This is a genomic window from Pseudokineococcus sp. 5B2Z-1, assembly GCF_037482305.1.
GTDB lineage: Bacteria > Actinomycetota > Actinomycetes > Actinomycetales > Quadrisphaeraceae > Pseudokineococcus.
Genome location: NZ_JBBHZG010000002.1, coordinates 608,304 through 648,907, shown reverse-complemented (window position 1 = coordinate 648,907; position 40,604 = coordinate 608,304). Strand labels below are relative to the sequence as shown.

Sequence of the window (40,604 nt, the reverse complement as noted above, 5' to 3'; positions counted from 1 at the left end):
GGACGGCTCGCCTCAGCGGGCGCCGTCCGGCCGGGCGCGGGCCTCGCGCTCCGGCTCGCCGAGCGCGTCGAGCCGGCCGCGCAGCTCGACGAAGACGTCGTCGCCCGGGCCGGTGAAGCGGGCCCGCGCGGTGAGGCCCGCGCGGGCGAGGACGGCGAGGGCGCGGCCGTCCTCCTCCCGGGCCACGGCCCGCAGCTCCCGGGGAGGGACCTGCTCGGCGCGCAGGGCGGCGACGAGGGCGGCGAGGGCCGCCCCGCCCACGCCCGCGGACAGGCGGTCGGGGCGCACGCCGAGGCCGACGTCGAGGACGTCCTCGCCGGCCTCCGCGCCGCCCCCGTCGCCGTCCTCGCCCCGCCGGTGCGGCTGGCCGGGGACGGTGGCCTCGACGCCGAGGCAGACGAGTCCCACGAGGGCGCCACCCCCGTCGAGCACCGGCTCGACGCCGTCGCGGCCGCCGGCCGAGCGCGCGAGGAGGCCGGCGACGTCGCCCGGGCCCAGGTCGTGGCGGTCGTGCGGCAGCGGGTAGCGCCATGTGACCACCTCCTGCGCCTCCGCGGGCGTCAGCGCCCGGCGCTCGAGGCGCAGGCGCCCCGCGCCGGACGGCGCCCCGGGCCCCGGCCGCGGGGCGCGCAGCCGCGGCGTGCGCGGCGGCTCGGCGGGTGCCCCTTCGTCGGCCTCCCGCACGACGTCGAGCAGGTCTCCCGACCAGCGCAGCAGGCCGTCGACGTCGACCAGCGCCGACGAGCCGCGGCCCGCGAGCGGGCCGCCCGAGCGCCAGGGGGCGACGCGCCCGCGTCCGCGCTCGAGCAGCACCGCGGCGCCGCGCGGGCGCCCGCGTAGGTGGTGGGTCAGCCCGACGGCGAGCTGGGCGAGCCCCTGCCACAGGTCGCGCTCGTCCTCCGGGCAGGACTTCCACACGCCCTCGAGGACCTCGTGGGCGTGGAAGGGCATGCCCGCGTCGAGCAGGCGCTGCGCCTCCACCAGCGCCTCGGGCGGCGGCAGGACGAGGTCCTCGGGCACGCGGGGGACCCCCGCCGCGCCGCGGGGCAGGGGGCGGCCGAGCTCGTCGCGCGGCCGCGCGTTCTGGGGGCGTCCCTGCTCGTCGCGCTCGCGGGCGCCGGCGCTCACGGCGCGCCCCCGTCGTCGCCGGCAGCGGGTCCGCCGGCGGAGGACCCGTGCGCCACGAGCAGTCCGTCGCCCACGAGGCCCCGCACGGCCGGCAGCACCTCCGCGGCGACCTCCTCGGCCGGGCGCTCGAGCAGGGCCGCGACGGCGCCCACGAGCGCGCCCAGCGGCAGCTCGCCGTCGCAGGCCCCGACGACGCCCGCGACGGCGGTGCCCACGCGCACGACCCGCCCGAAGCCGCCGCCCTGGCGCAGCAGGACGACCTCCGGGTGCTCGGCGCCCGGCCGGGCGTGCCGCTCCTCGGTGACGTCGTCGGCCACGCGCAGGCGCCGCGCCGCCAGCCCGGCGTCGTCGAGGTCGGCGAGGAGGTCGGCGGCGGCGAGGACGTCGGCGACGTGGGCGCCCAGCGGCCCGGCGGCGGAGCCGGCGACCTCCTCGAGGCGGCGCAGGCGGCCCCCCGCGCCCGTGCGGGGGCGCCGCAGGACGAGCATGCCGAGCCCCACCGCCTCGACCCGGCGGGCGGCCAGGTCGTCGAGCCAGGCGCCGACGAGCGCGTCGAACGCGGGCCCGGGCGGCTGACCGCCGTCGCGCACCCACGTCTCGGCGTAGGCGGCGGGGTCGAGGACCTCCCGCTGGACGACCCACCCGTCCAGCCCGCTCGCGTCGAGCCACGCGCCGACGCGCTCGCGCCACGGCTCGCCCTCGCGGTGCTCCCAGTTGCCGAGGAGCTGGGCCGTGCCGCCCGGCGCGAGCACGTCCCCGACGTGCTCGACGAGGTGCTGGACGAGCGCGTCCCCCACCGCCCCGCCGTCGCGGTAGTCGTAGGCCGGGACGCCCGCGTCGCGCGGGGTGATGACGAAGGGCGGGTTGGAGACGACGAGGTCGAACTCCTCGCCCGCCACCGGCTCGAGCAGGCTCCCGCGGCGCAGGTCGACGGGGGCGGGCCGCTCCCCCGCCGACGTGCCGTCCCCGGCGCCGGAGGCGGCGTCGTCGAGCGCGAGGGTGAGGGCCGCCAGGCGCAGCGCCCGCGACGAGACGTCGGTGGCCACGACCTCGCGGGCGTGGCGGCGCAGGTGCAGGGCCTGGACGCCGCAGCCGGTGCCGAGGTCGAGGGCGCGGCCGACCTCACCGCGGACGGTCGAGCGGGCCAGCGTGGTCGAGGCGCCGCCGATGCCGAGGACGTGGTCGGTGCGCAGGGGGCCGGGCACCGCCATCTCGCCGAGGTCGGAGGCCACCCACCAGTCGGCCGGGCCGCGGGCGTCCACGGCGGCGTAGGGCCGCAGCTCGACGAGCGGCGCCACGAGCCCGTCCTCGGTCCGCCGCACGAGGCCGAGCCGGGCGGCGCCGTCGACCCCGCACCGCGGGAGGGCGCGGGCGAGGTCCGCCTCGGGCACGGCGGCCCCCAGCACCAGCGGGGCGACGAGCGCCGCCAGCGGGTCGCCCTGCGCGAGCGCGGCGGCGACGGCGCGGCGCGCGGGCACCGGCTGCTCGCGGTGCAGGGCCGCGTCCGCGACCGGGCCGAGCAGCGCCGCCACCGCGTCGACGCGGTAGCCGGCCCCGCCGACCCGGTCGAGGTCCTCGGCGAGGGCAGCGACGTCGTCGGGCAGGCGGGCCGGGTCGGGCGGGTCGTCGCTCACGCCCGCCAGGCTAGGTGGGCGGTCCAGCCGGCGCGGTCGGCGAGCCCGCCCGCTGCCGAGGGGCCGGACCTCAGACGGGGGTGCGGCGCAGGAGCGCGAGGGCGGTCCCGAGCAGGGCGGCCGAGCCGCCGGTGGCGACGAGGACGCCGCCGCCGTAGGCGAGGAGCTGCACCGCCCGCCCGGCGTCCTGCGCCGCCCGCCAGACGACGACCGTGCCCGCGGCGTCGATGAGCACCGCCGCCAGCGCCGTGGCCGCGAGCCCGAGCAGGACGACGAGGGCCCCCGCGGCCAGGAGGGCCGGGCCGGCGCGGCGCCCGGCGGCCGCCGCGCCGCGGCCCCCGGCGCCCTCGCGCAGCCGCAGCCCCGCGACGACGACGCCGGTCCAGGCGGCGACGACGAGGAGGGCGGCCGCGACGTCGCTGGGCCGGTGCCAGCCCGCGACGAGGGTCGACACCCCGGTGGCCGCGGTGTAGCCCGCGCCGAGGACGGCCGCCGTCGCCCGCGCCGCCGGGGGCAGGACGAGCACCAGAGCCACCGCGAGCGTCGCCGCCACCGTGGTGTGGCCGCTCGGCAGCGAGTTGACGTCCCCCAGCCCGAGGGCGGGCCGCTCGAGCACGACCTTCTTCAGCAGCTGCGTCGTGACGTTGGCCCCGGCGACGAGGACGACGGCGGCCACGGCCAGGGGCAGCCGGCGGCGGACCGCGGCGAGGACGACGAGCAGGACGAGGCCCAGCGCGAGCGTCCCCTCCGAGACGACGGACAGGACGGTGGTCGCCTGCGCGTCGAGGAGGTCGCGACCGCGCGCCGATCCGGCGAAGGCGATCTCGTCGACGACCTGGCCCGGACCGGTCGCGACGAGCGCGCGCCACACCCCGAGCACGGCGGCCGCGCAGACCAGCGAGAGGAGCAGCGGGGCGAGCGGCCCGGGTCCTCGACCGGGGCGCACGCCCGACGGCGGGACCGGGGACGGTCCGGGGCGGGCGCCGTCGCGCCCCCGGTCGTCCGTCCCGCCGGAGGGGGCGGTGCTCAGTCCTCGGCGCCGGTGGAGGCGGAGACCGCCTCCTCGACCGTGTCGTGGATGGGGAAGACCTTGGTCAGGCCGGTGATGCGGAAGACCTTGAGGATCTTCTCCTGCACGCACACCAGGCGCAGGGAGCCGTCGTGCGCGCGGACCCGCTTGAGCCCGCCGACGAGGACGCCGAGGCCCGTGGAGTCGAGGAACTCGACGCCCTGCATGTCGACGACCAGGTGGTACTGGCCGTCGGCGACCAGGTCGTTGAGGCGCTCCCGCAGCTGGGGGGCGGTGTAGACGTCGATCTCGCCGCCGACGGCGACGACGGTGCGTCCACCCTGCTCGTGGCTGGTGACGGACAGGTCCACGTGTGCACTCCCAGACGTCGAGCTCTGCGACCCGGTGGGCCGCCCGGCGGGGGCCGGCTGCTGCCCGCATTAGACCATCCTGCGCACGTCGGGCGCTGCCCGAGGGCCCCCACCCGTCCCGCGCGGCCCCCTCCCGGGCCCACCGGGAGGGGCGTCGCGGACCCCCGCGGCGGCGGCGTCGCCGGCCGGCGGGACCGGCCTCCCGGGCGCGCCGGGCACGGCTGTCGGTGGGGCGTGGCAGCGTCACCGCCGTGGTCGCCGAGGTCCTCCCCGCCGCGCGCCCGGCGCCCGTCGCCCCCGCCGTCGACGTCCTCCCGGGCGCGGGCGGGGCGGGCGGGCGCGCGCTGGCGGCGCTGCTCGCCGGCGGCCGCGGCGAGCGCGTCCTCCACGTGCACGAGCGGCCGGCCCGGCCGGGGCGCGCGGCGCCCTGGCCCGCGTGGGCCGACCCCGAGGTCGTCGCCGCGCTCGGGCGCCGCGGGGTGCGCGCGCCGTGGGAGCACCAGGTGCGGGCGGCCGAGCACGTGCGCGCCGGCCGGTCGGTCTGCCTCGCCACGGGCACCGCGTCGGGCAAGTCGCTGGGCTACTGGCTGCCGGCGCTCACGGCGGCGCGCGAGGCGGGCCCCGCCGCGTGGGGCGGGCGGGGCGCCACCACCCTCTACCTGGCGCCCGCGAAGGCGCTGGCGGCCGACCAGCTGGCCGCGCTGGACGAGCTGGCCGTCCCCGGCGTCGTCGCGGCGGTCTGCGACGGCGACACCCCGCCCGACGAGCGGGCGTGGGTGCGGCGCCACGCCGACGTCGTGCTCTCCAACCCCGACCTCCTGTCGCGCTCGCTGCTGCCCGACCACGGGCGGTGGGCGCCCTTCCTGCGCCGGCTGCGGCACGTCGTCGTCGACGAGGCGCACGTCTACCGCGGCCTCCTGGGCTCGCACGTCGCCGCCGTGCTGCGCCGCCTCCTGCGCGTCGCGGAGCACCACGGGGCCGCGCCCGTGGTCGTCCTCGCCAGCGCGACGACCGCCGACCCGGGGCGCACGGCGCAGCGGCTCACGGGCCTGCCGGTGGAGGTCGTCGACGAGGACGCCTCCGCGCGCGGGGCGCTGAGCCTCCTGCTGTGGCAGCCGCCGCTGCGCCCGGCCCGGGCGGACGCAGCCGCTGACGAGGTGGCCGGCGCGGGGGCGGCAGGGGCGCCGGCTGCGGGCGCCGGCGGGGCGCCGGGTGCGACGCCCGACGGGCCGCCGGCCGGGCCGCGCCGGCCGGCGCCCGCGGAGGTGGCCGAGCTCATGGCCGACCTCGTGGTCGCGGGGGTGAGCACCCTGGCGTTCACGCGCTCGCGCCGGTCGGCGGAGGAGGTGGCCCTCGACGCCGCCGAGCGGGTCGCCGCCCGGCGACCGGCGTCCACCGGGGCGGTGGCGGCCTACCGCGGGGGCTACCTCCCGGAGGAGCGCCGCGAGCTCGAGCGGGCGCTGCGGTCGGGGCGTCTGCGGGGCCTCGCCGCCACGTCCGCCCTCGAGCTCGGCATCGACGTCGCGGGCCTCGACGCGGTGCTGCTCGCGGGCTGGCCGGGCACCCGTGCGTCGCTGTGGCAGCGGGTGGGCCGCGCCGGGCGCCGGGGCGAGGACGCCGTCGCCGTCCTCGTCGCCCGCGAGGACCCGATGGACACCTACCTCGTGCACCACCCCGAGGCGGTCGTGGGCAGCCCCGGGGAGGAGGCGGTGCTCGACCCGGAGAACCCCCACGTCCTCGCGCCCCACCTGGCCGCCGCGGCGGCCGAGCGGCCCCTGCGGCCCGAGGAGCTGGGCCGCTTCGGCGACCCGGACCACGTGCGCGCCCTCCTCGACGTCCTCGTGCGGCGCGACCTGCTGCGCCGCCGCGCGGCCGGCTGGTACTGGGTGGGCGACGGGCGGCCCGCCGACGCGCTCGACCTGCGGGGGGCCGGGGGTGCCCCCGTCGCGGTCGTCGAGAGCGCCACCGGCCGGGTGGTGGGCACGGTGGACGCCGGGGCCGCCCACGCGAGCGTCCACGAGGGCGCCGTGCACGTGCACCGCGGGCGCACCTACGTCGTGGAGCACCTCGACGTCGAGGCGGCCACGGCGCTCGTCCGCCGCGAGGACGTCGACGTCACGACGTCCGCGCGGGAGGTCACCGACGTCCGGGTGCTCGCCGAGCGCGCGCACCGCTCCTGGGGGCCGGTGGACCTGCGCACGGGACTGGTGGAGGTGACGAGCCAGGTCGTGTCCTTCCGGCGCCGCCGCACCCGGGACGGGCGGCCGGTCGGCGGCGAGGAGCCCCTCGACCTGCCGCCCCGGACGCTGCGCACGGCCGCCGTGTGGTGGACGGTGCCCGAGGAGGTGCTCGCCCGCCACGGGGTCGACGCGCCCGACGTGCCCGGTGCCGCCCACGCCGCCGAGCACGCGGCCATCGGCCTCCTGCCGCTCGTCGCCACGAGCGACCGCTGGGACGTCGGCGGGGTCTCGACGGCCCTGCACCCCGACACCGGGGTGCCGACGGTCTTCGTGCACGACGCCGCACCGGGCGGCGCGGGCTTCGCCGCGCGCGGGTTCGCGGCCGCGCGCGCCTGGCTCGGCGCGACGCTCGAGGCGGTGGTCGCCTGCCCGTGCGCCCACGGGTGCCCGGCGTGCGTGCAGTCGCCCAAGTGCGGCAACGGCAACGAGCCGCTGAGCAAGCCCGGCGCCGTGGCCCTCCTGCGCGCCGTGCTCGAGCACGCCGACGAGGACGCGCCGCCCCCGCCGCGGTGAGGCGGGTCACCGGAGCCCGTCCGCCCCGCCCTGCCGCGGTGACCCGGTCGTCGCCCCACCCGCTCGCCGAGCCCCGCCGCTCGTCGCCCCACCCGCTCGCCGAGCCCCGCCGCTCGCCGTCCCACCCGCTCGCCGAGCCCCGCCGCTCGCCGTCCCACCCGCTCGCCGAGCCCCGCCGCTCGCCGTCCCACCCGCTCGCCGTCCCACCCGCTCGCCGAGCACCGGCTCGTCCGTGACGGGCACGGGCGGGACCCGGCTCGCCGCTGACCGCCTCGCCGGTGACCGGCCCGGTCCGGGCCCCGGCTCCTCGGACCGGCTCCTCGGAGCGGCTCCGGGGCCGGGCTCACCTCGGACCGGCTCCTCGGAGCGGCTCCGGGGCCGGGCTCACCTCGGACCGGCTCGCGCCGAGGCCCGTGCCGGTCCGAGGCCGCCCAGGGCGCCCGGGACGTCGACCGCGACGACGACGACCACCTCGAGCCCGCCGGTGGTGCACCCGACGAGCCGGGCACCGCCCCGCGCGGCGACGCGCGCCGCCGCGTCGCACGGCCCCCCGGCGGGGACGGCGCGCCCGAGGCTGACGTCCGCGCCGGCCAGCGCCGCGAGGTCCGCCGCCGCCGCCGCGCGGTGGCGGGCCACCACGGCCTGCCCGAGGGCGGCGGCGGCCGTGCAGAGCACGACCCCCACGAGGAGCAGTCCCAGCACGAGCACCGACCCCGCGCCCCGGTCGCCACGCCGGGCTCGTCCTCCTCCGTGGCCGCGCCGGCCCGGCGCCGGCCCCGCGGCCCACGACCTCGCGGGGGCCGGTCGGCGGACCTCCGCCCGGCCCCTGTGGACGCGGCGCGTCACGGCCCCGCACCCCCGACGCCGACCTCCACGGCGGCGGAGGCCCGCCCACGGGCGGTGACGACCGGGGTGCCCGGCAGCAGGAGGCCGACCGGTGCCGTGACGACGACGTCCGCGCGGCTCCCGCCGAGCTGCACGGCCGCCGTCGCCCGGGGCCCCGCCAGCGCGGCGGCGAGGGCCTGCACCTCCGCCTCCGACGCCCCGCGGGCGGCGGCCCGGGCCCCGGCGGCGGCGGCGTCCGTGACGCGCACCTGCGCGGCGACGGCCTGCCCCACCGACAGCAGGGCGGCGAGGACCACGACGACGGCCACCAGCCCGACGGCCAGCTCGGCCGTCACCGCGCCCCGGTCGCCCCGGACCGGACCCGCGGTGGGACCTCTCGCCGGGTCAAGGCCGGAGCCCCGACCCACCGGGTGGGGCGCCGGAGCCTGCGCCGCCGGGCCGAGCGCGGGAGCCTGCGCCGCCGGGCCGAGCGCGGAGCCCCGCGCCGGGCCGCTCGCCCTCGGACGAGGACCCGTGGTCCGGGGGCGAGCGCGACCGGCCGGTCGGGCGCTGGGCGCCCGGCGGACGGCGACGCGCCCTCGACCCGGCGCCGGACCACCCGTCGCCGCCGCCCGACCGGCGTCGCTCATCCGACCGAGAGGGCGCGCCGGACGATGCCGAGCAGCAGGGTCCGCACCTGGTCGCTCGCGAGGAGCGTCACGAGGAGCCCGGCGAAGCCGCAGGCGGCCAGGGTGGCGATGGCGTACTCGGCCGTGGCCATGCCGACGTCCCGCAGCTCCCCGCGCAGGGCCGCGACGGCGGGACGCACGCCGGCGGCGAGCGCGCGGCACGGCGGCACGCGCCTCCCGGCGACCGCCGCGTGGTGCGCGAGCGCGCCGCCCCGCGACGAGCTGCCGGCCAGCCCCTCGCCCGTCGGCACGCGCGTGGTCGTCGACACCCCGCTCGTCGGCAGCCCGGACGTCGACGGCACCACGCTCGTCGTCGGCACCACGCTCGTCGTCGGCAGCGCGCTCGTCGTCGGCAGCGCGCTCGTCGTCGGCAGCGCGCTCGTCGTCGGCAGCGCGCTCGTCGTCGGCAGCGCGCTCGTCGTCGGCAGCGCGCTCGTCGTCGGCAGCGCGCTCGTCGTCGGCAGCGCGCTCGTCGTCGGCAGCGCGCTCGTCGTCGGCAGCGCGCTCGTCGTCGGCAGCGCGCTCGTCGTCGGCAGCGCGCTCGTCGTCGGCAGCGCGCTCGTCGTCGGCAGCGCGCTCGTCGTCGGCAGCGCGCTCGTCGTCGGCAGCGCGCTCGTCGTCGGCAGCGCGCTCGTCGTCGGCAGCGCGCTCGTCGTCGGCAGCGCGCTCGTCGTCGGCAGCGCGCTCGTCGTCGGCAGCGCGCTCGTCGTCGGCAGCGCGCTCGTCGTCGGCAGCGCGCTCGTCGTCGGCAGCGCGCTCGTCGTCGGCAGCGCGCTCGTCGTCGGCAGCGCGCTCGTCGTCGGCAGCGCGCTCGTCGTCGGCAGCGCGCTCGTCGTCGGCAGCGCGCTCGTCGTCGGCAGCGCGCTCGTCGTCGGCAGCGCGCTCGTCGTCGGCAGCGCGCTCGTCGTCGGCAGCGCGCTCGTCGTCGGCAGCGCGCTCGTCGTCGGCAGCGCGCTCGTCGTCGGCAGCGCGCTCGTCGTCGGCAGCGCGCTCGTCGTCGGCAGCGCGCTCGTCGTCGGCAGCGCGCTCGTCGTCGGCAGCGCGCTCGTCGTCGGCAGCGCGCTCGTCGTCGGCAGCGCGCTCGTCGTCGGCAGCGCGCTCGTCGTGGGCACCGGGGCGCAGGCCCGCGGCGTCGCCCGCCCGGCAGGGGCGCCGATCGGCCGCGACCGCGCCGGGACGCCCGTCCGGCAGCGCGGGACGGCGCCACGGCCCGGCGACCGGCGTCGGGCGGGGCAGGTGGTGGTGCGGGCGATGACCATGGCTCCTCCTCCAGGGCCGCGGGGTGCGACCTCCTGCGGTGACCCTCCGGCGCCGGGGGCTCCGTCGGAGGGCGCTCCGGCGGTCTGTGGACGGAGCGGGAGCGAGCGCCGCGTGTGGACGGCGAGCGGACGCCGCGCGCACCCGTCCGGGGCCGCGGTCCCCGCCGTCGTGCCGGCGACGGCACGACGGCGGGGACCCGTCGCCCGAGGAGGTCCGTGAGACGCCTCACGCCTCCATGGCGCCCCTGCACCCCGGTGGCACCACCCCTCACGCGAGTGGCTTCGACCACCCACGCGGGCGGTCGGGGCCACCGGCCGCGCCGACGCAGGGGCGGTCGGCGCACGGCAGCCCGTCCTCCGGTGTGTCGACCGGGCGCGTCGGGCCGGGCACGTCCGACCGGGCGCGTCGGACCGGGCGCGTCGGACCGGGCACGTCCGACCGGGCACGTCCGACCGGGCACGTCCGACCGGGCACGTCCGACCGGGCGCCGTCGACCGAGCACGTCGGACCCGGGCGGCGGCACGCGGGCGGCGGCACGCGGGCGCCAGCACGCGGTCCCACGCCAGCGCCGAGTGCGGGGCGCGGAGCGCCTGCGCGTGACGAGCGGGGCCGAGGCGCTCCCGTCGTGGGTGGCCGCCGAGCCCGCGGGAGGGCGACGCCCGTCGGTGTCCCGTGGTCGCCCCGCGGCAGGCCGAGCCCTGGGGGGGCCACGGACCGCGGGCGGTGATCGCGGCGGCCTCAGGAGCGCTCGAGGACCTGCGCGGCCAGGGAGAGCACGACGGGCACGACCGCGAGCGCCGCGAAGGCGGGCAGCGCGCACACCCCCAGCGGCAGGACGAGGCGGACCCCCAGGGCGGAGGCGCGGCGCTGGGCCTCCCGCGCGCGACGCCGGCGCTCCTCGCTCGCGGCGTCCCGCAGCAGGGCGGCGCCGGGAGCTCCCGCCCCGACGGCGAGGCCCAGGGCGTCGCGCACGGGCGCGAGCGCGGGCCCGGCGCCCTCCCAGGCGCTCGACCAGCCCGCGCCGAGGCGCAGGGCGGCGCACCGCTGGCGCAGGTCCTCGTCGTGCGGCGACGGCCGGGCGCGCCCCAGGGCGGTGGCGGCGGCCTCCAACGCCGCCAGAGGCGGGCTGCCCGCCTCGAGGGCGGCCGCCACGAGGTCGAGGAGCAGGGCCGGGTCCGGCGCCGCGTCCGCAGGCCCCGGGCGTGACCGTGGGCGCGGGAGCCACCGCGACGCGAGGCGGCGCCCGCGGCCACCCGGCCCCTCGCCGTCACCTCCCCCGCCGGGCGCCCACCGGTCGTCCTGCCCACCGCCGCGCGCCCGGCGGCCGCTCGCGCCGGGGACCGGCTCCGGGGGCAGGACCCCGCGCAGCCGGCGGGCGGAGGCGCCCGGGCCGCCGACGAGCACGGCGGCGAGCACGAGGCCGGCCACCAGCAGGGCCGGGCTCACGCCGCCCGCCGCGTCCGGGCGGCGCCGTCGTGCCGGCGGGCCGCCCCGGGGGCCACCGTCGCCGACGCGACGAGCCGTCGCGTCCACCACCACCCCGCGGCGGCCAGCCCCACGCCGACCACGGCGGCCAGCCGCCCCGGCCCCGTGCCGGCGAGGACGGCGAGGGGCGCCGCCCCGACGGCGTGGCCCAGCGCGAGGCCGAGCACCGGCAGGGCGAGCAGGACGCGCGCCGTCGCCCGCGGGGCGGCCAGGGCGGCCTCCCGCGCGTCGCGCGCGTCGGCCTCCTCGCGCAGCGCGCCGGCCAGGCGGTGCAGCACCATCGCGGCCGGCGCACCCGTCCGCTCGCAGACGTCGAGGGCCGCGGCCAGCGCCGACGTCGCCCCACGCGCCTCGGCGGGGAGCCCGCCGTCGCGCAGGACCGCGTGAAGCGCGGGCGCGGTCGGCGCCCCCTCCGCCGCGGCGCGGGCGGCGGCCGTCCACGCCCCGCCGGGCCCCGGCCCCGCCGCCCCGGCCAGGTGCGCCCAGGCGGACCCGGGCGCGAGCCCGGCGCGCAGCAGCACGGCGAGGCGCGAGACGTCCTGGGCCACCGCCTCCACGGAGGGCGCCGTCCCGCGGCCGTGCCCGCCCGCGCCCCCGACGCCACCGACACCGCTCGTACCACCCGCCAGGTCACCTCCCGGCCCGGCGCCCGCCCCCGGCGCACGCCCGCCCGGCCCGTGGCCCGCCCCACCGGTGACGAGGCGCCGCAGCCGGCGCGAGCCGGCCACCGGGGAGGCCGCCGCGAGGGCCGCGAGGACGAGGAGGCCCACGACCACGCCGGTCACGACGTGGCCTCCCGCGTCGTGGCCCCCGGCCCCTCGCCCGCCGTCGCGCCCGAGACCGCCGAGGACCCGGCCGTCCGGCCCGGTGCCACGGGCGGACGGCACGGGTCCAGCTCGAGCCGCTCGGCGAGCGCGGCCCACCCCGGTCCGGCGCCGGCCGCGGTCAGCGCGGGGACGACGACGAGCCGGTCGTCCCGCCGGCCGACGAGGCCGACCTCCTCCATCCGGCGCCCACGGGCGTCGCGGCGCAGGTGGAGGACGACGTCGAGCGCGCTGGCCGCCTGCGCCGTGAGCGCGCGGGCGTCGAGGCCCGCGAGCGCGCCGAGGGCCTCGAGGCGGGCCGGGACGTCCGCGGCCGTGTTGGCGTGGACGGTGCCGCACCCGCCCTCGTGGCCCGTGTTCAGCGCGGCGAGCAGGTCGCGGACCTCCGCGCCCCGGCACTCGCCGACGACCAGCCGGTCCGGCCGCATGCGCAGCGCGTGGCGGACCAGCTCGGCGAGGTCGACGGCGCCCGCGCCCTCGACGTTGCCGTGCCGTGCCTCGAGCCGGACGACGTGCGGGAGGCGCGGCCTCAGCTCCCCCGCGTCCTCGACGAGCACGACGCGCTCGCGCGGGTCGGCCTCGCCGAGCAGGCCGCCGAGGACGGTCGTCTTACCCGACGACGTGCCGCCGCTGACGAGGAAGGCGAGGCGGCGCTCGACCACGCGGCGCAGGACGACGGCCCACCCGGCCGGCACGCAGCCGCCGGCCACGAGCTCGTCGAGGTCCAGGCCGTCGCGACGGGGCACGCGCAGGGAGAGCAGCGTCCCCGCGGGCGAGACGGGCGGCAGGACGGCGTGCAGCCGCACGCCGTCGGGGAGGCGGGCGTCGACGCAGGGGCTCGCGTCGTCGAGGCGGCGGCCGGCGCCGGCCGCCAGGCGCACGGCGAGGGCGCGGACGGCGACCTCGTCGCCGAGCGCGACGTGGGCGCGGCGCAGCCCGCGGCCGCGGTCGACCCAGACCTCCTCCGGCCCGTTGACGAGGACGTCGGTGACGCCCGGCTCGTCGAGCAGGACCTGCAGGGGCCCCGCCCCGACGAGCGCCGCGCCGAGGGCGGGGGCGGCGCGCAGCGCCCCCACCGCGCCGAGGGGGTCGCCGCCCGCGTGGACCGCCGCCACGAGAGCGGGGCCCGTCAGGGGGTCGCGGCTGCGGCTGAGCGCGGCCCGCACCCGCGCGAGGAGCTGCTCGTCGACCTCCTCGCGCCGCCCTCCCCGGCCGTCCGCACGGCTCCCGGGCTCCTGCTCGTCCCTGTTCCCGTCGTCGCTGCGCCCGTCGTCCCCGCGCCCGTCGCTCCAGGACCCTCCCGCCCGGTCCCGGCTCAGCACGGCACCGTCCCGGCCGCGACGGGGCGCCACCCCGCGGACGGCGCGGACGACCCGCCGGGCGTGGTGGCCGGGGCCAGGCCGGACGAGGTCGGGCCGGGCGCCGCGGACGTGACGGCCGACGCGGGCCCCCGCACGGACACCGGGGCCAGCGAGGACGCCGCCGCGGGTGCGGTGCGCCGCGCGCCCGCAGGGCCGCCCGAGCGGTCCACGAGGTCCGCGAGCAGCTCCGCGGCGGCTGCGGCGGCCCCGCGGCGGGACCGGTGCGCGAGCAGGGAGCCCGCGGCGGCTCGCCGGGCGACCACCGGGTCGTGCGGCACCACCGCCGCGACGGGCCGGGCGAGGGCGGCCCCGACGTCGCGGGCGCGCGGGGCGTCGGAGCGCCCGGTGCCGGTCCGCACGACGAGCCGCACGTCCACCGGGGCGAGCGTCCCGCCCGTCCGCGGGCCGAGGTGGGCGAGCGCCCGTGCCGCCGCCAGGGTCGACGGCACGTCGGCGGGGACCACGAGCAGGAGCGGCGAGCACGCGGCGACGAGGTGCTCGGCCCCGCGCCCCGCCCGCGGGAGGTCGAGGACGACGACGTCGTGCGAGCGGCGCGCCGCCGCGAGGACCGCCGCCGCGGCCTCGACCGGGACGCCCGCGGCCCGCGGCCCGCCGCCGGGCCCCCCGGTGCGCCCGGGCACGAGGAGGTCGACACCGCCGCGGCTCGGCAGCGCGCCGTCGAGCGCGTGCGCGGCGAGGGCGCCCCGCACGCCGTGCAGGTCCTCCCAGCGCAGGCCCTCGCGCCCCTCGGCCCCGACGAGGACGTCCGCGCCGCAGCCCAGCGGGTCGAGGTCGGCGAGCAGGACCCGCGCCCGCCGGCCCGCCCCGCCGCCGCGCGCCCCCGGGGCCCGAGAGGGGCTCGCCCCCCGAGCGGCGGCCAGCGCGAGCAGCAGGGCCAGCACGGAGGCGCCGGCGCCGCCGCAGGCGCCGGTGACGCCGACGACGAGGGCGTCGGCCGGGCGCGGGTCGGCGGCCTCGAGGAGGGCGTCGACGAGCGCCTCCTCGTCCTGCGGGAGCAGCAGGACGGCCACCGCTCCCGCGGCCATCGCCCGGCGCCACAGAGCCTCGGGCGCGGTCGCGTCGGCGACGACGAGGCGGCGGACCCCGGCCGGCGGGCCGTGGTCGCCCGCGGCCGCGAGCGCCCCGGCGTCCCAGAGCTCGAGGCGGGCGCCCGCCGGCGGCGCGACAGGCGCGCGCGGGTCGACGACGTGCACGAGCGCCCCCGTGGCGGCGGCGCAGCGCCCCACCTGCTCGACGACCCACGCCGAGGCCGCGACGAGGACCACCGCCGGGGGCGCACCGTCCCCACGGGCCCCCGCACCCGGCGGGCCCTCCCCCGCCACGGCCCGGGCCGCGCCCCGAGGACCGGCCTCGCCCCCCGCCCCCGCGCCCCGCCCGCCCCCGGTGCCGCCCGCGCGGTCGCTGCTGCCCACGACGCCCTCCTCCGGGGGCGCACCGCGCGTCCCCTGCGCCGCAGGCAAGCGCAGCGCCCCGGGGCCGGACGGCCGCGGTCGGCGGCCGGGGACGACGGTGCTGTCCGGAGCGCCTGTGCGCAGCACCCGGACACGTGGGCCCGGACACGCGAGCCCGGTCACGCAGGCCCCGACGTGCGAGCCCGTCCGGGAGGCCGGCACCCGCGACCGCGACGACGGACCGCAGCTCGCCGCTCGGGCCGGACGCCGTCACCCGCCGCCGCCCAGGTGCGCCCGGAGGGCGGCGCCTAGGCTGCCGGGCGTGGACGCGACGGCGCGGGGCCCCCGCCGGGTGGCGCTCTTCGACGTCGACCGCACGCTCGTCGCGCGCTCCACCGTGCTGGCGCTGGCCCGTCCGATGCACGCGGCGGGGCTGCTGCCGCTGCGCGCGGTCGCCCGCGCGCTGCGGGAGCAAGCGGCCTTCACGCTCGCGGGCGCCGACCACCGCCGCATGGAGCGAGGGCGCGCGCTGCTCGTGGCGCAGGTGACGGGCTGGGAGGTCAGCGCCGTCCGCGCCGTCGTGGAGCAGGCCCTCCCCACGCACCTGGCGCCGCTGCTCTTCGCCGAGGCGCGGGCCCTCGTCCGCGCCCACCAGGAGCGGGGGGACGCCGTCGCGCTCGTGACGACGGCGGCGCACGAGGTCGCCGAACCGCTGGGGCACCTCCTCGGGGCCGACCACGTGCTCGCGTCGCGGCTCGCCGTCGAGGGGGGCCGGTGGACGGGGGTGCTCGACGTCCACGCCTACGGCGAGCAGAAGGCGGTCCTCGCGCGCGCCCTCGCGGCCGAGCACGGCTACGACCTCGCCGCGAGCGCGGCCTACACGGACTCGGTGACCGACCTCCCCCTGCTCGAGCTGGTCGGCCGGCCCCACGCCGTCAACCCCGACCGCGCGCTGCGCCGCGTGGCCCGCGCGCGGGACTGGCCGGTGCTGCGGTTCCGCCCGCCGTCGCGCCGCGGGCGGCGCGGGTCGCCGCCGTCCGGCGACGCACCGGACCCCGCCGCGACGCCGGGAGCGGCGTGAGCCGCGACGCCCTCGGCGACGGCCCCCCACGAGGAGGACCGGACGAGGCCGCGGGCGCCCCCGGGGACCGCTGGTCGCCGGGCGGGCGGTGGCACGGCGGGGCGCCGCCGACCGGCCGCCCGTCTCCCGCCGGCGACCTCGACGGCGAGGGCGACGACCTCGACGCACCGCCGGCCCGGCCGGGCGGGGCCCGCGACCACGCCCTCCCCCGTGGGTCCCGCGGGGGCGTGGGCGGCGCGCTGCGGCGGGCGGCCGCGCTCGTGCTCGCCGCGGCGGTCGGGGCGGGCGGCGTCGCCCTCGCCTCCCGCGGCTCGGACCCGGGGGGCGCGCGCCTGGTCTCCCTCGGCGCCTACCCCGTGGGCTACGGGGCCTCCTGGGGCCAGGGCGACGACCTGTCCCTGACGATGGTCGTGGGCAACACCGGCGACGAGGACGTCCTCGTGCTCGGCGGGGGCACGCGCGACGGCCAGGGGCGCCTGCTCGGCGAGGTCGTGCCGGACGGGCGGACGCCCGTCGTGCGCCGTGAGGGGGCCGAGCCGGTGGCGGAGCTCCCGGTCGGGGGCACCGCCCAGGTCCGCGTCGTGGTGCCCGGCACCTGCGGCGACCCTCCGCCGTGGGAGCCGTGGCTGGTGGTCCGCACGAGCTCCGGGACGGCGCAGGTGCCCGTCACCGTGCTGCGCTCCCCCGACATCGCGGCCGCCGAGGGCGCCGACGTCCCCGACGGCGCCTTCGCGGAGGCCTGCTCCTACGCCGTCGCCTCCCCCGCCTTCACGCCCGCCGTCGTGGACCAGCGCAGCACCGAGGAGGGCCTCGTCCTGCGCGTGCGCAACGACGCCGACGCCTCCTACGTGGTGCGGGTGCTCTCGGGCGGCGCGGCCGGCCTCGCGCTGGCCGGGACGGGCGTCGTCGTCGAGCCCGCGACGACGACGGAGGTGCTCCTGCGGGCCGACCCGCCCAGCTGCCGGGTCGCGCTGGAGGCGCCGGACCTCGTCGTCGACGTGGTGCTCGAGGCCGTCCGCCGCGAGGGCGACGACGGCGCCGCCAGCGTCCGGCTCGACCTCGACCCCTTCGCCGCGGGCACGGCGGTCGGTCTCGCGGTGGGCCGCGCCTGCGCGGACGAGGGGCTGTGACGGTGCTCGAGCTCGTCGTCCTCGCCCTCGGCGCGGCGCTCACCGGCCTCCGGTGGTGGGACGTCGACCCCGCCCGGCCGCTCGCCCCGCTCGTCGTGCGGGCCCAGGCGCTCGTCCCCCTCGTAGGACCCCTGGCGCTGCTGCTCCTCCTGCGGGCGCTCGTCGTGGGCGCCGCCGGGCCGGCAGCGGCCGCCGGGGCGCTGCTCGCCGTCCACGCCGCGCTCGCCCTGCCCGGCTGGTGGGTCGCCCCAGGAACCCGGGTCGGCGGGACGGGCCGGGTGCGGGTCCGGGTGGCCGCGGTGAACACCTGGTACGGGCGGGCGGACGCGGCGGCGACCGCGGCGCTCGTGCGCCGCCTGGACCCCGACGTGCTCGTGCTCGTGGAGGTGCCCCCGGCGGCGCTGCCCGCCCTCGAGCGCGCGGGCGTCGCCGCCGCCCTGCCCCACCGGGCCGGGCGCGCGGTCGACGACGGCGTCGGGACGCTCGTGCTGTCCCGCTGGCCCCTCGAGGAGGTCGCCGACGAGCGCCTCGGGTCCCTGCCCGCGCGCGGGTCCGCGGAGCCGCCGGGAGGGGGTGAGCGGACCAGCGACAACCCCCTCGTCCGGCTCCGGCCGCCGGGCGCGCCGCCGGTGCTCGTGCGGGCGGTGCACCCCTACTACCCCGCCCTGCGGGGCGTCGGTCCCTGGCGCGGGCAGCTGCGCTCCCTCGAGCGGTGGTCCCACGAGCAGGCCGCGGAGGCGCCCGCCGCGCCCTTCGTCGTCCTCGGCGACCTCAACGCCACGGCGGACCACCCGCCGCTGCGGCGCCTGCTCGCGCCGCGCGGACCGCTCGTGCTGGCGGGGCGGCGCCTCGGGGGCGGTCGGCCCCGGACGTGGCCGGACGTCGGGCCGGCCAGCGCCGTCCTCGCCCTCGACCACGTGCTCGTCCACGGCCTGCGCGTGCGGGCGGGGGGCGCCGAGCACGTGCCCGGCACCGACCACCGCGCCGTGTGGGCCGACCTGGAGGCACCCCGCGCCGCGCGGGCGGGAACCGCCGACCGGGACGTCTGAGCCCCGACGTCCGGGCCCCGACCTCCGGGCCCCGACGTCCGGGCCCGGACCTCCGACCTCGGGCGGCGGACCCCACGACGACCGACCCCGGCGCGCGGCGGCTCAGCCGCCGGTGCAGCGGAGCACCGCGGCCGCGCGCTCGCGGTCGGCGGCGGCCCGTCGCCGCCGCTCCTCGAGGTCGTCGGCCTCCCGCTCGTCCCGGCGGGCGGTCCCGACGCGGCCGGGGACCTCCCAGGCCTTCGGGGGCGGGGGCGGCTGCGGCGCCCCGGCGACGAGGGAGGTCGTCGCCGGGTCCAGCAGCGGCAGCGCCCGCCCGGGCTGGCCGACGGCGCGGCGCACCGCCGGTCCCGCCACGAGGCTCGCCCCGGCCGCGCCCACGGCGCCGAGGGCGGCCACCGGGTCCTCGGCGACCACGAGCTCGAGCGAGGCCGTGGCGAGCGAGCCGCTGACGTCGGCGCCGCGGGCGACGACCTGCGCGTGCGGCCAGGGCGCCCACCCGAGGACCGCCGCGGTGTCGCCGCTGCCCTCGGCGTAGGCGGCGAGGTCGTCGGCGTGCCGGCGGACGCCCTCGGCGTACCCGTCCTCCACGAGCGTCCGTCGCAGGACCGTCGGCACCGGCCGGGGCCGCTCCGCCCACGACGCGTCGGCGCCCCCGAGGTCGGTCAGGTCGTGCCCGCTCCACCCGGCGCGCAGGCCGTCGTCGACGGTCCGGGCGACGGCGCCGTGGGCCCGCTCGGCGGCGTCGAGGTACTCCTCGTGGAGCCGCCGGGCCGCCGCCTCGACCTCGGCCCGGGCGGTCGCGGCGGCCTCGACGGCGCGGCGGTGCTCGACGTGGGCGCTCCAGCCGGCCGGGCGCCCGACGAGGAGGTCGACGCCGGAGGTCCCCCGCGCCGCGAGCGCGAGGACGCCCGAGGCGTCGCGGAGCTCGTCGCGCGCCACGACCATCCGGCGCTCGACGTCGTCCGCCCGCCGCTGCAAGGGCACCAGCTCGTCCGCCCACGCGCCGAGGACGTCGGCGAGCGCGTCGACGGACCCGGCGAGCACGCCGAGCGCCCCCGGCAGCGCCGCGACGCGCTCCCGGTGGGCGGTGGCCGCGGGCCCGGTCCAGGCGGGCGCGTCGGCGCGGGCGTCCGCCTGCGCCGAGCGGAGGCGGACGGCGAGGCGCCGCAGGTCGTCGGCCAGGGCCCGCACACCGGGCGGGTCCCCGGGGCAGGGGTCCCAGCCCAGGGCCGGCAGGGGCCGGGCGGCCGAGGTCGCCGTCACGAGCCCGCCCCCACCGGCGCGACGACCGCAGGGGCCTCCCCGGCGGAGGAGGGAGCAGGGCCCGTCGTCCGCGCCGGGCCCGGCGCCCCGAGGAGCCCCCCGAGCGGCGCGAGCGGCGGCACGAGCGGCCCTCCGAGCGGCGCGAGCGGCGGGACGGGAGGTCCGAGCTGCGCGGGAGCGGTCACCGGCGTCGCCCCCGGCGCGGCGGCGCGGGCGGTGGCGAGGGCCTCCTGCTCGCAGTCGTCGTAGGCCGCCGCGGCCCGGCCGAGGTCGAGCGCCGCGACGTCGGCGAGGCGGCGCAGGGCCCCGGCGTGCAGCGCCCAGTCCTCCTGCGCGCGCTCGAGGGCGACCACGAGCCGGCGCGCCCCGAGCGCCAGGGCGGGGGCGGCGACCACGGACGCCGCGACCGCCTCCAGGTCCGCCGCGACGTGCTCGAGCCGGGCGCGCACCACCGCCATCTGCTCCGTGTCGACCGCCGTCGCACCCATCCGCGCCCCTCCGCCCCGGCACCGCACCGGGCGGGCCGCTCGACCGGCGGCGACGCTAGGGCCGTGGGCGCCGGCCCGCTGGGGCCCTGTGGACGACGGGTCGTCACGGCGGCCGGCGACGCGCCGGCACGAGGTGTGGAAACGTGCACACCGGACACGGGGCGCTGTGGCACGCTCCCGCTCGTCCCGGGCTGGTGGAGCCCGGCTGCCACGCCCGGCACCGACGCCGGGCGCGAGGAGGCCCGACGTGCCACGACACGACCCCGCGCAGCACCGGCCCGACCCGGGGGCAGCCGCCCCCGGTCTCGCCACCGCCGAGGAGGTGCGCGAGTCCCCCGAGTTCGCGGCCCTCCAGCGCCGCTTCCGGCGCTTCATCTTCCCCATGGCCGGGGCGTTCCTGGCCTGGTACGCCCTCTACGTGCTCCTGGCCGCGCTCGCCCCCGACTTCATGGCCCAGCGCGTCGGCGGCAGCACGATCACCGTCGGGCTCCTGCTGGGGCTCGGTCAGTTCGTGTCGACCTTCGCCATCACGATGGTCTACCGCTCCTGGGCGGACAAGCGCTTCGACCCCGAGGCGAGCGCCCTGCGCGAGCGCATCGAGGGCGTCGCGTGAGCGCCGCCGCCGTGCTGGCGTCCGCGCCGAGCACCCTCGACGTCGGCTCGCCCGTCCTCAACATCGCCATCTTCGTCGTCTTCGTCGTCGTGACGCTCGCGATCGTCCTGCGGGCGAGCCGCAGCACGCGGACCGCCGCCGACTACTACGCGGGCGGTCGCAGCTTCACCGGCCCGCAGAACGGCTTCGCCATCGCGGGCGACTACCTCTCGGCGGCGAGCTTCCTCGGCATCGCCGGCGCCATCGCCGTCTACGGCTACGACGGCTTCCTGTACTCCATCGGCTTCCTCGTCGCCTGGCTCGTGGCCCTGCTCCTCGTGGCCGAGCTGCTGCGCAACACGGGGCGCTTCACGATGGCGGACGTCCTGTCGTTCCGCCTGCGCCAGCGCCCGGTCCGGATGGCGGCGGCCCTGGCGACGCTGGCCGTCTGCTTCTTCTACCTCATCGCGCAGATGTCGGGCGCGGGCGGCCTCGTGGCCCTCCTGCTGGGCATCGAGGGCCAGGCCGGCCAGTACGTGGTCGTCGCCGTCGTCGGCGTGATCATGATCGCCTACGTGCTCATCGGCGGCATGAAGGGCACCACGTACGTCCAGATGGTCAAGGCCGTCCTGCTCATCGCGGGCGCCGTCGTCATGACGGTGTGGGTCCTCGCCCGCTACGGCTTCAGCCTCACCGCCGTCCTCCAGGGGGCGGTGGACACCTCCGCGGCGCAGGGGCTGGCCGACCCCGAGGCCCTCCTCGGCCCGGGCCTGCGCTACGGCTCCAGCGCGCTGACGCTCCTCGACTTCGGGTCGCTCTCGCTGGCGCTCGTGCTGGGGACGGCCGGCCTGCCGCACGTCCTCATGCGCTTCTACACCGTGCCCAGCGGCAAGGAGGCGCGGCGCAGCGTCGTCTGGGCCATCTGGCTCATCGGGATCTTCTACCTGCTGACCCTGGTGCTCGGGTACGGCGCCGCGGCGCTCGTGGGCCGGGAGGACATCCTGTCCGCCCCCGGCGGCGTCAACTCCGCGGCCCCGCTCCTGGCCTTCCAGCTCGGCGGGACGGTGCTGCTCGGCCTCATCGCGGCCGTCGCCTTCGCGACGATCCTCGCGGTGGTCGCCGGGCTCGCCATCACGGCGGCGACCTCCTTCGCCCACGACGTGTACGCCAGCGTCCTCAAGAACGGGACGGTGAGCCCGGACGGCGAGCTGAAGGTCGCCCGCCGGACGGTCGTCGTCATCGGCGTCGTCGCGATCCTCGGCGGCATGGCGGCCATCGGCCAGAACGTGGCCTTCCTCGTGGCGCTGGCCTTCGCCGTGGCCGCGAGCGCCAACCTCCCGACGATCCTCTACTCGCTCTTCTGGCGGCGCTTCACCACCCGCGGGGCGCTGTGGAGCATGTACGGCGGCCTGGTGAGCACCATCGTGCTCATCGTCTTCTCCCCCGTCGTCAGCGGGCGGGTCGACCCGGTCACCGGCGCCAGCACGTCGATGATCAAGGACACCGGCGTCGACTTCTCGTGGTTCCCGCTGGAGAACCCCGGCATCGTCACGATCCCGCTGGCCTTCCTCCTCGGCTGGCTGGGCACCGTCACGAGCCGCCCCGAGGCCGACCACGACGCGAAGGCCGCGCAGATGGAGGTCCGGGCCTTCACGGGGGCAGGATCGGAGAAGGCCGTGCAGCACTGAGGTCCAGCAGCTCCAGACCACGGCCGCCGGTCCCCTCCCCGAGGGGGCCGGCGGCCGCACCCGTGACGACGACGCACGCTCGAGGAAGGACGGCGATGGCCGACCAGCAGGACGCCAGCACCCCCGACGCCCCGCAGGGGGCGGGCCGCCCCGAGACCTACCCGCCGCCGCCGGAGCTCGCGCGCGACGCCGTCGCGCAGCCGGAGCTCTACGAGCGGGCGGCGGAGGACCGCCTGGCCTTCTGGGCCGACCAGGCGCGCACCCTGCTGGACTGGGAGACCGAGCCCACCGAGGTCCTGGACTGGAGCCGCGCGCCCTTCGCCCGCTGGTTCGGCGACGGCCGGCTCAACGTCGCCCACAACTGCGTCGACCGGCACGTGGACGCCGGGAACGGCGACCGGGTGGCGATCCACTGGGAGGGCGAGCCCGGCGACCGGCGCACCATCACCTACGCCGAGCTCGGCCGGGAGGTGCGGCGGGCGGCCAACGCCCTGCTCTCCCTGGGCGTGCGCGAGGGCGACCGCGTGGCGCTGTACCTGCCGATGATCCCCGAGGCCGTCGTCGCCATGCTGGCGTGCGCGCGCATCGGCGCACCCCACAGCGTCGTCTTCGGCGGCTTCAGCGCCGACGCGCTGCGCAGCCGCGTCGACGACGCGGAGGCGGTCGTCGTCGTGACGGCCGACGGCGGGTACCGCCGCGGCGCGCCCTCGGCGCTCAAGGCGAACGTCGACGAGGCCCTCGGCGACCCGGCCCGCGGCGGCGGGTCCGTGCGCAAGGTCCTCGTCGTGCGCCGCACCGGCCAGGACGTCGCCTGGGACGACGAGCGGGACGTCTGGTGGCACGACGTCGTCGACGGCGCCAGCGAGGAGCACGAGGCCCCGGCGCTCGAGGCCGAGCACCCGCTGTTCATCCTCTACACGTCCGGGACGACGGGGAAGCCCAAGGGCATCCTCCACACGAGCGGCGGCTACCTCACCGGCGCCGCCTACACGCACCGCAACGTCTTCGACGTGCGCCCGGAGACCGACGTGTACTGGTGCGCCGCCGACATCGGCTGGGTCACCGGGCACAGCTACATCGTCTACGGGCCGCTGGCGAACGGCGTCACCCAGGTCATGTACGAGGGCACGCCCGACACCCCGACGCGCGAGCGCTGGTGGGAGCTCGTCGAGCGCTACGGCGTCACGCTGCTCTACACGGCGCCGACGACGGTGCGGACCTTCATGAAGTGGGGCGCGGAGCTCCTCGAGGGCCACGACCTGTCGAGCCTGCGGCTGCTCGGCAGCGTGGGCGAGCCCATCAACCCCGAGGCGTGGACCTGGTACCGCACGCACGTCGGCTCCGGCCGCACCCCCGTCGTCGACACGTGGTGGCAGACGGAGACCGGCTCGATCATGATCTCGCCGCTGCCCGGCATCACGACGACGAAGCCCGGCTCGGCGCAGCGCCCGCTCCCGGGCGTCGGCGCGGCGGTCGTCGACGACGCGGGCGAGCCCGTGGCCCCCGGCGGCTCCGGCTACCTCGTGCTCACCGAGCCCTGGCCCTCGATGCTGCGCGGCATCTGGGGCGACGACGAGCGCTACGTCGAGACGTACTGGTCGCGCTTCCCGGGCCGCTACTTCGCCGGGGACGGCGCGCGCCTCGACGAGGACGGCGACGTGTGGCTGCTCGGGCGGGTCGACGACGTCATGAACGTCTCCGGCCACCGCCTCTCGACCGCCGAGATCGAGTCGGCGCTGGTGAGCCACCCCCGCGTCGCCGAGGCCGCCGTGGTGGGAGCGACGGACGACACGACCGGGCAGGCCGTCTGCGCCTTCGTCATCCTGCGCTCGGACGGGGCCGACGGCACCGGCGCCGCGGACGGCGAGGCCCTCGTCGCCGAGCTGAGGAACCACGTGGCGCGGGAGATCGGCCCCATCGCCAAGCCGCGGCAGGTCCTCGTCGTGGCCGAGCTGCCCAAGACCCGCTCGGGCAAGATCATGCGCCGGCTGCTGCGCGACGTCGCCGAGGGCCGCGAGACGGGTGACGTGACGACGCTCGCCGACAGCTCGGTGATGAGCACGATCCGCTCGGGGATGCGGACCTCGACGGAGGACTGACCGGTCCCGCCCACCGCCCGCCCCTCGCCGACCGGCCGAGGGGCGGGCGGTGGCCGTCGGGCGACGAGGGCGGGGACCGCCCGCCCGAGGGGCGCGAGGACGATCACGTGCGTAGGCTCGCCGACCGATCGGTGACCACCGCGACCCGACGGCGGGCAGGCCCGGAGGGCAGGCCCGCGGGGAGACCTCCGGGCAAGCAGAGCCGGGGTCGGGTCGGGGCCACCACGAGCGCCGCACCACGCGGCGGCACGACGAGCAGCGGGAGTAGCGCAGTGGCAGAGGACAAGACCGTGGGCCAGCTGGTCGTCGACATCAAGCGCGACCTGACCGACCTCGTGAAGACGGAGGTCGCGCTCGCCAAGGCCGAGCTGGCCGACGACGCCAAGGCCGCCGGCATCGGCGCGGGCCTGTTCGCGGGCGCCGCGCTCTTCGGCTTCTTCGCGCTCATGCTCCTGCTCGTCGGCGGGGCGCTGGCTCTCGCGCTCGTGCTGCCGACCTGGGCGTCCTTCCTCATCGTGGGCGGGGTGCTCGTGCTCCTCGCCGGCGTCCTGGCGCTCGTGGGCAAGGGCCGCATCTCGAAGGTCAAGGCGCCGGAGCGCACCATCGCGACGGCGAAGAGCTCGGTGCAGGCGCTCAAGGGCACCCGCTGACGACGCCCCTCCCCACCACCGACGACGGGTCGGCGCCCGAGCCGGGCGCCGACCCCGTCCTCGTCCCGGGCCCCTGGCAGCACCGGCTCGTGCCGGCCGGCGGCGCCCGCTTCCACGTGGCGCTCTGCGAGCCTCCCGGCCCGCCCGCCACGGGCAGGGCCGGCCGCGCCGACCTCGTCGTCCTCCTCCACGGCTTCCCCCAGCACTGGTGGGCCTTCCGCCACCAGCTCCTCGCGCTGGCCGCCGCGGGCCACCGCACCGCCGCGATGGACCTGCGGGGGGCGGGCGCGAGCGACAAGACCCCGCGCGGCTACGACACGCCCACCCTGGCCTCCGACGTGGCGGGCGTCGTCCGGGCGCTGGGCGCCTCGAGGGCGGTCGTCGTCGGCCAGGGCCTCGGCGGGTCGGTCGCGTGGGCGATGCCGGCGCTCGAGCCCGCCACGACCCGCGCCGTCGCCGCCCTGTCGGCGCCCGGCCCGCCGGGCACCGCTCTGCGCGCGCTGTCCCCGCGCCACGTCGTCAGCCACCGCCACGCGCTGGGGCTGCAGACGCGCCTGGTCGGCGGTCAACGGCTGCAGGGCGATCTCGTGCCCGAGCTGCTGGCCCGCTGGGCGGGCCCCGGCTGGCCGAGCCCCGCGGAGGCGCGCCGCTACGCCGAGGCGATGGCTGCGCCGTGGGCGGCGCGGGCGGCCGTGGAGCGGCACCGCTGGGAGCTCCGCTCGCCGCTGCGCCGCGACGGGCGGCGCCTGCGGGCGGCGCTGGAGCGGCCGGTGGACGTGCCGGTGCTCCAGCTCCACGGCGAGCTCGACGGCCTGGTGCCCCTCGCGAGCGCGCGCCCTCGGCCCGCCCCGGCGCAGCACCGCCTCGAGGTCCTGCCCGGCGTCGGCCACTTCCTCGCCGAGGAGGCGCCGGAACGGGTGACCGCCGAGCTCCTGCGGTGGCTGGCGGACCTCCCCACCTGAGCGGCGCCGCCCCCCGACCACGTCACCTCGTCCCCCGTCCCTGGCCCCTGGCGCGGGCTGGGTCGACCGCTCGCTGGGGGAGGGCCGGCGGGTCAGGCCGGGACGCACTCCTGGGTGCTCACCGGCGCCGCCGCGCCCGCGGCCGCGTCGAGGACCTCGGCGGACTCGTCGAGGGTCAGGGCGTAGCCGGTGGACGGGTCGTCGACGGACCGGGCGAAGACGACGCCGACGACGCGCCCGTCGAGGTCGACGAGGGGGCCACCGGAGTTGCCGGGCTGCACGTCGGCGCGCAGCGAGTAGACCTCGCGGGTCACCCCGGGCTGCCCGTAGACGTCCTCGCCGAGGGCGGTGACGACCTGGCGCACGCGCGCCGCCTCGGCGTCGTAGGGCCCGTCGAGGGGGAAGCCCAGGACGGCCGCCGCGTCCCCGGGCGCCAGCTCCTCCCCCAGCGGGAGGGCCGGCGCGGCCAGCTCGTCCACCGACAGGACCGCGAGGTCGCGCTCGGGGTCGTAGAGGACGACCTCCGCGGGCAGGCGCGGCCCCTGGCCGCCCACCTGGACGGCGGGGGCGGCGACCCCCGCGACGACGTGGGCGTTGGTGACCACCCGGCCCGGCGCGACGACGAAGCCGCTGCCCTCGACGCCCCGGCCGCACGTCTCGGCCACCCCGGTCACCTTGAGGACGCTCCCCCGGACCCGCTCGGCGACGGCGACGGCCTCGGCGCCCGCCTCGGCGTCCGGCGCCTCGACGGGGGCGATGGGCTCCTCCCGGCCGGTGAAGACGCGGGGGAAGCCCCCGGCGTCGAGGGCCGAGCCGAGCTCGGCGAAGACGGTGCCCGCCTCCACCGGCACGGCGCGCTCGAGCGCGGACGCGATGGTGCTGTCCTCGACCGCCCGGGAGACCGTCGGGAGCGGCGCGGTGCGCAGGGCGCCCGCGGCGAACCACACGAGCGCCCCGACGAGGAGGACGGACATCGCGGCGCCCAGCAGCCCGTCGAGCAGCCGCAGGGGGCGCCAGGGCACGAGGTCGCGCAGCCGCGCCCCGACCGCCACGAGCAGGGCCTGCCCGAGCAGGGCGGCCACGAGGACGCCGCCGAGCAGGAGGACGACCCGCTGCCAGGGCGGCTCCCACCCGGCCAGCGCGCCGGGGAGCAGGGCCGCGGCGACGGCGCCCCCGCCGAGGAAGCCCACGAGCGAGAGCAGGCCGACGACGAGGCCGCGCCGGAAGCCCGACAGCGCGTAGACGAGCGCCAGCAGCACGACGACGACGTCGACGACGACGCCGCCGGCCCCGATGACCGAGCCCAGCCCGCCCGCGGCGCCCGGCGCGGGCACGACGAGCTCGTGCGCCGCCCGCAGCAGCCCGCTCACGCGGGCACCTCCGTCCGGGGGCGGGAGGGCGGCGGTGGGGGCGCGGCGACGCGGCGCGCGCCGTCCCAGGGGCGCGAGAGCCCCGCGGCGTCGAGCAGGGCGGCGAGGAGCGCGGCGGTGAAGCCCCAGACGAGCAGACCCCCGACCTCGAAGCCGGGCCCCTCGCCGCGCAGGCGCCCGCGACCGGGGGCCGCGGGGCGCTCCCACGTGACGACGACGCGGCGCGCCGGGTCCACGAGCTCGGCCAGCGGCGCGCGCAGGACGCGCGCGACCTCCTCGGCCGCACCGGGCGCCACCGGCGAGGGCACCGGCTCCCAGGCGAGGACCGGGGTGACCGCGAAGCCCTCGGGCGGCACCCGGAGGACGGGCATGCGCCCCAGGACCTGCACGCCCGCGACGTCGAGGCCCGTCTCCTCGCGGGCCTCGCGCAGGGCGGCGGCGACCTCGTCGGCGTCGCCGGCGTCGACGGCCCCGCCCGGCAGCGCCGGCTGCCCGGCGTGCGCGCGCAGGCCGGCCGCCCGCTCGAGGAGCAGGACGTCGCCGGGGAGCGCGTCGGCGCCCCCGGGGCCGCCCGCGGCGACCGCGCCGTCGGCCGCAGGCGCGTCACCACCGCCCGGCGAGAGGCACACGAGGACGGCGGCGCGCCGGCCCTCCCGGCGCCCCGGGGGCCCGACGGGCCGCGCGGCGCCGCCGAGCACCGCCAGGCGCCGGGCCGCGTCCGGTGCGCCGTCCACGAGGCGCTCGACCCACCACGGCGCCGGCGGCCCGCCCGCGGACGCGGCCCCGGCGCTCACGCGCGCCCCCGGTCGCGCACGAGGGCGGCGGCCCGCACCGGGTCGAGCTCACCGGAGGCGCCCGACGGGCAGTCCCGCTGGACCGGGCACGCACCGCACGCCGGGCGCCGCGCGTGGCAGGTGCGGCGCCCGTGGAAGATCAGGCGGTGGGAGAGCAGGGTGAGGTCGCGCCGCTCGAAGAGGGCGTCGACGTCGCGCTCGACCGCCACCGGGTCGGTCTCCTCCGTCCACCCGAGCCGCCGGGCGAGGCGTCCGACGTGGGTGTCGACGGTGGTGCCGGGCACGCCGAAGGCGTCGCCGAGGACGACGTTCGCCGTCTTGCGCCCGACGCCCGGGAGGGTCACCAGCTCCTCGAGCCGGGCGGGCACCCGTCCGTCGTGCTCGACGACGAGCTGGTCGGCCAGGCGCAGCAGCGTCCCGGCCTTGGCCCGGTAGAAGCCCGTGGGCCGGAGCACGGCTTCCAGCTCGGCGCGGTCGGCCCCCGCGAGCGACGCCGGGTCGGGCCAGCGCGCGAAGAGGGACGGCGTCACCCCGTTGACGCGCTGGTCGGTCGTCTGCGCCGAGAGCACCGTGGCGACGAGGAGCTCGAAGGGCGAGGAGAAGTCCAGCTCGCACCGCGCGTCCGGGTACCGCTCCGCCAGCGCGCGGTGCACGCGACGGGCGCGGCGCACGAGCGCGAGCCGCGACCCCGGCCCCGCCCCCGGGGCGCGGCGCGGCGGCGCAGGGGCGACGGGCGGGGCGGCGGGCGGGAGCACGCGACGACGATAGGCACGCCCCCTGACGGCGCACTGGGAGCGGTCCCTCCTCCGGCCCCGCGCGGGGGGACCGCCCGGGTGCCGCCGCCCGCGTCGCACGGGTGAGAGCGCCACGACCGGTGCCCGGGGCGCTCAAGGGCGCTCGGCCCGCCGACGAACCACGGGCATGGACGACGACCTGGACGAGCTGAGGCGCCTGCGCGCCGGGCTCGTGGCGCGCTCGGAGCGGCTGCGCCTGTGGTCGCGCCTCGTGCGGGCCCGCACCGACCTGCTGACCGCCCGCCTGTGCCCGCCCTCGAGCCCGGAGGAGCTCCGCGAGGACGGGCTTGCCGAGATCGCAGACCTCGTCCTCGGCTCGACGCCCGCCCCGGGCGGCGGCGAGGACCCGGCGGCCGCGCTCGTCGACCTCCGCCGGGCGCGCCACGACCTGGCGCGCCGCCGGGAGCACCTCGACGACCTCGTCTGCTGGGCCACCGCCGAGCTGCTGCTGGCGGCGGCCTCGCCGGGCGTCCCCGGCCCCGGACGAGCGCTCGCCGTGGTGCCGTCGCCGGTCGCGACGCCCCCGTGCCCCGCCGTGCCGCCGGCGGCCGCAGGCTCGGTGCGCCCGCCGGCCACGCTCCGCCCGTCGGCCCCGCTCCCCCCGTCACCGCCCCGCCCGCCGGCCCAGCGCCGGCCCGTGGAGCCCGTGCCCGGCGGCGGACGAGCGCTGCCGCTCGCCGGACCCGGGCGCGCGTCCGGGACCTGCCACACTCCCGGCTGAGGTCGACCGGCGCGGCGCCGGTCGAGGAGGAGGTCAGCGCGTGGACGACGCCGTCCGGCGGGCCCCGCTCTTCCGCGGGGTGGGCGACACGGCGGCGAGCGCGCTGCTCGCCTCGATGGGGCGCGTGGAGCTCCCCCGGGGCGCCGTGCTCTTCCGCGAGGGGGACGCGGGCGACCGCCTCTACGTCATCGTCTCCGGCACCGTGAAGCTCGGACGCCGCGCCGCCGACGGCCGCGAGAACCTCCTCGCCGTCCTCGGCCCCTCGGAGATGCTCGGCGAGCTGTCGCTCTTCGACCCGGGCCCGCGCACCGCGACGGCGACCGCCGTGGCCCCCGTGGTGCTGGCCGGCCTCGGCCCCGAGGAGCTCGACAGCTGGCTCTCCGGGCGCCCCGAGGTGGCCCGCCACCTCCTGCGGGCGCTGGCCCAGCGCCTGCGCCGCACGAACGACGCCGTCGCCGACCTCGTCTTCACCGACGTCCCGGGGCGCGTGGCGGGCGCCCTCGTCGACCTCGCCGACCGCTTCGGGCAGCCCGCCGCCGACGGCTCCGTGCGCGTCGCCCACGGCCTCACGCAGGAGGAGATCGCCCAGCTCGTGGGCGCCTCCCGGGAGACGGTCAACAAGGCCCTCGCGGACTTCAGCGGCCGCGGGTGGCTGCGCCCCGAGGCCCGCGCGGTCGTGCTCGTCGACGTCGAGCGCCTGCGCCGCCGGGCCCGCTGAGGCCGGCGCGCTGCTAGGGCGCGCCACCGCCGACGGGCTCGTGGGCGAGGAGGGCGAGCGCCGCCGCGCTGGAGCGCGTCGCCGCCGGCCGCAGCGCGGCGTCCAGGTCCGGGTAGACCCGCGCCACCACCTCGGCGGGCGTGCGCGCGCCCGCGCGGACGGCGTCGCGCACCTCCTCCAGGCGGGCCCGCCGGTGCGCCGCGAGCGCGGCCACGACCTCGCCCGGCCGGTCGACGACGGGACCGTGGCCGGGCAGCAGGGCGACGACGCCCCGGTCGTCCACGAGGGCGGCCAGCCGTCCCAGGGTCGCCAGGTAGGCGGCCAGGTCGCCGTCGGGGTGCGCGACGACGCTCGTCCCCCGCCCCAGCACCGTGTCGCCGGTGAGCAGCAGCGCGCCCTCGCCGGGCCCCTCCAGGAGCAGGCCCACGGAGTCGCCCGTGTGCCCCGGCGCGGCGACGACGGCGAGCCGGGCGCCGGGCAGGTCGAGCGCGTCGCCGTCGCCGAGCCCGGGCGTGCCCCGCGCGGCCCCGCCCTGCAGGTCGGCGTCGGCCGCCCGCAGCGGCGCTCCGGCGAGGGCGGCGAGGCGCGGCGCCCCGGCGCGGTGGTCGTCGTGGTGGTGGGTCAGGACCACCAGGCGGGTCCCGCCCAGGCGGTCGGCGACCTCCAGCACCCGCCGCAGGTGCCCCTCGTCGTCGGGCCCGGGGTCGACGACGACCGCGCCGCCGCCGAGCCCCAGCACCCACGTGTTCGTGCCCTCGAGCGTCATGGGCCCGGGGTTGGGCGCCAGCACGCGGTGCGCCGCCGCCCCCACGACATCGTCCGCGGCCTCGTCCGCGGCGCCGCTCACGCCCACCCGCCCGCACGACGCCGACGGCCCGCAGGGCACCGGCTGCTCGCAGGACACCGGCTGCTCACACGAGACCCACCGGGTCGGGGTGCTCGGGCAGGTCCGCGAGCAGGTGCAGGTCGTCCGGCGCGCCGGCGACGCGCGGCAGCACCTCCTCGAGCGAGCGGCGCGTGCCGAGCAGCCCGGCGAGGTCCTCCGCGGCGGCCAGCTCCTCCAGCGCCACCCGCGTCGGCGGCAGGAGCCTGACCCGGCCCTCGGCCTCGGCGTCGAGCAGCGCCGCGGGGCGCCACCAGGCGCCCTCGACGGCCTCCTGCTCGTGGCCCGGGTGCCCCTGGTGCCGGGCCCGCGCGCCCGCCGGCACCGCGGCGACGAAGAACCAGGTGTCGAAGCGGCGGGCCGCCGGCTCCGGCGTCGTCCAGCGCGCCCAGGGGCGCAGCAGGTCGCTGCGCAGGGCGAGCCCCCGGCGGCGCAGCAGGTCCGAGAGCGCCAGCTCCCGCCGGGCCAGGGCCGCCCGCTCGGCGTCCTCGTCCTCGGCGGGGACCGGCAGGACGGTGGCGCCCGGGTCGGGCGCGGCGTCGTCGACCTCGGCGAGGAGCACCCCGCACTCCTCGTACGTCTCCCGGACGGCGGCGCACAGCAGCGCGGCCGCGTCCTCGTCGGGCAGGCCGAGCCGCCGGCCCCAGCCCTCGACGGGCGCGCCGCGCCACGGGACGTCCGGGTCGGCGTCCCGCTCGTCGAGCCCGCCGCCGGGGAAGGCCGTGGCGCCGGGCGCCGCCGGCAGCCCGTCGGCGCGGCGCAGCACCCAGACCTCCACGCCGGTGCCGGCGAGGGGCGGCTCGCGCACGAGCATCACGGTCGCCGCCGTCACCGGCTCGGCGGGCGGCTGCGGGACGCCCCGCTCGACGGCGTCGCGCAGGTCGGTCGGCAGGGGGAAGCGGCGGAGCACTGGACGACCTCTCGGGGGTGCGGGGCGGCCCGCGGCCGGGGGCCCGGTCAGCGGGCCGGGCGTGCCGGTCGGGTCAGCGGTCGCGGGAGGTGACGAGCGCCTGGAGCTCGACCTCGACGGGCGCGTCGAGCGGCAGGACGGCGACGCCGACGGCGCTGCGCGCGTGGGTGCCGGCCTCGCCCAGCACCTCGCCGAGCAGGGCGCTGGCCCCGTTGACGACCGCGGGCTGGCCGGTGAAGGCGGGGTCGCTGGCGACGAAGCCGACGACCTTGACGACGCGCACGTCGTCGAGCGTCTCGCCGTCGCGCAGCTGGGACGCGACGGCGGCGAGCGCGTTGAGCGCGCACAGGCGGGCCAGCTCGGCGGCCTCGCCCGGCGGCACGAGAGCGGCCCCCTGCGGGTCGGGGACGCCGTCGCCGACCTTGCCCGTGGTGACGAGCGACCCGTCGCGGATCGGCAGCTGCCCCGACGTCCACACGACGTCGCCCGCCCGGACCGCGGGCTGGTAGGCCGCCAGCGGGGGCACGACGTCGGGAAGCTCGAGGCCGAGCTCCGCGAGGCGCTCCAGCGCACCCACGCGCCTCAGCCCTTCGGGCGCTTGAGGTAGGCGACGAGGCCGTTGCCGTCGGGCCCCGGCACGACCTGCACCAGCTCCCAGCCGTCCTCGCCGAAGTTGTCGAGGATCTGCTTCGTCGCGTGGATGATGAGCGGCGCCGTCATGTACTCCCACTGCTGCATGGCCGCGACCCTAGCCCCGGGCTCGGCGCCCCGGCACGGCGCGGACGGCGGGCTCGGGCTGGCAGCGGGGGCACCACCACGTGCGGCGCTGCTCGGGGTCGCCCGCGACCTCCGCCCGCACCAGCACCGTCGTCCCGCACCGCAGGCACGGCTTGCCCGCCCGCCCGACGACCCAGTGCGAGCGTCCGCGGCGGGTGTCCCCCGTGGTCACCTGGTAGGCGCCCGGCACCTCGACGGAGTGGCGCAGCATCCGCGCGACGAGCGCCACGAGCGGGGGCAGGTCCACCTCGCCGACGGGCGTCCACGGGTCCAGCCCGCGCAGGAAGCACGTCTCGTCGGCCCACATGTTGCCCACGCCCGCGAGGTTCCGCTGGTCGAGCAGCGCCACCTTGACCGCCCGCTCCGGTCGCGCGGACAGCCGCCGCACCGCCTCCTCGGCGCCGCCGTCGGCCCAGTCGCCGCCGAGCAGGTCCGGGCCCAGGTGCCCGACGACGTCGCCCTCGGCCGCCGTCTCCACGAGCTCGACGACGGGCATCGACAGCGCCACCGCCGTCGGGCCGGGCGCCCCGTCGGCCACGCCGGGCCCTCCCGTCGTCGCGAGCAGCACGCGCACGTCCGGCTGCACCCGCCGCGGCAGCACCTTCCCCGGCCCCAGCACGGTCCAGGACCCGTCCATGCGCAGGTGGGTGTGCAGCGTGAGGCCGCCCGAGAACCGCGTGAGCAGGTGCTTGCCGCGCGACGCCGTCCCCAGCACCGCCCGCCCCGACAGGTCCGCCGTCGCGTGCCGCGGCACCCGCAGGTCGCTGCGCCGGACCGTCGTCCCCGCCAGCCGGGCGTCGAGCGTCCGCGCGACGAGGTAGACGCTGTCCCCTTCCGGCACCGGGAGATCGTCGCCCGCGCCGCAGCTCACGGCACCTGCACGCGCCGCCGAGCCCGTGGCTGTCGCGGGGCCGGGTGCGGGTGGTGGCGCGCACGCTCCGGCACTGGCTCGGCGCGCGGTGGTCACCGGGGACGGGGGTCGGGGCGCCGGCCTGACGTGCTCTCCGCGTCCGCCCCACCACCCGCGCGAGGCAGGTCACCCGCACCGGGGCCGACTCACCGGCCCTGTGGCCGACCGCCCGCGGCGAGCGTCCGCCCGAGCGGGCGGGGACGGGCGCGCGGAGAGCACGATGCTCCTATGGCCCGTCAAGTGGCTTGAGGCGCGGTGGTGGGGGCCAGGTCGAGCATGATCAGGCGGTAGATCTCTCGGGCGACGTGTCGTTTGAGGCATCGCATGATCGACCTCTTGGGTTTGCCCTGCGTGGTGCGTCGTTGGAGGTAGGTCTGGGTGCGCTGGTCGTGGCGCAGCCGGGTGATCACTACCCGGTGCAGTGCGCTGTTGGCCTGGCGGTCCCCGCCTCGGTTGAGTCGTACCGCGCCGTCGGTCCGGCCCGAGCCGGCCGGTACGGGGCTGACGCCGCACAACGCGGCGAAGGCGGCTTCGGAGTGCAGCCGTTCGGGGGTTGTCCCCGGCGGTGACCAGCAGCTGCCCGGCGACCTCGGTGCCGACGCCGAAGGCTTTCAGCAGGGTGGGGGCGGTCGCGGCGACGAGCTGGTCGAGGACGGCGTCGGCCTCGGTGATCTCCTCGGACAGGTGCTGGTGGCGTCGGGCCAGGGCGCGCAGGCTGGCCTCGGTGGCGGCGGTGGGGTCTCCGGTGGCCAGGACGGCCGGGTCCGGGTCCAGCGCGGCGCAGGTGGTGACCAGCTTCGCGGGTGCGGTGTACAGGGCTCGTAGCCGCTCGCGCAGTGCTTGGGGTGCGGTGGTGATCAGGGACTTCATCTGCACGAGCGCCTGCGCGCGGGCGCCGACGGCGCTGCTGCGGGCCACCCGTAGCGCTCGGATCGCCTCGACGGGGCCGGTGCGCAGCTTCGGTGTCCCGGCGGCGTGGCCGTTGAGGGCGGCGCGGGCGGCGGCCTGGGCGTCGATGGGGTCGGACTTGCCCGCGAAGCGGCGGGTCCTGCGGTCGGGGCGGTCGACCTCGACGACCTCCACGCCGGCGACGTCGCGCAGGTAGCGGGCCAGGCCGGCGCCGTAGGTGCCGGTGCCCTCGACCCCGACCCGCACGACCCCGGTGGTGTCCTCGCCGGCGACCCCGGTGGTGAGGTGATCGGCGGAGCCGGTGGTGGTGAAGCCGGTCAACCACCGCAGCAGGGCGGTGTACCCGGCGGTGGTGGTGGGGAAGGTGGCGTGGCCCAGGGTGCGTCCGGCGAGGTCGACGGCGGCGGCGGTGTGGGTCTCGGCGTGGGTGTCGACCCCGCCGATGACCTGTTCGGCCGGTAGCGCGACCGCGACCGGGGCGACCGCCTGGCGGCGACCGCGGCGCACCCTCGCGGGCCGGGGACCCCGGGTCGGGCTGGGTCTGCGGGCAGGCGGGTGCGATGGTGGTCACGTCGTCCTTCTCTCCTGGTAGGTGGCGCGGGACGGCACGCACCGCCGAAGAGCGGACAAGACAGTGACGGGTGCTTGCTGGCACAAGCTCCTATGAGGTCACGACCCTCGTCGGTGGGTGCACGAGCCCCGCAGCGGGCCGGACCGACAGATCGTGTTGAAGGCAACCGTGCCGGTCAGGCCGTGAGTCAGGACCCGGCCACTGCGGGGCTCACCCACATCCTCACTGTCAGGCCGGCGCCCGGACCCTGCGGCACCCGGCCGCAGAGCGCCGAGCCAGTGCCGGAGCGCGCCCGGCCCCGCCCGCGGACCCAGCCGGACGCGCCCGACCCGCTCGCTCGTGGCCGGTGGAGCCCCCGAGACGCACCGCGCCCCCGCCCGCGGGTGCGGACGAGGGCGCGGCGAGGCCCGGTCGCGGCTCAGCCGAACAGCGGCTCGCCGTCGGCGACGAGGCGCCAGTCGACGGCGGCGAAGTCGGCGGGGTCGATGGAGCCCGTCTCCTGCGCGCGGTCGATGAGGAGCTGGCGGATGTCCTGCTGGCGGTCGTAGACGAGCGGCGCGGAGGCGACGTGGGGGAAACCGCCGCCGCCGGAGCGCCGGTAGTTGTTGACGGCGAGGACGACCTCGTCGTCGTCGCCGAGGGCCCGGCCGTCGATGCTGAGCGGCCCGACCCGGGAGCCCGCCGGCTGCGCGAGGTCGATCTCGTAGGAGACGCCCGCGAGCTGGTCGAGGTTGTAGTCCGGCGTCGTGCCGGCCGACAGGGACGTCGGGTCGGCCGGGTCGCCGGGGGGCACGGACGCGTAGTAGCGCGCCGAGTGCTCGAGGTAGTCGTGCAGCTCGGCGCCGGTCATCCGCACGGCCTGCAGGGTGTTGTCGTAGATGTAGAGGCCGGCGACGTCGCGGATCGTCACCTCGCCGGCCGGGAAGACGGCGTCGGCGCGGAAGGGGGCGGCCACCGAGACGACGGGCAGGTCGGCGTCGGGCGTGCCCGCGAGGCCCTGGCGGACGGCGTCGCGCTGGACGTCGTGGACGAAGTCCATGATCGCCGTGTCGCGCCAGCGGGCGTCGCGGGCGCTCAGCTCGGTGGCCGAGGTGGCGACGACCGTGTCGACGTAGTCGAGGGTGCGCTGGTGCCAGGGCTGCATTAGCGCGGTGAAGGCCGGGTCCTCGGGGAAGTCGCCCGCGCGCAGCTCCTCGACGTCGGCGCCGGTGACGCGGTACTCGCCGCGCACGCGCTCGAGGTGGAGGTCCGAGGCCGTCACCGAGGCGCCGTAGCGGTAGGGCTGGGTGACGAGCACGCGCTTGCCGGGCTCGACCGCGGAGTCGACCCACGCCTCGGGCAGGTCGCGGTGGCTGTGGCCGGCGACGACGACGTCGACGCCGGGCACCTGGGCGGCGATGGCGTCGCTGACGTTCTCGGGCGGCAGCACGGTGTCGTCGTAGGAGGAGGCGCCCGAGCGACCGGAGTGGGAGAGGACGACGACGACGTCGGCGCCCGCGGCGCGGACCTCGGGCACGTAGCGCTGCGCGGCCTCGACCATGTCGCCGAACGCCAGACGTCCCTCGACGTTCTGCTTGTCCCACACCTGCGAGCCCGGCGTGGTGAGGCCCACGATCCCCACCTGGACGGGCTTGCCGCCGCCGGTCGGACGCACCCGCTGGATCGTCCAGGGCTGCAGCGCCGGCTCGCCGGTGGCGACGTCGGTGACGTTGGCGCCGAGCAGCGGGGCGTCGAGGTCCTGCTCGTAGGCGCGCAGCAGGTCCAGGCCGTAGTTGAACTCGTGGTTGCCGACGACCTGCGCGTCGTAGCCGATGGCGTCGAGCGCCGTCGCCATCGGGTGCTCCTCGCCGGTCGCGGTGACCGGACCGGTCGTGGCCGACCCGCGGGCGGCCACGTAGGTGAGCGGCGTGCCCTGGAGGGAGTCCCCGTTGTCGACGACGAGGACGGAGCGCTCGCCGCGGTCCTCGCGGACGGCCTCGACGGCGGAGGCGACGTGCGAGAGGCCCTGCTCGGAGCCGGCGGCGTAGGGCTGGGAGCGGAAGTAGTCCCAGTCGAGGACGTTGCCGTGCAGGTCCGTCGTCGACACGAGCGTGAAGGTGGCGCTGCGGGCGCCCTCGGCGCCGCGGCCCGGCCCGTCCCCCGGCGCGGCCGCCGCCATCGGTGCCGTCCCGGCGACGAGCGCGGCGGCGGCGAGCGCCGCCACCGAGCCGGCGCGCGCCCGACGTCGTCCTGCCGGTGCTGTCTGACTGCCCACGGGTCCTCCTGGTCCGGTCGGGCCCGCTCGGGCCGCGACTCCTCCACGGCTGCGGCCGGGCCTCGTGGGCCCGACCGGCCGCTGCCGCCGGCCGCCGGCGGCGGACGACGTCCCCGGCGCGGGCGCGAGGAACGCGTCGCCAGGGCGGCGGCACCGTAACCCCTCTGACCGGTCGGTCCGGTTGGTCGCAGGTGTCCCGCCGGTGGCGGGGAGGTGACCGTGCGCCCCTCGCACCAGCGATCGGGCGACGGTCTGCGGCGTCGGGACGGCGTGCGTAGGTTGACGGCCATGCCGTCCGCGCCCGACGCCGCGCCCGACCCCGGCGAGCGGCCGGACGACGGGCGCGAGGGGCCGCCGCTGCTCTTCCCCGGCACGCGGCTGCACGTCGTCACCGGCAAGGGCGGCACGGGGAAGACGACCACGGCGGCCGCGCTGGCGCTGGCGCTCTCGCGCGGTGGCCGACGGGTCCTCCTGTGCGAGGTGGAGGACCGCCAGGGCGTCGCGCGCCTGTTCGGGCTGCCGCCGCTGCCGTACGAGGAGCGCACGATCGCGGCCACCCCCGGGGGCGGCGAGGTCGTGGCGCTGGCGATCGAGCCGCGGGCGGCGCTGCTCGAGTACCTCGACCTCTTCTACAAGCTGGGCCGGGCCGGGAGGGCGCTGGACCGGGTGGGCGCCATCGACTTCGCCACCACGGTCGCCCCCGGCGTCCGGGACGTCCTGCTCACCGGCAAGGTCTACGAGGCGGTGCGCCGCCGCGGGCGCGGGCGGGGCGCCGAGCGCGAGCACACCTACGACGCCGTGGTCCTCGACGCGCCGCCGACCGGGCGGATCGGCCGGTTCCTCAACGTCAACTCGGAGGTGTCCGGCATCGCGCGCGTGGGGCCGGTGGCGACGCAGGCCGAGTCGGTCATGCGGGTGATGCGCTCGGCGGCGACCCGGGTGCACCTCGTCACGCTGCTCGAGGAGATGCCCGTGCAGGAGACCGTGGACGGCGTCGCCGAGCTCGAGGCGGCTCGGCTGCCCGTCGGCGCCGTCGTCGTCGACCAGGTGCGCTCGGACACCCTGCCGCTGGAGCTCCTCGACGACGCCCTCGCCGGCCGCGTGCCGGCCTCGGCGGTGCGCGACGGGCTGGTGGAGGCGCGCGTGGTGCGCCGCGACGCGTCGGGGGCCGGCGTCGTCGAGGGGCTGCTCGCCGAGGCGGCCGAGCACGACGAGCGCCTGGCGCTGCAGGACCGCGAGCAGGAGGCCCTCGTCGCGACCGGACGGCCGCTCGTCGAGCTGCCGCTGCTGCCCGGCGGCGTGGACGCGCGCGGGCTGGAGGTCCTCGCGGACCGCCTCGTCGAGCAGGGGCTGGCGTGAGCGCCGCCCCCGGGAGCGCGCCGTCGGGGGCCGCCGGCCCGGTGCTCGACGTCGACGCGCTCCTCGACGACCGCTCGACCTCGGTGCTCGTGTGCTGCGGCAGCGGCGGGGTCGGCAAGACGACGACGGCGGCCGCGCTGGCGGTGCGCGCCGCCGAGCGCGGGCGCCGGGTCGTCGTGCTGACGATCGACCCGGCGCGGCGGCTCGCGCAGTCGCTCGGGCTGGCCGAGCTCGACAACACGCCCCGGCGCGTGGAGGGCGTCGGCGCGGCGGCCGGCGGCAGCCTCGACGCGATGATGCTCGACATGAAGCGGACCTTCGACGACGTCGTCGAGGCCGCGGCGAGCCCCGAGCGGGCCCGCGCCATCTTCGACAACCCCTTCTACGAGGCCATGTCGTCGTCGTTCTCGGGCACGAGCGAGTACATGGCCATGGAGAAGCTCGGCCAGCTGCGCGCCCGCGCGAGCGTCCCCGGCGGCGACGGGAGCGAGCCGTGGGACCTCGTCGTCGTCGACACGCCGCCGAGCCGGTCGGCGCTGGACTTCCTCGACGCCCCGCGCCGCCTGTCGTCCTTCCTGGACGGCCGCTTCATCCGCCTGCTGCTCGCGCCGGCGCGCGCGGGCGGGCGCGCCTACGTGCGGGTGCTGTCGGGGGCGGTGAGCTCGGTGACCGGGGCCCTGTCGCGGATCCTCGGGGCGCAGTTCCTCGACGACCTGCAGTCCTTCGTCACGGGGCTGGACGCCGTCTTCGGCGGTTTCCGCGACCGCGCCGAGCGCACCTACGCGATGCTCGCCGGCCCGGGGACGGCCTTCCTCGTCGTCGCGACGCCGGACGAGGACGCGCTGCGCGAGGCCGCCTACTTCGTCGAGCGGCTCGGCGCCGACGGGATGCCCCTGGCCGGGCTGGTGCTCAACCGCGTGCAGACGACGGCGCTCCCCCGCCTGTCCGCCGAGCGCTCCTGGGCCGCGGTCGTGCACCTCGAGGGGCGCACGGCCGACGACGAGGAGGACGGCACGGCCCCCGAGGCCCTCTCCCGCGGCGAGCACGCCCTCGCGGCGGGGCTGCTGCGCCTGCACGCGGCCCGGATGTTCCGGCTGGAGCGCGAGCAGGAGCTCGCGGCGCGCTTCGGCCGCGAGCACCCGGGCGTGGCCGTCGCGCAGGTGCCGGCGCGCCCCCGCGACGTGCACGACCTCGAGGGGCTGCGCGCCGTCGGCGACGACCTCGGCGGCGCCTGAGAGGTCCCCGCGCCGGCTAGCCGCGGACGACGGACAGCCGCGGCGCCGGCACGCCCGCGGCCGCGCGGTGCTCGTCGCGCGCGGCGAGCAGGACCTGGGTCCACGAGGCGACGTCGGGGCGGCGGCGCAGCAGGGCGCGGCGCTCGCGCTCGGTCATGCCGCCCCAGACGCCGAACTCCGTGCGGCTGTCGAGGGCGTCGGCGAGGCACTCGGTGCGCACCGGGCAGGAGCGGCAGACGAGCTTGGCGACGTTCTGCTCGGCGCCGCGCACGAACAGGGCGTCCGGGTCGCCGCCGCGGCAGGCCCCCTCGTCCATCCAGCTGCGGTCCACGGACGTCGTCCCGGACACGGCCTGCGCCGCGCTCGTCATGGCGGTCATCGCCACACCCCTCCCCCTCGGTGCCGCGGCGTCCCCGGCCCGCTGCTGGGCGGGCGCCGCACGGCGACGGTAGGCGCGGCGCGGGGGGCGGCGACAGGGCGCCGGAGGACCACCTGGGGACCAGATCTGGACCGCGTCCGACGGGTCACGGGCTAGTCAGGACGGACTAGTCACCGCATCGCGCCTGGGGTCTCGAGGTCTCCGGCCTCGCCCGTCCCGGCGACGGCGCGGGCACCACGGGGCGACGGGGGCCGGCGCCGGAGCGCC

Annotated in this window: 36 protein-coding genes and 2 pseudogenes; 14 read left to right on the top strand and 24 right to left on the bottom strand. The window is 79.6% G+C overall.

Annotated elements, in window-relative coordinates; translation table 11 throughout:
• Positions 1-621: 621 nt before the first annotated feature.
• From WDV85_RS17085 to WDV85_RS07105, 4 genes and pseudogenes are all read right to left on the bottom strand, one after another.
• Positions 622-1,128 (bottom strand): annotated as a pseudogene (locus tag WDV85_RS17085) (DUF309 domain-containing protein); the annotation flags it as partial.
• Positions 1,125-2,762 (bottom strand): DUF7059 domain-containing protein, encoded by a 1,638-nt coding sequence (locus tag WDV85_RS07115; protein ID WP_339569970.1) that lies wholly within the window; start codon positions 2,760-2,762, stop codon positions 1,125-1,127. The pseudogene WDV85_RS17085 and the gene WDV85_RS07115, both read right to left, overlap by 4 nt.
• Positions 2,763-2,832: 70 nt before the next feature.
• Positions 2,833-3,708 (bottom strand): phosphatase PAP2 family protein, encoded by an 876-nt coding sequence (locus WDV85_RS07110; RefSeq protein ID WP_339569969.1) that lies wholly within the window; start codon positions 3,706-3,708, stop codon positions 2,833-2,835.
• 80 nt (positions 3,709-3,788) lie between these two features.
• Positions 3,789-4,142, bottom strand: a complete 354-nt coding sequence (locus WDV85_RS07105; protein ID WP_339569968.1) for an STAS domain-containing protein — start codon at positions 4,140-4,142, stop codon at positions 3,789-3,791.
• A 251-nt stretch (positions 4,143-4,393) separates the two neighbouring features.
• On the opposite strand from WDV85_RS07105, the gene WDV85_RS07100 reads away from it, so the two are divergent.
• Positions 4,394-6,895 (top strand): DEAD/DEAH box helicase, encoded by a 2,502-nt coding sequence (locus WDV85_RS07100; RefSeq protein WP_339569967.1) that lies wholly within the window; start codon positions 4,394-4,396, stop codon positions 6,893-6,895.
• A gap of 384 nt (positions 6,896-7,279) precedes the next feature.
• Here WDV85_RS07100 and WDV85_RS07095 read toward each other — a convergent pair whose 3' ends face one another.
• From WDV85_RS07095 to WDV85_RS07085, 3 genes are all read right to left on the bottom strand, one after another.
• Complete coding sequence (locus tag WDV85_RS07095; RefSeq protein WP_339569966.1) at positions 7,280-7,741, bottom strand: Rv3654c family TadE-like protein; 462 nt, start codon at positions 7,739-7,741, stop codon at positions 7,280-7,282.
• On the bottom strand, positions 7,738-8,076 hold the full coding sequence (locus WDV85_RS07090; protein ID WP_339569965.1) for a TadE family type IV pilus minor pilin: 339 nt from the start codon (positions 8,074-8,076) through the stop codon (positions 7,738-7,740). The genes WDV85_RS07095 and WDV85_RS07090 overlap by 4 nt, the downstream gene beginning before the upstream one ends.
• A gap of 290 nt (positions 8,077-8,366) precedes the next feature.
• Positions 8,367-8,678: a DUF4244 domain-containing protein gene (locus WDV85_RS07085; protein WP_339569964.1), complete on the bottom strand. Its 312-nt coding sequence runs from the start codon at positions 8,676-8,678 to the stop codon at positions 8,367-8,369.
• Between WDV85_RS07085 and WDV85_RS07080 the strand changes: the two genes are divergently transcribed.
• The gene (locus WDV85_RS07080; protein WP_339569963.1) at positions 8,665-9,888 is read left to right on the top strand and encodes a hypothetical protein; all 1,224 of its coding nucleotides are present in this window, start codon (positions 8,665-8,667) and stop codon (positions 9,886-9,888) included. The genes WDV85_RS07085 and WDV85_RS07080 overlap by 14 nt on opposite strands.
• A 519-nt stretch (positions 9,889-10,407) precedes the next feature.
• On the opposite strand, the gene WDV85_RS07075 is transcribed toward WDV85_RS07080, so the two are convergent.
• From WDV85_RS07075 to ssd, 4 genes are read right to left on the bottom strand one after another with little or no spacing between them, the layout of a single operon-like run.
• Positions 10,408-11,115, bottom strand: a complete 708-nt coding sequence (locus WDV85_RS07075) for a type II secretion system F family protein (protein WP_339569962.1) — start codon at positions 11,113-11,115, stop codon at positions 10,408-10,410.
• Positions 11,112-11,939 carry a type II secretion system F family protein gene (locus WDV85_RS07070; protein ID WP_339569961.1) on the bottom strand — a complete coding sequence of 276 codons (828 nt, stop codon included), beginning with the start codon at positions 11,937-11,939 and terminating at the stop codon, positions 11,112-11,114. The genes WDV85_RS07075 and WDV85_RS07070 overlap by 4 nt, the downstream gene beginning before the upstream one ends.
• Entirely contained in the window at positions 11,936-13,300 is a 1,365-nt protein-coding gene (locus WDV85_RS07065) for a TadA family conjugal transfer-associated ATPase (protein WP_339569960.1), read from the bottom strand. Before WDV85_RS07065 ends, WDV85_RS07070 begins: the two co-directional genes overlap by 4 nt.
• Positions 13,294-14,772: a septum site-determining protein Ssd gene (ssd, locus tag WDV85_RS07060; protein ID WP_339569959.1), complete on the bottom strand. Its 1,479-nt coding sequence runs from the start codon at positions 14,770-14,772 to the stop codon at positions 13,294-13,296. The genes WDV85_RS07065 and ssd overlap by 7 nt, the downstream gene beginning before the upstream one ends.
• Positions 14,773-15,073: 301 nt before the next feature.
• Between ssd and WDV85_RS07055 the strand changes: the two genes are divergently transcribed.
• The 3 genes from WDV85_RS07055 to WDV85_RS07045 are packed head-to-tail and all read left to right on the top strand — an operon-like array spanning position 15,074 to position 18,011.
• Complete coding sequence (locus WDV85_RS07055; RefSeq protein ID WP_339569958.1) at positions 15,074-15,832, top strand: HAD family hydrolase; 759 nt, start codon at positions 15,074-15,076, stop codon at positions 15,830-15,832.
• Complete coding sequence (locus tag WDV85_RS07050; RefSeq protein ID WP_339569957.1) at positions 15,829-16,962, top strand: hypothetical protein; 1,134 nt, start codon at positions 15,829-15,831, stop codon at positions 16,960-16,962. Before WDV85_RS07055 ends, WDV85_RS07050 begins: the two co-directional genes overlap by 4 nt.
• Positions 16,959-18,011, top strand: a complete 1,053-nt coding sequence (locus tag WDV85_RS07045) for an endonuclease/exonuclease/phosphatase family protein (protein ID WP_339569956.1) — start codon at positions 16,959-16,961, stop codon at positions 18,009-18,011. Before WDV85_RS07050 ends, WDV85_RS07045 begins: the two co-directional genes overlap by 4 nt.
• 102 nt (positions 18,012-18,113) lie before the next feature.
• Here WDV85_RS07045 and WDV85_RS07040 read toward each other — a convergent pair whose 3' ends face one another.
• Both WDV85_RS07040 and WDV85_RS07035 read right to left on the bottom strand, forming a co-directional pair.
• The gene (locus WDV85_RS07040) at positions 18,114-19,274 is read right to left on the bottom strand and encodes a hypothetical protein (protein ID WP_339569955.1); all 1,161 of its coding nucleotides are present in this window, start codon (positions 19,272-19,274) and stop codon (positions 18,114-18,116) included.
• Positions 19,271-19,762 carry a hypothetical protein gene (locus WDV85_RS07035; protein ID WP_339569954.1) on the bottom strand — a complete coding sequence of 164 codons (492 nt, stop codon included), beginning with the start codon at positions 19,760-19,762 and terminating at the stop codon, positions 19,271-19,273. Before WDV85_RS07035 ends, WDV85_RS07040 begins: the two co-directional genes overlap by 4 nt.
• Before the next feature lie 322 nt (positions 19,763-20,084).
• Here WDV85_RS07035 and WDV85_RS07030 point away from each other — a divergent pair, with 322 nt between their 5' ends.
• The 5 genes from WDV85_RS07030 (at position 20,085) to WDV85_RS07010 (ending at position 25,753) form a co-directional block, all read left to right on the top strand.
• On the top strand, positions 20,085-20,375 hold the full coding sequence (locus WDV85_RS07030) for a DUF485 domain-containing protein (protein ID WP_344554341.1): 291 nt from the start codon (positions 20,085-20,087) through the stop codon (positions 20,373-20,375).
• Positions 20,372-22,042 (top strand): solute symporter family protein, encoded by a 1,671-nt coding sequence (locus WDV85_RS07025; RefSeq protein ID WP_339569953.1) that lies wholly within the window; start codon positions 20,372-20,374, stop codon positions 22,040-22,042. The genes WDV85_RS07030 and WDV85_RS07025 overlap by 4 nt, the downstream gene beginning before the upstream one ends.
• 95 nt (positions 22,043-22,137) lie before the next feature.
• Positions 22,138-24,141: an acetate--CoA ligase gene (acs, locus tag WDV85_RS07020; protein WP_339569952.1), complete on the top strand. Its 2,004-nt coding sequence runs from the start codon at positions 22,138-22,140 to the stop codon at positions 24,139-24,141.
• A gap of 290 nt (positions 24,142-24,431) precedes the next feature.
• On the top strand, positions 24,432-24,791 hold the full coding sequence (locus tag WDV85_RS07015) for a phage holin family protein (RefSeq protein WP_339569951.1): 360 nt from the start codon (positions 24,432-24,434) through the stop codon (positions 24,789-24,791).
• An 89-nt stretch (positions 24,792-24,880) separates the two neighbouring features.
• Entirely contained in the window at positions 24,881-25,753 is an 873-nt protein-coding gene (locus tag WDV85_RS07010) for an alpha/beta fold hydrolase (RefSeq protein ID WP_339569950.1), read from the top strand.
• 92 nt (positions 25,754-25,845) lie between these two features.
• Here the strand turns inward: WDV85_RS07010 and WDV85_RS07005 are convergent, their stop codons facing one another.
• The 3 genes from WDV85_RS07005 to nth are packed head-to-tail and all read right to left on the bottom strand — an operon-like array spanning position 25,846 to position 28,672.
• On the bottom strand, positions 25,846-27,123 hold the full coding sequence (locus WDV85_RS07005) for a MarP family serine protease (RefSeq protein WP_339569949.1): 1,278 nt from the start codon (positions 27,121-27,123) through the stop codon (positions 25,846-25,848).
• Positions 27,120-27,917 (bottom strand): NUDIX hydrolase, encoded by a 798-nt coding sequence (locus WDV85_RS07000; RefSeq protein ID WP_339569948.1) that lies wholly within the window; start codon positions 27,915-27,917, stop codon positions 27,120-27,122. The genes WDV85_RS07005 and WDV85_RS07000 overlap by 4 nt, the downstream gene beginning before the upstream one ends.
• On the bottom strand, positions 27,914-28,672 hold the full coding sequence (gene nth / locus WDV85_RS06995; protein WP_339569947.1) for an endonuclease III: 759 nt from the start codon (positions 28,670-28,672) through the stop codon (positions 27,914-27,916). Before nth ends, WDV85_RS07000 begins: the two co-directional genes overlap by 4 nt.
• A gap of 166 nt (positions 28,673-28,838) precedes the next feature.
• Between nth and WDV85_RS06990 the strand changes: the two genes are divergently transcribed.
• Positions 28,839-29,432, top strand: a complete 594-nt coding sequence (locus WDV85_RS06990; protein ID WP_339569946.1) for a hypothetical protein — start codon at positions 28,839-28,841, stop codon at positions 29,430-29,432.
• A 40-nt stretch (positions 29,433-29,472) separates the two neighbouring features.
• Positions 29,473-30,150, top strand: coding sequence for a Crp/Fnr family transcriptional regulator (locus tag WDV85_RS06985; RefSeq protein WP_339569945.1), 678 nt, complete (start codon positions 29,473-29,475; stop codon positions 30,148-30,150).
• Positions 30,151-30,163: 13 nt separating this feature from the next.
• On the opposite strand, the gene WDV85_RS06980 is transcribed toward WDV85_RS06985, so the two are convergent.
• The 7 genes and pseudogenes from WDV85_RS06980 to WDV85_RS06950 form a co-directional block, all read right to left on the bottom strand.
• Positions 30,164-30,997, bottom strand: a complete 834-nt coding sequence (locus WDV85_RS06980) for an MBL fold metallo-hydrolase (RefSeq protein ID WP_339569944.1) — start codon at positions 30,995-30,997, stop codon at positions 30,164-30,166.
• A 64-nt stretch (positions 30,998-31,061) separates the two neighbouring features.
• On the bottom strand, positions 31,062-31,943 hold the full coding sequence (locus tag WDV85_RS06975) for an NUDIX hydrolase (RefSeq protein WP_339569943.1): 882 nt from the start codon (positions 31,941-31,943) through the stop codon (positions 31,062-31,064).
• Positions 31,944-32,016: 73 nt separating this feature from the next.
• Positions 32,017-32,520 (bottom strand): RidA family protein, encoded by a 504-nt coding sequence (locus WDV85_RS06970; RefSeq protein ID WP_339569942.1) that lies wholly within the window; start codon positions 32,518-32,520, stop codon positions 32,017-32,019.
• 5 nt (positions 32,521-32,525) lie between these two features.
• Positions 32,526-32,681, bottom strand: a complete 156-nt coding sequence (locus tag WDV85_RS06965) for a hypothetical protein (protein ID WP_171203742.1) — start codon at positions 32,679-32,681, stop codon at positions 32,526-32,528.
• A gap of 10 nt (positions 32,682-32,691) precedes the next feature.
• Positions 32,692-33,561 carry a DNA-formamidopyrimidine glycosylase family protein gene (locus WDV85_RS06960; protein WP_339569941.1) on the bottom strand — a complete coding sequence of 290 codons (870 nt, stop codon included), beginning with the start codon at positions 33,559-33,561 and terminating at the stop codon, positions 32,692-32,694.
• 305 nt (positions 33,562-33,866) lie between these two features.
• Positions 33,867-35,046: pseudogene (locus WDV85_RS06955) on the bottom strand (IS110 family transposase).
• A 482-nt stretch (positions 35,047-35,528) separates the two neighbouring features.
• Positions 35,529-37,364 (bottom strand): bifunctional metallophosphatase/5'-nucleotidase, encoded by a 1,836-nt coding sequence (locus WDV85_RS06950; protein WP_339569940.1) that lies wholly within the window; start codon positions 37,362-37,364, stop codon positions 35,529-35,531.
• 288 nt (positions 37,365-37,652) lie between these two features.
• On the opposite strand from WDV85_RS06950, the gene WDV85_RS06945 reads away from it, so the two are divergent.
• Positions 37,653-38,723, top strand: a complete 1,071-nt coding sequence (locus tag WDV85_RS06945; protein WP_339569939.1) for an ArsA-related P-loop ATPase — start codon at positions 37,653-37,655, stop codon at positions 38,721-38,723.
• The gene (locus WDV85_RS06940; RefSeq protein ID WP_339569938.1) at positions 38,720-39,958 is read left to right on the top strand and encodes an ArsA family ATPase; all 1,239 of its coding nucleotides are present in this window, start codon (positions 38,720-38,722) and stop codon (positions 39,956-39,958) included. Before WDV85_RS06945 ends, WDV85_RS06940 begins: the two co-directional genes overlap by 4 nt.
• 16 nt (positions 39,959-39,974) lie before the next feature.
• On the opposite strand, the gene WDV85_RS06935 is transcribed toward WDV85_RS06940, so the two are convergent.
• Positions 39,975-40,337, bottom strand: coding sequence for a WhiB family transcriptional regulator (locus tag WDV85_RS06935; RefSeq protein ID WP_445263210.1), 363 nt, complete (start codon positions 40,335-40,337; stop codon positions 39,975-39,977).
• Positions 40,338-40,604: the final 267 nt, after the last annotated feature.

Excerpts from the sequence above, each read along its gene's own strand:
- WDV85_RS06965 (WP_171203742.1), bottom strand. The coding sequence starts at position 32,681 with ATGCAGCAGTGGGAGTACATGACGGCGCCGCTCATCATCCACGCGACG.
- acs (WP_339569952.1), top strand. The coding sequence starts at position 22,138 with ATGGCCGACCAGCAGGACGCCAGCACCCCCGACGCCCCGCAGGGGGCG.
- WDV85_RS06990 (WP_339569946.1), top strand. The coding sequence starts at position 28,839 with ATGGACGACGACCTGGACGAGCTGAGGCGCCTGCGCGCCGGGCTCGTG.
- WDV85_RS06945 (WP_339569939.1), top strand. The coding sequence starts at position 37,653 with ATGCCGTCCGCGCCCGACGCCGCGCCCGACCCCGGCGAGCGGCCGGAC.
- WDV85_RS06935 (WP_445263210.1), bottom strand. The coding sequence starts at position 40,337 with ATGACCGCCATGACGAGCGCGGCGCAGGCCGTGTCCGGGACGACGTCC.
- WDV85_RS07035 (WP_339569954.1), bottom strand. The coding sequence starts at position 19,762 with ATGGGTGCGACGGCGGTCGACACGGAGCAGATGGCGGTGGTGCGCGCC.